This is a genomic window from Streptomyces cellostaticus, assembly GCF_001513965.1.
Classification (GTDB): Bacteria; Actinomycetota; Actinomycetes; order Streptomycetales; family Streptomycetaceae; genus Streptomyces; species Streptomyces cellostaticus.
This window is the reverse complement of the sequence record NZ_KQ948019.1, coordinates 169,188-212,007: the sequence shown is the minus strand read 5'-3', so window position 1 is coordinate 212,007 and position 42,820 is coordinate 169,188. Positions and strand designations below refer to the sequence as shown.

The following is a 42,820-nucleotide window of genomic DNA, read 5'->3' as shown; positions in this document are numbered from 1 at the left end:
CCTTCTCGCCCTCGGCGATGAACAGGCCCTCGGCCGGCTCGCGCTTGCGGCGCAGTTCGACGTCGGTCAGGCCCGTGTAGTCGCGCAGGCGCGGGTCGTCGGGATCCTCAACGGTGATGAGATCGGCCACAGGGTGATACTGCCTTGTCCTGGGTGTGCTGCCAACGGCTGGGAACGGGTTGTGTTACCCCGGGTTACGCGCCGGCCCCGCCGGCAAGGGCAAACGCATCAAGCCGCGGGCTCCGGGCCGACGTTCACGACCTCGCCGATGACGATGACCGCGGGAGGCTTCACGTCCTCGGCGCGTACGGTCCCGGCGACCGTGGCGAGGGTCGCGTCCACGCGGCGCTGCGCGGCCGTCGTGCCCTCCTGGACGAGGGCGACCGGGGTCTCGGGCGACTTGCCGTGCGCGACGAGCGTCTCGGCGATCTTCCCGATCTTGTCCACGCCCATGAGGATCACAAGCGTGCCGGTGAGCTTGGCCAGGGACGGCCAGTCGACCAGGGAGCGCTCGTCGTCCGGGGCGACATGGCCGCTGACCACGGTGAACTCGTGGGCGACACCCCGGTGGGTGACCGGGATGCCGGCCGCGCCCGGCACGGAGATCGAGCTGGAGATGCCGGGCACGACGGTGCACGCGATGCCGGCCTCGGCGAGCGCCTGGACCTCCTCCATGCCCCGGCCGAAGACGAACGGGTCGCCGCCCTTGAGCCGCACGACGGACTTGCCCTGCTTGGCGTGCTCGATGAGCGCGTTGTTGATGGCCTCCTGGGCCATGTAGCGGCCGTACGGGATCTTCGCGGCGTCGATGACCTCGACGTGCGAGGGGAGTTCGGCGAGCAGGTCGCGGGGGCCGAGGCGGTCGGCGATGACGACGTCCGCCTCGGCGAGGAGGCGGCGGCCGCGGACGGTGATCAGGTCCGGGTCGCCGGGGCCGCCGCCGACCAGGGCCACGCCGGGCGTGCGGGTGCGGTGGTGCGGGGCGACGAGGGTGCCGTCGCGCAGGCCCTCGACCACGGCGTCGCGGATGGCGGCGGTGTGGCGCGGGTCGCGGCCGCGGGCGTCCGTGGTCAGGACGGCCACCGTCACGCCCGCGCTGGTTCCGGTGGCCGGGGTCCAGGCCGTCGCCAGGTCGGCGTCGTCGGAGCGGACGCACCAGACGCGGTGGCGCTCCGCTTCGGCGGAGGCCCGGGAGTTGGCCTCGGGGTCGCTGGTGGCGATGAGGGCGTACCAGGCCGCTGCGAGGTCGCCGTCCGCGTAGGGACGCTTCTCCCAGGTGATCTCGCCCGCGTCCGCCATCGCCTCCACGGACGGGGTGGCCTCGGGGGATACGAGCACGATGTCCGCGCCTGCCGCGATCAGTGCGGGCAGACGGCGCTGGGCGACCTGGCCGCCGCCGAGGACGACCACGCGGCGGCCAAAGAGGCGGAGGCCTACGGGGTAGGCGGGGTGTTCGGCCATGAGGGGCGGCTCCTCCTTGGGGCTGTGCAGTGCGAGGCTTCTGCGGCTTTGCGGTGGCCCTGACGTGCGGATTTTACGTTGGCGCGGGGAGGGGCGGCTCAGCTGTCCGGTGGCTGGGCAACGTCGCCGGCTGCGCGGCTGTGGGTGGTTGTGCCCACCCGTTCCGCCCTGGGGGTCCCCCAGGCCTTTGAGGCACTGGGGGAGGAACGACTGCCCACAACCACCGGCCCGTGATAAGGAACCCGGAGCTGCCGCCCCCTACTTCTCGGTGACCCCCGCCGAATCGAAGGTCGCCACCTCGTGCATCGCCCGGGCCGTGCTCTGTACCAGCGGCAGGGCCAGGAGCGCGCCCGTGCCCTCGCCGAGGCGGAGGTCGAGGTCGACCAGGGGGCGCAGGCCCAGCTTGTTGAGGGCGGCCACGTGGCCGGGCTCGGCGCTGCGATGGCCGGCGATGCAGGCCGCGAGGACCTCGGGCGCGATCGCGCGGGCGACGAGGGCCGCGGCACCGGCGCTGACGCCGTCCAGGATCACCGGCGTACGCAGCGAGGCGCCGCCGAGGAGCAGGCCGACCATGGCCGCGTGCTCGAAGCCCCCGATGGCCGCGAGGACGCCGACGGGGTCGGCCGGGTCCGGCTGGTGGAGTTCCAGGGCACGACGGACGACCTCGGTCTTGCGGGCCAGGGTCTCGTCGTTGATGCCGGTGCCCCGGCCGGTGACCTCGGCCGGGTCGGCGCCCGTGAAGACGGAGATCAGCGCGGCGGACGCCGTCGTGTTGGCGATGCCCATCTCGCCGGTGAGCAGCGCCTTGTTGCCTGCCGCCACCAGGTCGCGGGCGGTCTCGATGCCCACCTCGATGGCAGCCTTGGCCTCCTCGCGGGTCATCGCGGGGCCGGTGGTCATGTCGGACGTGCCGCCGCGGATCTTGCGGGGCAGCAGACCGGGCGTGGCCGGCAGGTCGGCGGCGACACCGACGTCCACGACGCACACCTCGGCGCCGACCTGCCCGGCGAAGGCGTTGCAGACCGCTCCCCCGCCCAGGAAGTTGGCCACCATCTGGGCGGTGACCTCCTGCGGCCACGGGGTGACGCCCTGGGCGTGGACACCGTGGTCGCCGGCGAAGATGGCGACGGCCGCGGGCTCCGGGATCGGCGGCGGGCACTGCCGGGACAGCCCGGACAGCTGCGCGGAGATGATCTCCAGCATGCCCAGCGCACCGGCCGGCTTGGTCATGCGCTTCTGGCGCTCCCAGGCCTCGCCGAGTGCCTTGGCGTCGAGCGGGCGGATCTGTGCGACGGTCTCGGCAAGCAGGTCGTGGGGTTCCTCTCCGGGCAGGGCGCGTCGGCCGTACGTCTCCTCGTGCACCACCCAGGACAGCGGGCGGCGCTTGGACCAGCCGGCCTGCATCAGCTCGGGCTCGTCCGGGAACTCGTCGACGTACCCGACGCACAGGTAGGCGACGACCTCCAGGTGCTCGGGCAGGCCGAGCGCGCGGACCATCTCCCGCTCGTCGAAGAAGCTGACCCAGCCGACGCCGAGGCCTTCGGCCCGCGCGGCGAGCCAGAGGTTCTCGACGGCGAGCGCCGAGGAGTACGGCGCCATCTGCGGCTGGGTGTGCCGGCCGAGGGTGTGGCGGCCGCCGCGGGTCGGGTCCGCGGTGACGACGATGTTCACGGGGGTGTCGAGGATGGCCTCGATCTTCAGTTCCTTGAACTGTTTGGCCCGGCCCTTGGGCAGCGACTTGGCGTATGCCTCGCGCTGACGCTGAGCCAGTTCGTGCATGGTCTGCCGCGTCTCGGCGGACCGGATGACGACGAAGTCCCAGGGCTGCGAGTGGCCCACGGACGGGGCCGTGTGGGCCGCCTCCAGGACACGCAGCAGCACCTCGTGCGGGATCGGGTCGCTGCGGAAGCCGTTGCGGATGTCGCGACGCTCGCGCATCACCTTCAGGACGGCCTCGCGCTCGGCGTCGTCGTAGGCGGGCGCGGCCGGCCCGGTGGACTGTCGTTCTTCCACTGCGGCCGTGCTTTCTTCCTTGTCGGCGGCCCTGGTCTCCAGGTCCTCCGCGTGCTGTACGAGATCGGGGGCGTGCTCGCCGTCCGGCGCGGCCGGTGCGGTGGCGGGCTCGGCCTCGCGGGGCGCCGGGACCGTGGCCACGGGCTCCTGCCGCTCCTGGGCGGGCAGCACGAGCGGCTGGGGCGGGGTCGGGGCCAGGTGCGGAGTGGTCGGCACCGAGCCCTCGACCGGCACGAACTGCCCGAGCGGCTGCTCGGGGTGCGCCTCCGGCGGGACGCCGGAGGGCAGGGGGTCGGCGTCGGCGTCGGGCGCCTGCTGCCCGCGGTCGCCCTGCTGTACGGCGGGCTCACCCGCGGCGGACCGGAGCTGCGGGCCGGCCGGGGCGGCGAGGACGCCCTCGCCTTGGGCCGTCTCCTGAGCGGGGGTCGGCTCCGGCGACTCCTGCGCGGCGGCCACGGCCTCACCCTCGGTCGGGACGGTTCCGGCCAGCTGCGGGCCCTGCGCCTGGAGGAGGGCCGGCTCGGGCACCTCGGTGGCCGCGGGTGCGCCGACGGCGACGGGCGCGGCCTGTACGGCGTCCTGCTCCGGGGAGACGACGGGCTCGGCTTGCGACCCCTCCGCGTCGGGGGCGGCCGCGAGGGGCTCGGGGGCCACTGCGGGCTCGGCGGCCTGCGCGGGGTCCATGGCGGCGGGCGCCTGGCCAGGGGCGGCGGCCGGGTCGGCCGCGGGTACCTGCGCGGGCTCGGGGGCGGGAGCGCCCTCGGCGGCGGCAGCGGGTCCGGCGGCCGCGGCCTGGGCCGCTACGGCGCCGGGGACCTGCGGATCGGCCGGCACCGGAACGACACCGGCGGCTTCGGCCACAGCCTGGGGAGCAAGCGGGATGGCGGCCGGTGCGGCGGCGGGGACCACACCCTCGACGGGGACGGCATCGGCAGCGTGGGGCACGGCCTGGGCGGCGACCGCGTCAACGCCCTCGGCCGGACCATGGGCCGCGACGGCGTCGGCCTCCTCGGCCACACCCTGAGGCTGGACGGCACCCGCGGCCTGAGGCTCGGCCTCGACCAGAACGGGACCCGCAACCTCAGGCACGGCCTCGACCTGAACGGCACCCGCAACCTGAGGCACCGGGTCGACCTGAACGGCACCCGCAACCTGAGGCACCGGGTCGACGTGAACGACATCCGCAACCTGAGGCACGGCCTCGGCCACCGCGACACCCGCAACCTCAGGCACAGCCTCGACCTGAACGGCACCCGCAACCTGCGCCGCGAGCCCATCCGCAACGGCATCCGCAGCCTGCGGCACGGCCTCGGCCACCACGGCACCGCTCGCCGCCTCCGCGCCGTCGGCACCCTGTGCCTGCGCGGCGTCGGCGAGCTGCGCGCCCTCGACCGGCTGCAGCTGCACGCTCTCGTCCGGCACGGTGGGCTCGGGCACCTGAACGGCCTCCGGGGCCTGCGCGACCTGCGCAGCCGGTCCCGGTACGACCTCGCCCGGCGTCTCCTGGACGGGAGCAGGAGTCACCTGGGCACCGGCCGGAGTCTCCACGACCACCGCGGCCTCGGCACCGTGGTCGGCCTCCCCGGCCGGCGGCGCCGGTACGACACCGTCGGCCTGCTGTACGACCTCCGGCACCGCCGGCGCCTCGGGCACGGGCGCGCTCTCGGCACCGGCCACGGCCTCGGCCGACTCCTGCGCGACGGGCGCGACGGGCGCGACCTGAGCCTCCTGCCCGGCCTCAGTCGGAACCGGGGCGCCCTCGGGACCCTGCCCCGCCGGAGCGGGGTACACAGCGTCATGGCCGTGGACGACGTCGGTCTGGACCGGCTCCGGGACGCCCTCGCCCGGCGTCTCGGCGACCGCCTGTGTCGCGAGGCGGGCCACGGCGGCGTCGGCCGGGTCGGCGAAGGGCCCGACGGCCGGACTAACCGTTTCCGCAGCCGGTGCCTCAGTGCCGACCTGGGCCACGGCCGCAGGTGCGGCACCCCAGGGGGCCGCGTTCTGCGGGGCCATGTCGCGCAGTGGCTGGACATCGAGGTACTCGGGGCCGGTCGTGGGCGGCCCCGGCTGCCGTACCGGCGCGCCCGCGGGCCCGCGGTCGGCGAGGGAGCGGACCGGGCTGGCGGAGGCGTCGGGGATCGGCGGCCCGAGGTGCAGCGGCCTGCGCGGCGGCTGGGCGGCCGCCGCCGGGTCGTGCGAGGCCGAGAGGATGGGTGACGGGGGCACGGACGCCGGCGCCGGATTCGGCAGCCGGACGCCGCTGAGGTCGACGGAACCGCTGTCCCGGCCGGCCGTCTCGTGCGGGCCCGGCTCGTGGACGGCCTCGACGACCGGTTCCGGGGCGGGTGGCTGCACTTCGTTGCCCCACGCGCCCTGGGCACCCGGCAGCAGCAGGTCTTCGTCCTCGGCGGGTGTCTCGGAGAGGTAGGTGTACGCGCCGTGCGCAGGGACGCCCGGCTGTTCCACCATGCCTACGCTCTCCGGCTGCCCCTCGGCCGGGACCTGGCCGGTGTCGGTCATGCGTACCCCTCGCCCATCGGTTAGTGCTCCTTCGACCTGCTCACCCGGGACGGCGCACCGACCGCCCCGTAGTGAAGAACGAGCGTGCGTGCCCAGCGGCACGAACGACCCGCCCAAAAAGGCGACAAAGCCATTCAGTGGCATTGTCCCGGCCGTTCCGCCATCGCGACAGCATGATCCGCGACAGCCCGCTGTGGACTGCGCCACGTTGCGCGTCCTCGGGTTCTGCCGTACCACACCCACCCCAAAACGGGCGCGTTTTCCGGACATTGGCGAACGAAGTTCCGGGCCACCGGTGCGGTACAACGATCGGCCAGCCTACCGCGCGCAGTACGACAACCGGATCACGGGGCACGATCCGGCAGGGCCCGCCCGTCGCCCGGCCGCCACCCCTCAGCGAGGCGCTTCGCGTCGCGGCAATTCCCCTGTGAGCAGGAACGCAACGTTCCGCTCGGTCTCCGTCCAGGCCCTGGTGTCGAGTTCCACGGACTGCAGCAGGGCGCACTCGACCCGGTATCCGTGCTCGGTCAGGCCGCGGCCGACCAGTTCGGCCTCGTCGCGGGTCGCGGCGTGGGTGACGATGCGCTGCGGGCGGCGGTCGGCGACCGCGGAGACCACGGCCGCTCCTCCGCCGCCGACCCGTACGACGTCCGGTTCGGGCAGGTTTTCCAGGACCTGCGGGGCGGTGCCCGGCACGACCTGGAGCTGGACGCCGTAGCGACGCGCGGCCGATTCGGTGCGCGCGCAGGCGCCGGGATCGCGGTCGACGGCGATGACGGCGGCTCCGGCGCGTGCGGCCTCGGTGGCGAACGCGCCGCTGCCCGAGCCGATGTCCCAGACGAGGTCGCCGATCCGGGGTCCGAGGCGGGCAAGTTGGGCGGCCCGCAGGAGCCCCGTCTCCCCTTCGCCGAGGCCGCCGCCGTACGCCGCGTACGCCGCGTACTCATCGTCTCGCTGCACCCAGCCGCGCGGGCCGACGCCCGGGTCGCGTCCGGCGATCCAGCCGCCGCCCTCGGTGGCGACACCTGGTCCGGTGGGTCCGCCGATGACGATGACGACGTTCGGGTCGCGCCAGGTGTGGTCGGGGGCCTTGTCGGAGGTGACGACGGTGACCTGCTCGCGTTCGGTGCCCAGTTCCTCACAGATGACGAAGGTCCGGTGGACTCCGTCCAGGAGCAGGCCGAGTTCGGCGGGCCCGGCGCCGGGTGAGGTGAGGACGGCGACCTTGGTGTGGGCTCGGCACACGTTCACGGCCCGGCGCAGGGTGCGCGGGTGGGCGACGACCACCTGGGCGTCGTCCCACGGCATACCGGCGCGGGCGAAGGCGGCGGCGACGGAGGAGACGGCGGGGACGACCTCGACCTCCAGGCCGAACTCGGGTGCGCGCAGGGTCCGTACGACGCCGAAGAAGCCGGGGTCGCCGTCGGCGAGCACGACCGCGGTGCCGCGGTGGGCGGCGATCCGGCGGGCGGCCAGGCCGGGGCTGCCGAGCCGGATGCGCTCGGCGGCGGGCGGGACCTCGGGCAGCGCCAGGTGGTGGGCCGCGCCCGCCACGAGCGTGGCGGCGCCGAGGGCGGCGCGTGCCGCGTCGGTCAGCGGCGAGCCGTCCCAGCCGATCACCGTGACCCGGTCGGCCATCGTCGTCAGTCTCCATGTTTTCGCAGGTCGTCAGGGGTATGGGGCCTGTGGGCAGGCTCCGTGAGCGTACCTGGTGAAGGTAGCGGACGCGCGGTGGGGCGGGGCCGCAGGCGGTGGTGGGCGCGCCTCGCGGAGGTCAGTTCCAGTCGGAGTACGACCCGAAGCCGCCGGTGTCGCCGAGCTGCTCGTCGGCGCCCTCCAGGTCCTCCGGGAGCAGGCTCCACACGATGTAGTCGGTCCGCACGTCGGTCCAGGTGCCGTCCTCGGTGCGGTGGTGGACTATGCAGGCGTTGCGCAGCACGCCCTCGCTGATGCAGCCGATCTTCTGGGCGACCTGCTGGGCGGCGGTGTTGTCGGCGGCGGTGCGCAGCTCGATGCGCTCGAACTTCTGGTCGCCGAAGAGCCACTGCGCGGTGGCGAGGGCGGCCTCGGAGGCGTAGCCCTCGCCGCGCGCCCAGGGGGCGATGATGTACGACATCTCGGTGGACCGGATGTGCCAGTTGGTCTTGGCGAGCTGGACGATGCCGACCAGGCGCTGGGTGAGGAACTCGGTGACCGCGAGGTCGAGGCCACGGCCCGCTATGCGCTCGGCGGGGGCGTACTCGGTGATCCAGCGCCGGGCGCCGCGCTCGGTGTACGGCTGGGGGACGTCGGTCCAGGCGCCGACCTGCTCGTCGTTCATCATCTCGGCCAGGGCCGGCACGTCGTCCTCGTCGAGGGGACGCAGCACCAACCGCTCCGTGCTGATGGAGATGGTGGGGAAGGTGCTAGTCATGCGCCGCTCCGTAACCTTCGGAAAAAACTTGAGAGAGCATCAGGACCGCCAGGGCGGGCCCGCTGAACTGCCCAGCATGCAGCATGAAACCACTGAACCGCACGACGGGGCCCACCCCGGGTGAAGGAGTGGACCCCGTGCGTGGCGATACGCCGTATACGTGCCGTCAGCTCTGTGCCACCGGCAGGACGGATCCCTTGTACTTGTCCTCGATGAACTTCTTCACCTCGGGCGAGACGAGCAGCTCGGCGAGCTTCCTGACCCGCGGATCGTCCTCGTTGCCGCGCTTGACGGCGAGGAGGTTGGCGTAGGGGTTGTCCTTCGCCGACTCCAGCAGGATCGCGTTCCTGGTGGGGCTGAGGCCCGCGTCCTGGGCGTAGTTGTTGTTGATGACCGCCGCGTCCAGGTCGTCGAGCGAGCGCGGCAGCTGGGCGGCTTCCAGCTCCTTGAACTTCAGGTGCCGGGGGTTGGACGTGACGTCCTTGGGGGACGCGTCCGGGCCGGCGCCCGCCTTCAGCCCGATGAGACCGCCGGCGGCCAGGAGCTTGAGGGCGCGGCCCTCGTTGGTGGTGTCGCCCGGCACGCCCACGGTGGCTCCGCCGGCGAGCTCGGTGACGTCCGTGACCTTCTTGGAGTAGACGCCCATGGGCGGCAGGTAGGGCTTCACCACCGACACCAGGTCCGTGCCCTTGGACTTGTTGAAGTCGTCCAGGTACGGCTGGTTCTGGTACAGGTTCGCGTCCAGCGAGCCCTCCTGGAGCGCGGTGTTCGGCAGGACGTAGTCCGTGAACTCCCTGATCTCCAGCTTCAGGCCCGCCTTGGCGGCGAGGTGGTCCTTGACGTAGGTGAGCACCTCGCCGGCCGGGACGGCGGTGGCGCCGACGACGAGGGTGCCGTCCTTGCCACCGCCCTTGCCGGAAGCGGAGCCCGCGCCGCAGGCGGTGAGGCCGAGGGACACGGCCGCGGCCACCGCGATCACGACGGTCTTGCGCATGAGTCGATCCCCCTGTCGATCAGCCGGCTCAGAAGGACGCGATGACCGAGCCCTGGTACTTGTCCTCGATGAACTTCTTGACCTCGGGCGAGGTGAGGAGCTTGGCGAGCTTCTTGACCCGCGGGTCCTTCTCGTTGCCCTTCTTCACGGCGAGGAAGTTGCCGTACGGGTTGTTCTTCGCGGACTCCAGCACGAGGGCTTCCGTCGCGGGCTTGAGGCCCGCGGAGATGGCGTAGTTGCCATTGACGACGGCCGCGTCCACGTCGTCCAGGGAGCGCGGGGTCTGGGCCGCCTCGACCTCCTTGAACTTGAGGTTCTTGGGGTTCTTGGCGATGTCCTGCGGGGTGGCCTCGTTGCCGACGCCGGACTTGAGGGTGATGAGCCCGCCCGCGGCGAGCAGCTTGAGGGCGCGGGCCTCGTTGACGGCGTCGTTCGGGACGGCGACGGTCGCACCGCTCTTGAGGGCGTTGACGTTCTTCGCCTTGTGGGAGTAGAGGCCGAGCGGCTCCAGGTGCACCGTGACGACGGGCACGATGTGGGTGCCGCGCTTGTTGTTGAAGTCGTCCAGGTACGGCTGGTTCTGGAAGTAGTTGGCGCCCACCGAGCCGTCCTCGGTCGCCGTGTTCGGCGTGATGTAGTCGGTGAACTCCTTGACCTCCAGGTCGAGGCCCGCCTTCTTCGCCAGGTTCTTCTTGACGAAGTTCAGGATCTCGGCGTGCGGGGTCGGGCTCGCGGCGACGACCAGCGGGCCGCTGTAGTCGGAGGAGCCGGCGGAGTCGTTGCCGGAGCCGCAGGCGGTGAGCCCGAAGGTGAGGGCTCCGGCGGCGAGGACGGCGGTGGTGAGCTTGGCGGTGTTACGCACGAAAAGTGCCTTTCCTAAGGGGTGGAGCGGCCCCGCGTCGGGTGGGCGGGGAGTTCAGGGGTGTGCTCAGGCGACCTTGGTGACGTCGGCGGCCTCGGGCTCCTTGGCCTTCAGCGCGCGCAGCTTCGGCGCGGGGCCGGAGCGGCCGCCGCGGCTGTGCAGGGAGCGGGCCGCGAAGTCACCGGCGAACTGGATGAGCGAGATGACGACGGCGAGGATCGCGACGGTGATCCACATCAGCTGGGTCTCGAAGCGCTGGTAGCCGTAGCGGACGGCGAGGTCGCCGAGGCCGCCGCCGCCGACCGTGCCGGCCATGGCGGAGTAGCCGATCAGGGCGATGATCGTGGTGGTCGTGCTGGCGATCAGCGAGGGCAGCGCCTCCGGGACGAGGACCTTGCGGACGATCGTCCAGGTGTTGCCGCCCATGGCCTGCACAGCCTCGACGAGACCGTTGTCCACTTCGCGGACGGCCGTCTCGACCAGGCGGGCGAAGAACGGGATGCCGCCGATGGCGAGCGGCACGATCGCGGCGGTGGTGCCGATCGTCGTGCCGGTGACCCAGCGGGTGAAGCTCATCAGCGCGACCATCAGGATGATGAACGGCATCGACCGGCCGACGTTCACGACCTGCCCGATCACCTTGTTGGCGACGACGTTCTGCAACAGGCCGCCCCGGTCGGTGAGGACGAGGAGGACGCCGAGCGGAAGGCCGGCGGCGACGGCGATCAGGGTGGACCAGGCCACCATGCTGAACGTCTCGCTACACGCCTGGGACAGCAGCGGCTGCATCGCAGACCAATCAGTCCAGGTCACTTGGCACCTTCCTTCACCAGCACGGGCTCCTGGCCCACGACGTCGATCTGCAGGCCCTGTTCGCGCAGGAACCCGATCGGCACCACGTTGTCCTCGTAGCGGCCGGGCAGTTCGATGCGCATACGGCCGATCTGGAGGCCGCCGACGGTGTCGATGGCGGCGCCGAGGATCGAGATGTCGATGTTGTAGGTGCGCGAGAGCTGGGAGATGACCGGCTGGGTGGCGGCCTCGCCGTGGAAGGTGACGTCGAGGACGGTGCGGTCGGCGCCGGTGGCCTCGCCGCCCACCGGGAACAGCGCGGCGGCCAGTTCGGAGCCCGGGGTGGCCAGCAGCTCGCTGACCGTGCCGGACTCCACGATCCGGCCCTTCTCCATCAGGGCGGCGGAGTCGCAGACCGACTTCACCACGTCCATCTCGTGCGTGATGAGCAAGACGGTCAGGCCCAGCTGCCGGTTCAGGTCGCGCAGCAGCTGGAGGATGGAGCGGGTGGTCTCCGGGTCGAGGGCGCTGGTGGCCTCGTCGGAGAGCAGCACCTTGGGGTCGCCGGCGAGGGCGCGGGCGATGCCGACGCGCTGCTTCTGGCCGCCGGAGAGCTGGGCGGGGTAGGCCTTGGCCTTGTCGGCGAGGCCGACCAGGTCGAGGAGTTCGAGCGCCTTGCGGGAACGCTCCCTGCCCGACGTGCCGAGGATTTCGAGCGGCAGCTCGACGTTGTCCTGCACGGTGCGCGAGGACAGCAGGTTGAAGTGCTGGAAGACCATGCCGATCCGGCTGCGCGCCCGGCGCAGTTCCTTGCCGGCGCGGGGTCCGCGCCCGGCGAGCGCGGTGAGGTCCTGTCCGGCGACGCTCACCGTCCCGGATGTCGGACGCTCCAGCAGGTTGACGCAGCGGATGAGAGAGGACTTTCCGGCGCCGGACTGGCCGATGACGCCGTAGACCTCGCCTTCGCGGACGTGGAGATCGACACCGTCGAGGGCGGTGACGTCTCGGCCGCGGGAGCGGTAGACCTTGGTCAGGCCCGATGTGGTGATCACTGGGATTCCGTCACTGTCGAGTGCGCGGGCGTGGGTGTGCCCGGGCACGGGTGCATGCATTGCATTCGTTCAGGGACGCGGCACGGTTCTCGCTGTGGCGGTGAACCGGGGAGAACTTCGTGTGCGCTTCGGGCGTCAGTCCGTCTGCCGGGAACTCGGCGTCGGACAGGCCACGGCTCTCGCTTCGGGGCGCGAGGCTCAGATGGTGCGGGGGCCCTCTAGAAGGCGCACATTCGGCGCATCATGCGACACAGACAACGAGCACCGGGCGTCAGGGTCGCCTCGGTCGCAAGGGTGCGGCTGCTCGTCGTGGTCATGCGATCAGTAAACCAGACCTACGGTGCTGACAGGCCGCCGCTGTCCGCATGCTGGACAGCAGCGGACAGTTCTCAGCTGCGAACGGAGATCTCCACGCCCTCGGCGGTGACCAGCGCGGACAAGGCCGACAGGTCCTGCACCACCAGGTCGGCGTCCAGCTCCTCGGCCCGGTGGGTTGTGGCCAAGGCCACGGTGGTCATTCCGGCCGCGCGCCCCGCCTGGAGTCCGGCCGGGGCGTCCTCGAAGACGACACAGCGGGCCGGGTCCACGCCGAGCTGCCGGGCGGCGAGCAGATAGGGCTCGGGGTCGGGCTTGCCGCGGGTGATGTCGTCGGCGGCGACGAGCGTCTTGGGCAGGATGCCGACGGCGTCGAGGCGGGCCTCGGCGAGCCGGCGGGTGGCGGAGGTGACGACGGCCCAGCGGTCGGCGGGGAGCGAGTCGAGGAACTCGCGCGTCCCGGGCAGGAGTTGCACGCCCCCGTCGGGCACGTCCTCCACCTCCAGCTGTTCGACCCGCGCGACGGCCTCCGGGACCACGTGGGCGGGCAGCAGATCGGCGACTATCTCGGCCGCGGGCCGCCCGTGCAGCTCCACGCGCCCGAACTCCTCGGCCGTGATGCCGTACTCCCGCGCCCAGCGCGTCCAGCAGCGCTCGACGGAGTCGAGGGAGGAGACGAGGGTGCCGTCGTTGTCGAACAGGAGGGCGTGCGCGTGGATCGTCATGGTCTAGACCCTACGGTGTACGACGGGGTCGGCGGCGTCGGGCCATTTCGGCCGTAATAAGGTCACCGCATGCTCAATGCCCTGACGCTGGTGACCGGGGTCGCCGCGCTGCTGCTCGCCGCCTGGTGCGGCTGGGCCGCCCACCGGGACCAGCCGACCAAGGACTGGCACTTCATCGGCATGGCCGTGGTGTCGCTGCTGGCCGTGATCCAGCTGGTGGTCGGGATCGTGCTGCTGGTGCGGGGCGAGAAGCCGGAGCAGGGCACGACGATCTTCGTGGCGTATCTGCTGGGCGCGTTCGCGTGCGTGCCGGCGGCGGGCTTCATGTCACTGGCCGAGCGGACACGCTGGGGCTCGGTGACGGTGGCGGCCGGCGGTGTGGTGCTGGCCGTGCTGGAGGTGCGGCTCTATGACATCTGGGGAGGCTGAGATGACGGCACTGGAGGAGAAGCCGGCCCGGTTGATCAGCGGGCCGGGGATGCTGCTCGTCTGGTTCTACGGCGTGATGGTGGTCGGGGCGGTGTCGCGTTCCGCGTACCAGATCGCCACGGACTTCCAGCGGGCGCCGCTGGCGTACTCCTTGTCGGCCGTGGCCGGGGTCGTGTACGGGTTCATCACGTACACGCTGGTCCGGGGCGGGGAGACGGCCCGGCGGGCGGCACTGGTGTGCTGCGCCGCCGAGCTTGCGGGTGTGCTTCTCGTCGGTACGTGGACCTTGGTCGACCGATCGGCCTTCCCGGACGCGACCGTGTGGTCCGATTACGGCATGGGGTACGTCTTCATTCCCGTGCTGCTGCCGCTTTCCGCGATGTATTGGTTGCGCAAAGCGCGGGAGCGAAGGGGCGCCTGAGGAGCGCCGGCGACTGCCGGCCCGTCGTGGCTGGTCGCGCAGTTCGCCGCGCCCCTTCAGGGCACTTCCCTCACGCCGTTTGAACGAAAGCCCCCGCCGGCTTCTCCAGGACGATCATCTCCACGCCGTCCGCGCCCTTGGACCTGCCGACCGTCTCGTAGCCGACACGGCGGTACAGGCGGAGGTTGCCCTCGCTGCGGTGGCCGGTGAAGAGGCGGAACCTGGTGGCACCCCGCTCCTGCGCCAACGCCGCTTCGGCCGCGCGCAGCAGCCTCGCGCCGATGCCGTGGCCCTGCAGGCGCGGGTGGACGCAGAGCTTGCCGATGGCGGCCGCTCCGTCCTCGGCCACCCTGCCGCGCACCGAGCCGACCACCTCGTCTCCGAGGCGGGCTACGAAGACGCAGTCGGAGCCGACTTCCTGGCGCACCGAGTCGAGGGTTTGAACGAGGGGGTCGATGCGGTAGTTGCCGTACAGCGCCGCCTCGCTCTGGAAGCACAGGTACTGGAGCCTGAAGATCTGCTCCGCGTCCTGCTCGGTCGCCACCGAGATGGTCACGCTCATGCCCATGTGCGCATGCCTCCCGCTCACCTGATCACCTGTTGTTCCTCACTCCTATCCCCGCGCTTCGCGGGCCGCAACCTCCGGCGTGAGCAATCGCCGCAGACATCCCAGACATCTGGAGCGTTCCGGGCCGAGACTGCCCTGTGAGATACCCAACTCCCCCGCGATCTCCCGGTATGTCAGGTCCTTCGGAGAGAGCAGCGCCTCCATGAGACGGGGGCACCGGCCAGGCAGGCGGCGGACCGCGTCGCGCAGGGCACGGTGGCGAGCGGCGGTGAGGGCGAGCTGCTCGGGTCCGGGGCGGGTGTCGTCGGCCGGCTCGGTGTCATAGGGGCGTTCCAGGCGAGCAGTGCGACGGCTGCGGCGAGCCTCGGCGCGTACGGCCTTGCGCAGCCAGCCCTGCGGGTCCAGCGGCGGCCCGTCGGACTCCAGACGCTCCAGCAGGCGGAGCCAGACGGCCTGCTCCAGGTCGCCCGGCTCACCGCCGGAGGCATATGCCTCTGCGGAGGCTTCGGCGGTGAGCAGCGGGTGCAGGGCGGCTACCAGGTCGTCCGTCATATGCGGAACGACGCGCCGACCCGGTGGCAGGTTTCCGGGGCGGCGCGGAGTCAGCCCGAACGGGGGGCCGTACGGCCTCGCCGTTGACGGGCCGGCGGGCTCAGCCGGCCAGGAAGTCGGCGCGGGCGAGCACGCCGGTGTCGGCGTTGTCGGTGAAGACGCCGTCGATGCCGGTCGCGAAGTACGTCCTGAAGGCGCCGAAGACGTCACCGTAGGCGTCCGCGTCGGTGCCCTTGCGGTACTCGGCCGGGAGGAAGGGGTTCTCGTTGCGCATGGTGTAGGGGTGCAGGATCAGGCCCACCTTGTGCGCGTCGGCGACCAGCGTGGTCGGCTCGGCCAGGGTCCCGTCGGCGTTCTTCGGGATGATCAGGTCCAGCGTCGGGCCGATGCCCTGCGCGTAGCCGGCTATCTCCCTGAGGCCCTTCGGCGTGATCAGGTCGGCCACCGTGCGCGGGTCGCCCGCCTCGACGAAGTCGTAGGGACGGCCGGCGGCCGAGGAGAGCAGGACCACCAGCGGGTTGTCGACCAGCTGGTTCAGCTTCTGGATGCTGCTCGGCTCGAAGGACTGCAGGATGACCGGCGAGTTCCGGGTGTCCTTGCCGTACTTGCGCAGCAGCTTCGCCACCCGCTCCTCCAGGCCGAGGCCCAGCTTGCGGAAGTAGGTGGGGTGCTTGGTCTCGGGGTAGATCCAGACCTGCCTGCCGCGCTTGCGGGTCTGCTCGTCCTGCCACTTCAGGACCTCTTCGAACGTGGGGATCTCCCACCGCCCGTTGTAGAGGGTGTTGTGCGGCCGATTGGCCGGGATGCGCTCGACCGCACGCAGCGTCTTCAGCTCGGCGAGGGTGAAGTCCTCGGTGAACCAGCCGGTGGTGGAGACGCCGTCGAGGAGCTTGGTGGTCTTGCGGTCGGCGAACTCTGGGTGCGCGGCGACGTCCGTGGTGCCGCCGATCTCCGGCTCGTGGCGGCAGACGAGGTGTCCGTCCTTGGTGGGCACCAGGTCGCCCGCCTCGACGACGTCGGCGCCGAGGTCGAGGGCCAGGTTGTACGAGCCGAAGGTGTGCTCGGGGCGGTAGCCGCTGGCACCCCGGTGGCCGATGATCGTCGGCACCGGCAGGCTCTTCAGCCCGCGCCCGCCGTGCGCGGCGGTCCGGGGCTCGGCCGCTCTGGCGGCGCCGGACAGTCCGAGGACCGCTCCGCCCGCGCCGAGCACCGCTGCGCCGAGCAGCGCCCGCCGTCCCGTTCCCTGCTTCTGCCCGTTCGCCTGGTCGCCGTCCATGAGCGCCCTCCTGCCGTCCTGCCGCTTCCGTGCGCGCCGATCGTAGGACGGTCCACATGACGGACGGGAGACCTCGGATCGAACACGTGGGTGACACCGTATGGCGTGTGCGCGGCGAGAGGTGACGGTCCGTCGGCATCGACGGGAGCGAGCCGGGTACCCGGAGAGTGAGGGCTCCGCGCGATGTCCGTCACATCGTCGCCGGAGCGTCACGCGGACTCCGGCGCGCCACCGCAGGTAAACCCGCGTCAACAATGCGTAAGACCTCGGTGAACCGGGCGTACCCGATGTGCGCATCCCCCGTAGCCGCGAGTAATGTCCTCACCTGCACAGACACATATCGCTTCCCTCGACATCGGAGGACCCGTTGTCCCGCTTCGCGCTCATCAAGGCAGTGCTCGGACCGATCATGCGCCTGATGTTCCGCCCACAGGTGGAGGGCGTGGAGCACATCCCCGGGGAGGGACCGGTCATTCTGGCCGGTAATCACCTGACCTTCATCGACTCGATGATCCTGCCCCTGGTCTGCGACCGTCAGGTCGTCTTCATCGGCAAGGACGAGTACGTCACCGGCAAGAGTTTCAAGGGCCGGCTCATGGCCTGGTTCTTCACGGGCGTCGGCATGATCCCGGTGGACCGCGACGGCGGTCGCGGCGGGGTCGCTGCGCTGATGACCGGGCGGCGCGTGCTGGAGGAGGGCAGGATCTTCGGCATCTACCCCGAGGGCACGAGGTCACCGGACGGACGGCTGTACCGGGGGCGTACCGGTATCGCGCGGCTGACGCTGATGACGGGCGCGCCCGTGGTTCCCTTCGCGATGATCGGGACGGACAAGTTGCAGCCGGGCGGTGCGGGGATGCCGCGGCCCGGCCGCGTGACCGTGCGGTTCGGTGAGGCGATGGAGTTCTCCCGGTACGAGGGGATGGATCGGGATCGGTATGTGCTGCGGGCTGTGACCGATTCCGTGATGGCTGAGGTGATGCGGCTGTCCGGGCAGGAGTACGTGGACATGTACGCGACGAAGGCCAAGGCCGCCTAGCGCCTTTGGCGGTCGGCCGGTTCTCGGGTGCGGGTGCGTTGTGGTGGTTCGCGCAGTTCCCCGCGCCCCTGGGTAGCTCCGGTCACCCGGCGCTTTCCAGTTTCTGGTTCTTCAGCAGGAACCATGCTGCCGCCGCCGTTGCCAGGAGGACTGCCGCTCCTGCGCCGGAGGCGATCTGCAGGCCGTGGACGAAGGATCCGCGGGCCGCGTCCAGGAGGGCCTGGGCCGTGTGCGGGGGCATGTTCGCCGATGCCTCGACCGCTGCGCCCAGTGACTCGTGGGCCGCTGCCGGGGTTCCGGCCGGGCCCGTGAAGTCGCGGTAGACGCCGGTCACGATCGAGCCGAGCAGGGCGATGCCGAGGGCCGCGCCCAGTTCGTATGCCGTCTCGGAGACCGCGGAGGCGGCGCCCGCCTGGTCCTTGGGGACGCTGGAGAGGATCACGTCGGCCGTCACCGTGAAGGAGAAGCCGGCACCGATGCCGACGACCAGGAGTGCGGCGCCGAGGACCGGGTAGCCCGTCGACCGGCCCACGGTCGTGAGGACGGCGAGGGCCACGCCCACGGCCGCCAGACCGCCGGAGACGACCGCCCGGACCGAGAAGCGCCGGGCCGTGCGGCCCGCGACCAGGCCGGCCGCCACCGCGCCGACGGCGGCGGGCAGTTCGGCCAGGCCCGCCTCGAACGGGCGCCTGCCCTGGACGAGTTGCAGATACTGGGAGAGGAAGAACACCAGCCCCGACATGCCGAGCACGGTCAGCAGGTCGGCGAGGACCGCTCCGCTGAAGCCACGGCTCCGGAACAGGCGCATGTCCAGCAGCGGGGCCGGCATGGTGAGCTGGCGGTGCACGAAGCCGTACAGGGCCGTCGCCCCCAGCAGAGCCGCCGCGAGCGTGGGCAGGGTGAAGCCGTGGGTGGCGGCCTCCTTGACCGCGTACACGACGGCGATCATGCCGACGAGCGACAGGACGACGCTGGTCAGGTCCCAGGGGCCGGGGTTCGGGTTGCGGGACTCGGGCAGCGTGCGGATGCCGACGAGGACCAGGACCGCCATCACCGGCAGGTTGATGAGGAAGACCGAGCCCCACCAGAAGTGTTCGAGCAGGAATCCGCCCGCGATGGGGCCGACCGCTGTGCCGGCGGACGCCGTGGCGCCCCAGATGCCGACGGCGAGGCTGCGCTCGCGCGGGTCGTGGAAGAGGTTGCGGATCAGGGCGAGGGTGGCGGGCATCAGGGTGGCGCCCGCGACACCGAGCAGGGCCCGCGCCAGGATCATCAGCTCGGGGGTCGTCGCGTAGGCGTTCAGGACGGATATCGCGCCGAATGCGGTGGCGCCGACGAGCAGGATCCGCTTGCGGCCGATGCGGTCGCCGAGGCTGCCCATGGAGACCAGCAGACCGGCGATGACGAAGGAATAGACGTCACCGATCCACAGGAGCTGGGTGCCGGAGGGGTCGAGGTCTTCGCTGATGTAGGGCGTCGCCAGGCCGAGGACGGTGGCGTCGACGGCCACCAGCAGCACGGCCAGGACGAGGACGGAGAGCGCGAGCCAGCGGCCCTGGCGCTTCTCCACCTCCGCCGCGCGAGCCGGCTGCAGGGTGCTGGTCATGATTCCTCTCTTCGTAGAGCGCCGCCGAGCAGCAGTTCGGCGACCATGGTGGGGAAGTCCCGGGAGGCCACGCGGCCGTCCAGAGTGGCCCAGGCGCAGGAGGCGATCAGGCCGTACAGGGCTTCGGTGAGCCAGACGGGAGTGAGGTCGATGCGGAACTCGCCGCTCTGCTGTCCGCGCTGGAACAGGGCGCCGATCCGGGTGTCGAGCCGCTGCCAGCCGTCGTTCTGCCGGTCGCCCTCCCACAGCTGACTCTCGCCGTACAGAAAGGCGAGCAGCCCTGCGGCCGGCTGGATCTCACGCACCAGCCGGCGTACGGCCTCGGCCGTGGATCCCTCCTCCGGCCGGGCTCTCTCCAGCGCCGCCTCGCACTCCGCGATGCCGAGCGCCTCCAGTGCCCGTACCAGGGCGTCGCGTCCGGCGAAGTGGCGGTGCAGCGTGGCCCGGCTGATTCCGGCAGCCTTGGCGACCTCGTCCATGGTCGCCGTGGACTTGCGGGTCAGCAGGGCGGCTGCGCTGCGCAGCACATGGTCACGATCCAGGGCCATGAGACAAGGGTAGCCCACGTGAGACATCTTTGTCTCATCGTAGGCGTGCGTGACTCATCGCCGCTGGTCAGTGCGGGTGGCTGTCAGTGCCAGGGCAGCTGTCCGCGCCGCTCCCAGTAGGCACGCGGGTCCTCGGCCAGGGTGGCGAGGCGGGCCAGCTGGTCCACGTCCAGGTCCACGACGGGCGCGTGGAGGTTGGAGGCGAGCTGGGTGACGGTCGCCGCGCCGGAGAGGACGACACCTGTCCAGGGCAGGCGCAGGATCAGGGCGAGCGCCACGGCGTCGCAGCCGAGGAAGGTCTCCTCGGCCACGGCCTTCAGCACGTCCGGGGCGTGCGGCGCGGCGAGCCGGCCGTTGGCCATGCCCTCCTTGACGATCACGGTCAGTCCGGCGTCGTGCGCCTCGGCGAGCGCGGGTCCCGCCGAGGTCTCCAGGGCGTTGTACGTCGACTGGACGGTACGGAAGAGGGGCTCGCCGTCGACCGTCACCTCGAGGGCGGCGCGGATCGCGTCGGCCTGGGCGGGGCCGCTGGTGGAGAAGCCGATACTGAGGCCCTCGGCGGCCGCTTCGGCGAGCCTGGCGTGGAGTTCCTTGTCGGTGAGGGCGGGACTGTCCGGGGTCACCGAGTGGATCTGGTAGAGGTCGAGCCGGTCGCCGAGCAGCGCGTCGGTCTCGGCGCGCTGCCGCTCGTACGTCGCCAGGCTGTGGTCCTTCACCTCGTGCTGTTCGGCGTCGGTGGACCAGCCGGCGGTGTAGGTGTAGCCCCACTTGCTGCCGACGACCACGTCGTCGATGTCCGGGCGGGCGTTCAGCCAGTCGGCGAGGAACTCCTCGGAGCGGCCGTAGGAGCGGGCGACGTCGAAGTAGCGCACGCCCTGGGCGTAGGCGGCGTCGAGCAGCTCATGGGTGCGGTCGCGCAGGGCGTCCACGGTGCGCTCGGCCGGGAGGTCGTCCTCCCGGCCGAGGTTGATGTAGCCCGGTCGGCCGACGGCGGCCAGGCCGAGTCCGATGTGCGCGGTGGGTGTGGTCGCGGCGGCCAGGCGGCTGAACGGCATGCGAACTCCCTGCACGATCGGCGGAGGCTGATTCTGCACCAATCTACCCAGCCCGGTGCGGTTCAGCCCGTGCTGACGCAGCGCGGCACGAAGGCGGGGTCGGCCGGCCCCTTCCGCCCCAGGGCGTTGAGCACCCACTGCTCCACCAGTGGGGACTTGGGCGCCTGGTCGTGTTCGGTGATGTCGAGCGGGCAGCGGTCCTGGAGCAGCACGTTGGTCACATGGGCGGCCGGGCCGTCGAGGAAGGCGCTGGTGTACGGCAGCACGACCTCGTCGTAGCGGGTGGCGATCGCCGTGTAGTCCGGGCCGACCGGGGTCTCGGGGTCCGAGTTGAGCCTCTGCAGGAAGTCCGAGCCCGCGGTCTGGTCGACGCAGGAAGGGCACACGGTGGCGCCGGCGGCGAGGGCGAGCGGGTTGGAGGTGCCGTGGTTGGAGGGCACGATGCCGACGAGGTCGTCGACCTTGGTCGCGCCTCCGAGGAACTTCACGTAGTAGCGGGGCATCATGCCGCCCTGGCTGTGGCCGACGATGTCGACCCTCTTGGCGCCGGTCGCGCCGAGCACGGCGTTCACGAAGTCACGCAGTTCGGCCGCGGAGTCCGGGATCGGGGCGGTCTCCAGGTCGCCGTACTCGAAGGAGAAGACGCAGTAACCGGCTTGCGCGAGCGCGGGCGACAGGGTCAGCCAGTTCTCGTACGAGGTCTTGAAGGTGCCGTTCACCAGGACCACCGGCTGTGGATGCGTCGAGTCCGGCTTGCAGGACCAGTCGTTGGCGCCGGGCGGCGGGGTGTCGGCTGCGCTCGCGGGGGCCGTGAGGCCGAGAGCGCAGAGCGCGGCCACCGCGGTGACGGCGAGGAGGCGGGCTGTCCGTCGTGTACGTCTCGCGCGCATGACGTCCCTTTCATGCTCGACTGTGATCGACCGGCGTTCGGCAATGCCGAACCAGTAACCGGAATAGTTACCTCCGGGTACGCAAGCGTCAAGGTTTTGGACAGTGGCCGAATCTCATCCGTTATCGAGCGGTCCGGGCAGCACGAAGGGCCCGGACGGAGTGTCCGGGCCCTTTTTGCTCTGCTGCGGGTGCTCAGCCCTGCTTGGCCGTCGCCCACTCGTGCTGTGCCGCCACGTCCGACTTGACCTCGGCGAGCTGGACGGCGACCGCGCTGGGTGCCGTGCCGCCGCGGCCGCTCCGGGAGGCGAGGGCGCCGGGGACGTTGAGAACGGAGCGGACCTCGGGGGTCAGGTGGGCGGAGATCTTCGTGAACTGCTCGTCCGTGAGCTCGTCCAGCTCCTTGCCCTCGGCCTCGGCGACCTTCACGCACTCCCCCGCGACCTCGTGCGCCACCCGGAACGGCACACCCTGCTTGACCAGCCACTCGGCGATGTCGGTGGCGAGCGAGAAGCCGGCCGGGGCCAGCTCCTCCATGCGCTCGCGGTGGACCGTGAGGGTGGCGATCATGCCGGTGAAGGCGGGCAGCAGCACCTCCAGCTGGTCGCAGGAGTCGAAGACCGGCTCCTTGTCCTCCTGGAGGTCGCGGTTGTAGGCGAGCGGCAGGGCCTTCAGGGTCGCCATGAGGCCCGTCAGGTTGCCGATGAGGCGGCCCGACTTGCCGCGCGCCAGCTCGGCGATGTCCGGGTTCTTCTTCTGCGGCATGATCGACGAGCCCGTGGAGAAGGCGTCGTGCAGGGTCACGAAGGAGAACTCCTTCGTGTTCCAGATGATGATCTCCTCGGAGATGCGGGAGAGGTTGACCCCGATCATCGCGGTGATGAAGGCGAACTCGGCGACGAAGTCACGGGAGGCCGTGCCGTCGATGGAGTTGCCGACGCTGCCGTGCTCGAAGCCGAGGTCCTCGGCGACCGCCTCCGGGTCCAGGCCGAGGGAGGAGCCCGCGAGGGCGCCCGAGCCGTACGGCGACACGGCCGTCCGCTCGTCCCACTGGCGCAGCCGCTCGGCGTCCCGGGACAGGGACTGCACGTGGGCCAGGACGTGGTGGGCGAAGAGCACCGGCTGGGCGTGCTGGAGGTGGGTACGGCCGGGCATCGCCACGTCCGGGTGGGCCTCGGCGAGGCCGATCAGCGCGTCCTGGAGCTCGGCGATCAGACCGCCGATGATCCGGGCGTGGTCGCGCAGGTACATCCGGAAGAGGGTCGCCACCTGGTCGTTGCGCGACCGGCCGGCGCGGAGCTTGCCGCCGAGGTCCGGGCCGAGGCGCTCCAGCAGGCCGCGCTCCAGGGCGGTGTGGACGTCCTCGTCGGCGATGGTGCCGACGAAGGAGCCGTCGGCCACGTCCGCTTCCAGCTGGTCGAGCCCGGCGATCATGCGCGTCAGCTCGTCCTCGGTGAGCAGGCCCGCCTTGTGCAGCACGCGCGCGTGGGCGCGCGAACCGGCGATGTCGTAGGGCGCGAGCCGCCAGTCGAAGTGGACGGACGCGGACAGCTTCGCCAGGGCCTCGGCGGGACCGTCGGCGAAACGGCCGCCCCAGAGCCGTACGTCACCGCTGTTGCTGCTCACTTGGGTTGCTCCTAGAGAGTTACGGAATGTGCGTTGGCTGCTTATGCGAGGTCACGCTTGGCCGCGATCTTCGACGACAGGCTGTAGATGTCGATGAAGCCCTTGGCCGCCGCCTGGTCGAAGGTGTCGCCGGTGTCGTAGGTGGCGAGGTTGAAGTCGTACAGGGACGACTCGGAGCGCCGGCCGGTGACGACCGCGCGGCCGCCGTGCAGGGTCATCCGGATGTCGCCCGAGACGTGCTGGCTGGCCTCGTCGATGAAGCCCTCCAGGGCGCGCTTGAGCGGGGAGAACCACTGGCCGTCGTAGACCAGCTCGCCCCAGCGCTGCTCGACCTGCCGCTTGTAGCGGGCCAGCTCGCGCTCGACGGTGACGTTCTCCAGCTCCTGGTGGGCGGTGATCAGGGCGATCGCGCCCGGAGCCTCGTACACCTCGCGGGACTTGATGCCCACGAGCCGGTCCTCGACCATGTCGATCCGGCCGATGCCCTGGGCTCCGGCGCGCTCGTTGAGCTGCTGGATGGCCTGCAGGACGGTGACGGGCTTGCCGTCGATCGCGACCGGGACGCCCTCCTTGAAGGTGATGATCACCTCGTCGGCATCGCGGGCCACGGCCGGGTTCTGCGTGTACTCGTAGATGTCCTCGATCGGCGCGTTCCAGATGTCCTCCAGGAAGCCCGTCTCGACCGCGCGTCCGAAGACGTTCTGGTCGATGGAGTACGGGGACTTCTTGGTGGTGGCGATCGGGAGCTGCTTCTCCTCGCAGAAAGCGATCGCCTTGTCCCGGGTCATCGCGTAGTCGCGGACCGGGGCGATGCACTTGAGGTCGGGGGCGAGGGCGACGATGCCGGCCTCGAAGCGGACCTGGTCGTTGCCCTTGCCGGTGCAGCCGTGGGCGACGGTCGTGGCGCCGTGCTTCTGGGCGGCGGCGACCAGGTGCTTGACGATCGTCGGCCGGGAGAGGGCGGAGACCAGCGGGTAGCGGTCCATGTAGAGGGCGTTGGCCTTGATCGCCGGGAGGCAGTACTCGTCGGCGAACTCGTCCTTGGCGTCCGCGACCTCGGCCTCGACGGCGCCGCAGGCGAGGGCGCGCTTGCGGATGACGTCCAGGTCCTCGCCGCCCTGGCCGACGTCCACCGCAACGGCGATGACCTCGGCGCCCGTCTCCTCGGCGATCCAGCCGATGGCGACGGAGGTGTCCAGACCGCCCGAGTAGGCGAGTACGACGCGCTCGGTCACGGGTTTCTCCTCACACTGCATTCACTGACATGCATGAGTATGCAGAGCTCTGCATGATTCGTCAATTCTCGGGTCGCTTGAACAACGGCAACCGCTTTCCCGTACTCCCCACCGAACGCTGGCGCCGCGTTGATCACAACCCACTCCTGACCCAAGTGAGGCAGTCGCATGTCCAGGGCACTTCCGAAGTACAACAAGCGTCGCGTGGCGATCATCGGCGGCGCTGCCGCCGTGGTGCTCTCCGGCGCGGTGATCGCCGGTTCCGCCCTCGCCGGGACGCCCGCCAAGAGCAACGGCGCCACCGACGCCCGCACCCTCGCGAGCCCCGGCACCATCACCTGCCCCGACGTGAAGTCGCAGCTGCCCGCGATTCCGGCCTCCGCCCAGGCCGAGGTGGACCGCAACCTCACCCTCCTCCAGACCCAGATCCAGGAGGCCAACACACGGCTGAGGAACACCGTGGGCCAGGGCGGACCCAACTTCGTGCAGAACGCGATCCTCGGCCCCCTCAAGGACAAGCGCGTCTCCACCATCGACCGCATCGCCCTCTCCATCGGCCGCAAGGGGACCAAGCCGACCGGGCTGGACGCGCTGGCGCCGTGCGCCCTGAACGCGGGCGGGGCCGCAGGTGCGAACGCAGGCGGCGGCAAGGCGTCCGCCCCTGCCGCTCCGGGCACCGGGGCGAACCAGCAGTCGGGCGGCGGCACGGCGGCCGGCAGCAGCAGCGCGGCGGGCACGATCACCTGCCCGGACGTGGCCTCCAGGCTGCCGGCCGTCCCGGCCTCCGCGAAGGCCGAGGTGGACCGCAACCTCGCCCTCCTCCAGACCCAGATCCAGGAGGCCAACACACGGCTGGCGAACACCGTGGGCCAGGGCGGGCCGAACTTCGTCAACAACGCGATCCTCGGCCCGCTGAAGGACAAGCGGGTCTCCACCATCGACCGCATCGCCCTCTCCATCGGCCGCAAGGGGACCAAGCCGACCGGGCTGGACGCGCTGGCCGCCTGCACGCTCACCAAGTGAGCTGACAGGCAGCCGTGGCCGCCCCGAGGAAGCGCCGGCCGGGGCGGCCGCGATGGATCCGGCCGAGCAGTTCCGGAAATTCGTTAGACACGCGAACGACTTCCGTCGATCATCGTCAGACATGGGAAAGACCTATGAGCGCATAGACGGCAGGCTCCGGACGTTCATCGAGGAGCAGCCCCTCTTCTTCACGGCGACCGCGCCGCTCTCCGGCGACGGCACCGTCAACCTCTCCCCCAAGGGCCTCAAGGGCTCCTTCGCCGTGCTCGACGAACGCACCGTGGCGTACCTCGACTTCGCCGGGTCCAACGCCGAGACCGTCGCGCACCTGCGGGAGAACGGCCGGATCACCCTCATGTGGTGCGCCTTCCAGGGTCCGCCGAACATCGTGCGGGTGCACGGCCGGGGCGAGCCGGTCTTCCGGGACGACCCGCGCTTCAAGGAGCTGCTCCCCCACTTCCCGGGCATCGACCCGAGCCTGCACGGGCTGCGCGCGATCATCGTCGTCCACGCCGAACTGGTGCGGGACACCTGCGGCTACGCGGTCCCCTACATGGCCTACGAGGAGGACCGTGACCTGCATGGAAAGCGCTTCGCACGCGAGGACGACGCCTCGCTGAGCGCGTACTTCACGAAGAAGGAGCACATCGCGACCAGCCTGGACGGACTACCCGGGCTGCCACTGCCGCTGCCGCCGTCTACCGTCTGAGCCATGCGCCCCGGTGCCGTCGTCGCCCTCGCGTCCGCGTCCGTCTGCCTCCTCGGTGCCACGCCCGGCTGCGGGCCGGCGCCGTTGCCCGCGCGGATGGCGGACACCGGGGGCGGTACCCAGCTGATCACCGCCGAGGCGCCGGGCACCGACGCGACGTCGGGCACGGTCACCTGGTGGGACCTGCGGGACGGGCAGTGGGTGCGGGCCGGGTCCGCACCGGCGCGGTTCGGCGCGAAGGGGCTGGTGGAGGGGGGTGCGCGCGAGCAGGGGACGAACACGACGCCGACCGGGCTGTACGACCTGCCGTTCGGGTTCGGGATCAAGCCGGCGCCGGGGGGTACGCGGGTCGAGTACCGGACGGTGAAGGAGAGCTCGTGGTGGTGCGAGGACGTCGACTCCGCCGCGTACAACCGCTGGGCGGATCCTCTTCCGGCCGACTGCCGCGCCTCGGAGTCCGAGCAGCTGAGCTCCTACCGGACGCAGTACGCGTACGGGCTGGTCATCGGGTTCAACTACGACCGGCCGGTGCGGGGGCGGGGGGCCGGGATCTTTCTGCACGTCAACGGGAAGGCGGCCACGGCCGGTTGCGTCTCCGTCCCCGAGGATGCGACGCAGCGGATCCTGAAGTGGGCCGGCCCCGGCGCGCATATCGCGATCGGCACCACGGACGGCGCCACGGCCATCACTCGCTACTGACCTCGCCCAGGGGCAGCCGTACGGTGAACGTCGTCGCCCCCGGCCTGCTCTCCAGCACCACCCTCCCCTCATGCGCCTCCACCACCGCCACCACGATCGACAGGCCCAGCCCCGCCCCGCTGCCGGAGGCATCCGGGCGGCGGCGGTGTTCTGCCCGGGTGAAGCGTTCGAAGGCGGCCGGCTGGACCTCCTCGGGGATGCCGGGGCCGTCGTCGTGGACCGACAGGCGGGCCGAGCCGACCTCGGTCTCCAGGGTCACCGTCACCTTTGTGCCCACGGGTGTGTGCAGACGGGCGTTGGCCAGCAGGTTGGCCAGTGCCTGGTGGAGGCGGTGGGTGTCGCCCGGTACCGTCACTGGTTCCTCGGGGAGGTCCAGGGTCCAGCGGTGGCCGGGGCCCGCGGCCCTCGCGTCCGTCACCGCGTCCAGGACCAGGCGGGTCAGGTCGACCGGGCCGCGCTCCAGGGGGCGGCCCGCGTCGAGGCGGGCCAGCAGGAGCAGGTCGTCGACCATCTCGCCCATGCGGGAGGACTCGGCGGCGATGCGCTCCAGGGCGCGGGTCACCTCCGGTGGCACCGGACCGGGGTGCAGCAAGGCCAGCTCGGCGTGGCCGCGGACCGAGGCGACCGGGGTGCGCAGTTCGTGGCTGGCGTCGGCGGCGAAGCGGCGCAGCCGCTCCTCACTGGCGTGGCGTTTGGTCAGGGCGTCCTCGACGTGGCCCAGCATGCGGTTGAAGGCGGCCGCCACCCGGCCGACCTCGCTGCGGGAGTCGGGGTCCGGGGCCCGGGGCGGCAGGGTCACCTCGCCGCTGGCCAGGGGGAGTTCGCTGACCCGGGTGGCGGTGGCGGCGACCCTGCTGAGCGGACGCAGCGACCAGCGGACCCAGCAGGCCCCGGCCACGCCGGTGACGACGAGGGCCAGGCCGAAGACGATGGCGGCCACCAGTTCCAGGCGGTGGACCGTGGCCTGGACGGGCTCCAGCGGCAGGCCGACGATCAGGACGTCCTTGTCCCGGCCCGCGGTGGCGACGACCCGGTAGTCGTCCAGGGCGGAGAGTTCGACGGTGTGGGGTCTGCCGTCCACCGGGACCCCGGCCAGCCGCTTCTGGTCCGTTGCCGTCAGGCCGACGTTCAGATCGGCGGACGGGTCGCCGGAGCGGATGAGGCCCTTGTTGGTGACCGCGCCGTCCAGCAGGCGGGCGCCGAAGGTGCCGGTGGCCATCCGGCGGGTGTCGCCGTGCTCGTCGCCGATGGGGGTCCCCCCGGTCGAGTCCTTTCGAGACTGGGGGAGGTCGTCGGGCACCAGGCCGTTGTGCTCCAGGCTCTGCGGGAACCGGGTGCCGACCTGGGCGAGCTGTTCGTCCAGGCGCTGGGTGAGGAAGCCGTCCAGTCCGACGACCGCGGCGAGTCCCACTGCGGCGCAGCTCAGCGCGAGCAGGATCACCAGGCCGACGGTCAGGCGGGCGCGCAGGGTGCGGGGCCGAGGCAGGCGTCGTACGGACCTCATGAACCTCACCTGGGCACCGGCTTCAGGACGTAGCCCGCTCCGCGCACCGTGTGGATCATGGGCTCGCGGCCCGCGTCCACCTTCTTGCGCAGGTAGGAGATGTACAGCTCGACCACATGGGCCCGGCCGCCGAAGTCGTACGACCACACCCGGTCGAGGATCTGCGCCTTGCTCAGCACCCGGCGCGGATTGCGCATCAGGAAGCGGAGGAGTTCGAACTCGGTCGGCGAGAGTTCGATCAGCTCGCCGGCCCGGGTCACCTCGCGGGCCTCCTCGTCCATGACCAGGTCGCCCACGGTCAGCCGCGGCCCCTCCTCCAGCTGGCGGGCCATGCCCGCGCGGCGCAGCAGTCCGCGCAGCCGGGCGACGACCTCCTCCAGGCTGAAGGGCTTGGTGACGTAGTCGTCGCCGCCTGCCGTGATGCCGGCGATGCGGTCCTCGACCGCGTCCCGGGCGGTGAGGAAGAGCACGCAGACGTCCGGCTTCACCTCGTGCAGCCGGCGCAGCACGGCGAAGCCGTCGGTGTCCGGGAGCATCACGTCCAGGACGACGGCGTCGGGCAGCAGCTCGCGGGCGGCGGTGACCGCCGAGGCGCCGTCGCCGGCCGCGCGCACCTCCCAGCCCTCGTAGCGCAGGGCGCCGGTGAGCACCTCCGCGAGGTCGGGGTCGTCGTCGACGACGAGGACGCGCAGCGCAGTGCCGTCGGGGCGGGTGAGGGCCGGGCGGCCGGAGCGGGTGGTGTTCATCGCGTCTACCAGCATCGCTCGTGCGGCGGGGGGCCGGCCGCCCGGGCACCTCTGAGTTTCCTCTGAGTCGGCTGAATGCGGCGGCCGCTCAGAGGTCCCTCAGAGCTTCGGCACGCACAGTGGCCCGGCACGACGAACGAAGGGACGACTCTCATGACCACCGTGGACGAGCGGCTCGCGGCCCCGCCCGGGTCGCCGGCCGTGCGCCGCTCCCCAGCGGGGCTCGTACTGGCCGTGCTGTGGACGGGGGCGGCGGCCGTGGTCGCGCTCTGGTGGGCGGACACGGGGACGGTGGTCGGTACGGCGGGCTGGCTGACCGGGGCCGGGCGGATCGCCGGGCTGCTGTGCGGGTACGCCTGCGCGGTGCTGGTCGGCCTGATGGCGCGGGTGCCACTGCTGGAGGTGCGGATCGGCTCGGACCGGGTGGCGCGCTGGCACGCGATGGCCGGCCGGTACACGATCTGCCTGCTGATCGCACACATCGTGCTGATCCTGGCCGGGTACGCCGTCCAGGACCGGGCCTCGCTGTGGCACGAGGCGGTCACCGTCGTCCTGGACTATCCGGAGATGCTCAAGGCCACCGCCGGCACGGTGATCCTCTTCGCGGTCGGCGTCACCTCGGCGCGGGCCGTGCGCCGCCGGACCGGCTACGAGTTCTGGTACTACGTCCATCTCCTCACGTACGCGGCCGTCTTCATCGCCTTCGGGCACCAGGTGGCCCTCGGCGACGAGTTCAACGGCAAGCCGGCGGCCACCGCCGCCTGGTACGCGCTGTACCTCGGGGCGGCGGCCCTGGTGCTGTGGTTCCGCGTCCTCGCCCCGGTCCGGCTCAACCGCCGGCACCGGCTGCGCGTGGAGTCGGTGCACAAGGAGGCGCCGGGCGTGTACTCGGTCGTCGTACGCGGGCGGCACCTGGACGAACTGGGTGCGCGGCCGGGGCAGTTCTTCCGCTGGCGGTTCCTCGGCGAGGGCATGGGCTGGACGTCGACGCCGTACTCCCTGTCGGCGCCGCCGCGCCCGGACCTGCTGCGGATCACCGTCAAGGCGCTCGGCGACCACAGTGCGGCCGTCCCGCTGCTGCGGCCGGGCACCCGGGTGTGGGCGGAGGGCCCGTACGGCTCCCTGACCGCCGACCGGGCCACCGGGCAGCGGTCCCTGCTGATCGCGGCGGGTGTCGGCATCACCCCGCTGCGCGCGCTGTTCGAGACGCTGCCCGGCGAGGTCACCCTGCTCTACCGGGCGCGCTGTGCCGAGGACCTGGCGCTGGGCGGTGAGCTGGAGGCGATCGCCAGGTGGCGGGGCGCGCAGGTGCGGTACGCGCTCAACGGGCCGCGCGGGGAGCGCCCCGGCATCACGGCCCAGTCGCTGAGCGCGACCTTCCCGGGCCTGGCCGGGCACGACGTCTACCTCTGCGGCCCGCACGGCTTCGCCCAGGACGTGTACGGGGCGCTGCGGGCGGCCGGGGTGCCGGGGTGCCGTATCCACCACGAGTCGTTCGAGCTGTGAGGCCTACCCGTGCACGCGTTGAAGAAGAACCGTCCCCTGCGCCGCATCGTGCTGGCGAGTGCCGCGACCGTCTCCGGCATGGTGCTGCTGCTGTCGCTCAAGCCGCACACGAGCCCCACGGTGGCGACGGCGAGCACCAAGTCGCCCGTTTCGTCGAGCAGTTCGGGTGCGCCGGGAACCGGCACCAGGACCGTCACCGGCGACACCGTGCAGACCCGGTGGGGACCGGTCCGGGTGCGGGTGACGATCAAGAGCGGCAGACTCACGGACCTGACGGCCGTCAGCTACCCACAGGACAACCCGCGCGACCAGGAGATCAACGGCTACGCCCTCCCCCAGCTGCGGCGCGAGGCGCTGGCGGCGCAGAGCGCGCAGATCGACACGGTCTCGGGAGCCACGTACACCAGTGACGGTTACCGCCGGTCACTCCAGTCCGCACTGGACTCGGCGGGCCTCTGAACACTCAGCGCATGCGGCACGTATCTGTGGGCCAAGGGTCAAGTCCCCCCGGAGGAACCGTGACCACCACGCTCGCAGGCGGACGTGCCGCCCGCCGCCAGACGATGCGCCGCATCCGCCCGCGCCGCTCCCCGGCCGTACCGCTGCTGCTCGCGGTCTGGGCGGGCGCGGTGGCCGTGCTGTGGCTCTGGTGGCACAACACCCCGTCCATCGCCGACGACAACGGCAAGATCCTGAACGCGGGCCGGATCACCGGCCTGCTGGCCGGCTACCTGATGGCGCTGGTCGTGCTCCAGATGGCGCGCGTACCGGCGCTGGAACGGCGCGTCGGCTCCGACCGGGTGGCCCGCTGGCACGCTATGAGCGGCCGGTACACCCTGTGTCTGATCCTCGCTCACGTCTTCCTCACCATGTGGGGGTACGCGCTCCAGGCCGGCAAGTCGCTCGGCGACATCGTCCAGCAGACCATCGACTCCATCAACCAGCTGCCGGACATGGGCAAGGCCGCCATCGGCATGGCCCTGTTCGTGCTCATCGGGCTGACGTCCGTCGGCCCGGTCCGCCGCCGGCTGCCGTACGACACCTGGTACCACGTCCACCTGCTCACGTACGCGGCGGTGTTCCTGACGTTCTGGCACCAGATCACCACCGGCAACGACTTCGCGGTCGAGCCCACCGCCAAGACCTTCTGGTACGTGCTGTACGGCTCGGTCACCGCGCTGGTGCTCTGGTACCGGATCCTCACCCCGATCCGGCTGAACCTCCGTCACCGCATGCGGGTGGAAGCGGTGATCGAGGAGACGCCGGGCATCGTGTCGGTGCTGATCGGCGGGCGGAGGCTGCACCGGATGGGCGCGGAGGCGGGTCAGTTCTTCCGCTGGCGGTTCCTCGCCCCCGGGATGCGGTTCAGCTCGCACCCGTACTCGCTGTCGGCGGCGCCCCGCCCCGACATGCTGCGGATCACGGTCAAGGCGATCGGCGACCACAGCGCCCGGCTGCGCGAGCTGACGCCCGGCACCCGGGTGTGGGCGGAGGGACCGTACGGCGCGCTCACCGCCCAGCGGCGCAGCAAGGGCAAGGTGCTGCTGGTCGCGGGCGGGGTCGGCATCACGCCGATGCGGGCCCTGTTCGAGACGCTGCCCGGGGCGTCCGGTGACATCACCCTGCTCTACCGGGCCAACACCACCCAGGACCTGGCGCTGTGGGACGAGCTGGCCGCGATCGCCAAGGAGCGGGGCGCCCGGCTGATGTACGCGGTCAACAGCCCCGAGGGCGAGCGGCCGGACATCTCCGCGGAGAACCTCCAGCGGAAGATCCCGGACATCGATCACCACGATGTCTTCATGTGCGGCCCGCCCGGGTTCGCGCAGTCGGTGTACGAGGCACTGCGCGGCGCGGGGGTCCCTGCGCGCCGTATCCACCACGAGTCGTTCGAGATGTGAGCGGGAGCTGTAAGCGATGAGGAAGAGCCACCCCATGCGGCGTGTCGTGCTGGCCACGGCCGCCACCGTGTCCGGTGTCGTGCTGCTGCTGTCGCTCAAGCCCGCGTCGGATCCGGCCGCCGCCTCGGCGGCGGGCGCGGCCCCGCAGCAGACCGCGGCGGGGCAGGAATCGCCGCAGGGCGGTCAGCAGAGCGGTGCGCAGTCCGCGGGGGCGGCGGCCGGGACGGTGACCGGTGACGCGACCCAGACCCAGTACGGGACCGTCCAGGTACGGCTGACCGTCGCGAACGGCAAGGTCACCAAGGCGGAGGCGGTGCAGGCACCCAAGGGCGGCCTCAGCGACCAGAAGACCGCCCTCGCCGTGCCCAGGCTCAACCAGGAGGCCGTCGCGGCGCAGAGTGCGCAGATCGACGCGGTGTCCGGGGCGACGTACACGAGCACGGGGTACAAGAAGTCGCTCCAGTCGGCGCTGGACAAGGTGAAGGCGTCGTCGGGCTCCTCCTCCGGTTCGTCCTCGGGCTCCTCGGGCTCGGCCCAGGCCCAGGCCCGTACCGTCACCGGCAAGGCCGTCCAGACCCAGTACGGCACGGTCCAGGTCAGGATCACGGTCGGCAACGGCAAGATCAGCAAGGCCGAGGCGGTGCAGGCGCCCAAGGGCGGCCTCAGCGACCAGAAGACCGCGCTCGCCGTGCCCAGGCTCAACCAGGAGGCGGTGGCGGCCGGGACCGCGAACATCGACGCGGTCTCCGGAGCCACCTACACCAGCACCGGCTACAAGCAGTCGCTGCAGTCGGCGCTGGACCAGGCCGGTGGCTGACGCGGTGGCCGAGCCGGCTGAAGCTCCCGCCGCGGTGCGTCATGCGGAGGAGGTCATGGGGACCGTCTTCTCCTTCGACGTCCGCGGCGGGGAACCCCGTGCGGTACGCGAGGCCCTTCAGGATGCGGTCGCGGGCCTGCACCGGGCCGACGCGCTCTTCTCCACCTACCGCGAGGACAGCGAGGTCTCGCGGCTGGCCCGGGGCGAGCTGCCCGTGGCGCGGTGCGCTCCCGAGGTGGCCGAGGTGCTGGAGCTGGCGGCCGAGGCGGAGCGGGTGAGCGAGGGGTGGTTCAGCACCCGCTACCGGGGGTCACTGGACCCGACCGGGATCGTGAAGGGCTGGTCCGCCGAGCGGGCGGCGCGGCTGCTGGCGGCGGTGGACGGGGTGTGCGGGGTCAGTGTGAACGGGGGCGGGGACGTCCAGCTGCTGGGCGCGCCGGAGCCGCAGCGGCCGTGGCGGGTGGGGGTGGCCGATCCCCTGCGCCCGGGCGGGCTGGCGGCGGTGATCTCGACGGCCGGGGTGGACGAACTGTCGGTGGCCACCTCCGGTACGGCCGAGCGCGGAGCGCACATCGTGGATCCCCGTACGGGCAGGCCGGCGGTGACGGACCTGGTGGCGGTGACGGTGGTCGGGCCGCGGCTGACCTGGGTGGACTGCTGGGCCACGGCGGCGTTCGCGATGGGGTCGCGGGCGGGGCTGGCCTGGCTGGAGTCGCTGCCGGACGTCGAGGGACTGCTGATCACCGCGGGCGACGAGGTGCGGTGCACCGGGGGGCTGGCCGCGCGACTGGGTTAATTAGGGCATTCTTCCACCTTTAACCTGTAATATCATCTTTACCTTGGATTGCCATCCAAGCCCCGCCCTGAGCCGTATCCCCTGTGAAGCAAGTTCCAGGAGGAACGACATGGCCATCTTCAGCAGTCTCATGCCGGCCAAACGCCGGGACCACGGCGACAGCACGTCGAACCGCGACACTTCACGGCACGGGCACCGTCACGACCACGGTGACCGCCACGACCACGGCGACCGCCACGATCACGGCGACCACGGCGACCGCCACGGCCACAACGGCTACTGATCTCATCCGAGGGCTGAGCGGACCGGAGACGGGAGGACCCGGTCCGCTTCGCCGATCCCCGAGGAACGCATGCCATGGCGCATGTCCTGCGGCGTCTGCTGTCGGTGGGCGAGGCCTCCGACGCCGTGGTAGCGGCTGCGCCTCCGGTGGCGCCCAGCGCGGTGTTCCGGCGGTTCTGGCCGTACACCCGCGGCGGCCGGCGCTGGCTCGTGCCCGTCGTCTTCTTCAGCCTGGTCGGTCCCGCCGTCGACGCCGCGGAGATCTGGCTCTTCAAGATCGTCGTGGACGATGTGCTCGTGCCCCGGGATCTGCGGCCGTTCCTGTGGATCGCGCCGGCCTATCTGGGGCTCGTCCTGTGCTCCGGCATCCTGGGGTTCGCCGACGACGTGACGTCCACCTGGGTCAGCGAACGCTTCCTGCTGTCTCTGCGCGCCGATGTGTTCCGGCACGTCCAGGGGCTCTCGCTCGGCTTCTTCGAACGCCGGCGGCTCGGGGACGTGCTCTCCCGGGTCACGGGCGATGTCGACGCGGTCGAGACGTTCCTGCTCTCCGGAGTGGCGGACGCCCTCTACTACGTGATCCGGCTGGGCGTCTTCCTCGGCCTGCTGTTCTACCTGCGGTGGGACCTGACCCTGCTCGCCCTCGCCATCGTGCCGCTGTTCTGGGGTGCCGGCCGGCACTTCTCGCGGCTGATCAAGGAGGCGTCACGGGAGCGCAGGCGGCTCAGCGGCTCGATCAGCGCGATAGCGGAGGAGTCGCTGGGCAACGTCCTCCTCGTGCAGGCGTACAACCGGCAGCGGTGGGAGGAGCGCCGGTTCGAGCGGGAGAGCGCCGGCCGGTTCCGGGCGGCGATGGCCTCGGCGCGGATCCGTGCCGTCTACGGACCCGTCGTCGAGATCATCGAGGTGACCGGCGGCCTCGCGGTCATGGGCCTGGGCACCTGGAAGCTGGCCCAGGGGCAGCTCACCCTGGGCGGGCTGCTGGTCTTCGTGGCGCTGATCGGCAAGCTCTACAGCCCGGTCCGCGGCCTGTCCCGGCTCGGCACCACCTTCTACGCGGCGTCCGCCTCGGCCGAACGGATCATCGAGTTGCTGGACCAGCGCCCGCAGGTGACCGAGGCCCCGGGTGCCCGGCGGATCGGCCGGACGCGGGGTGACGTGGAGTTCGACGGCGTCTGGTTCCGCTATCCCGGCAGCTCGGCCTCGGCGCTGTCGGACGTGTCCTTCCACGTGGCACCCGGCGAGACGCTGGCGCTGGTCGGGGCCAGCGGGGCCGGCAAGTCGACGGTGGCGAAGCTCCAGCTGCGCTTCTACGACCCCGACCGGGGAGCGATCCGCCTCGACGGGAACGACCTGCGCACCCTGCGCCTCGCGGACGTCCGGGAGAACGTCGCGGTGGTGCTCCAGGAGACGCTCGTCTTCCACGGCACCGTGCGGGAGAACATCGCCTACGGCCGGCCGGAGGCGACCGAGGCCGACATCGTCGCGGCGGCGCGCGCCGCGGACGCCCACGAGTTCATCGCGTCGCTCCCGGAGGGCTACGACACGATGGTCGGCCAGCGCGGCCGGACCCTCTCCGGCGGGCAGTGCCAGCGCCTGGCGATCGCGCGCGCGATGATCAGGGACGCACCGGTGCTGCTGCTGGACGAGCCGACCACCGGGCTCGACGTCCGGTCGGGCCGGCGGATCATGGACCCGCTGCGCCGGCTCATGGCCGGGCGGACGACCGTCGTGATCTCCCACAACCTGCTGACCGTCCGGGACGCCACGCGCATCGTGGTGCTCGACGGCGGCCGGGTGGTGGAGGACGGCACCCACGACGACCTGCTCCGGCGCGCCGGGACATACGCCCGGCTGCACCGGCTGCACGCCATGACCGGGTCCGCGCCGGAGGGGAAGATCCTTTCGTGAGCGACTCCGCCCTGCCTCCCCTCGCACCGGGCACGAGCCCCCTCCCGGGCTACGAGGTGCTGGCGCATCTGACGCGCACCGGCTGGCTCGACCTCTACGACGCCTGGAGCAAGGAGCGGGCCTGCCGTTGCGTGATCAAGGCGGTGCGCCCCGACCGCCGGGGCGAGCAGCGGCTGCGCGAGCGACTGCTGCGCGAGGGCCGGTGGCTGCGTGACTTCACCCATCCCCATCTGGTCCGTGCCTACGAGACCGTCGAGTCACCCGAGCCGCTCGTCGTCCTGGAGACCCTGACCGGTGAGACGCTCTCCCACCTCCTGGACCGGCTGCGGCGCCGGCCGGCCGCCGCCGACGTGGCGCTGCTCGGGGTGCAGTTGTGTTCCGCGGTCCACTACCTCCACGGTCAGGGCCTGCTGCACCTGGACCTGAAGCCGTCCAACGTGGTGGTGGACTGCGGTCATGCGAAGGTGCTGGACCTGAGCGTGGCGCGGCCGCCCGGGCCCGCGCCCGCGGGAGTGGGCACGTTCTGCTATCTCGCTCCGGAGCAGGCACGCGGCGGACCGCTCACGGCCGCGGCCGACGTGTGGGGCATCGGCATCACCTTGTTCGAGACCGCCTGCGGCGGCCTGCCGTTCGAGGGGGCCGAGAGCGGGGACGACGAGCCCTGCGACGGGACGGGGCGGGACGACGACGGTGCCGGTGCCGGTGGCCCGGCCGAGCGGTATCCGCAGCTGGAGCGGAGCGCCCCGCCCGTCACGTCCCGGCGGCGGCTGCCGCCTGCACTCGCCGCTGCCGTCGACGGCTGTCTCCGGGCCGATGCATCGTCCCGGCCCACGGTCGCCGAACTGGCCGCCGCCCTGGAGGCGACGCTGCCCTCCCGGGCCTGAGGCCCGCCGGGTGCCGGGGTCACTGCACCCGGGTCACGACCTGGCCCGTCTGCAGACGGGCACTGGCGAGGACGGTGCCGTCGGAGGACACGATGCGGGCGCCGGAGACCGCCGCAGGATCGACGGCGGTCGACGCGCCCCAGTCGCCGTGTCCGTCGCGCAGGTGGAAGGCGCCGACGCGCACCGTCGTGCCGTCGGAGTGTTCGAGCAGGCAGGTGACCTTGCCGCTGTACGGGGTGCCGGGGCCGGCGAGAGCGACGGCCATGAAGACCCAGCCGGGGGTGCCGGGGTGGGCGTAGACCTCGCCGACGGGCTGCCCGCCGTCGCCGGCCGAGGTCATGTCGCCGACCAGCATGGGCTCGCTCTCCACGGCGGCCGGGGGCGACGCCGTGACCTCCTGGACGGCGGTGCCGATCGCCCAGCCGGCGAAGCCGAAGGCGATCGCGAGCGCGGAGGCGAGGGCCGCGATCCGCAGCCGGGCCCGGCGGGCGCGGCCACGCAGGCCCTGGTGCGCGAGGCCGGACGCGCGGGCGTTCGGGCGCCGCTCGTGCGCCGCCGCGTCCTGGGCCAGCCTGCGGGCCACCCGGGTCTCGAACCCCACCGGCGGCTCGCCGTCCGGCAGCAGCCCGATCAACCGGTCGCCGACGAGGGTCAGTTGCTCGACGTGCTCCCGGCAGTCGGCGCACCGGTCCAGATGCGCGACCGCCGCGGCGCGCTCACGTCCGGGCAGCACGCCCAGCGCGAGCTCGGCGCCGATCTCGCGCAGCTTCTCGCAGTTCACGTCACTGGACATGGTCGCCTCGGTTCGGAGACGCGAGTGTCATCCGCAGTTTTGCCATCGCTGTCCTGATCCGCGTCTTGGCGGTGCCCAGCGGGATGTTCTCCGAATCGGCGACCTGCTGGGCCGTCATGCCGTAGATGCCGGCCATCACCAGGGCACGGGCCTGTTCCCGCGGCAGCCGCGCCAGTGCGGCCCGGAGCTGGGAGGAGGCCTCGTCGGCCAGCGCCCACTGCTCGGGGGTCTCGGTGACGACGCCGACCAGGCCGTCGAGGTCCTCGGGTGCCACCGGCTCCGTCCGCCGCGCGCGGACGGCGTCGATGGCGAGGTTGTGCGCGATGGTCGTGAGCCAGGTCGTGACCGACCCGCGGCGCGAGTCGTAGATCTGCGCATGACGCCACGCACGCTCGAATGTCTGCTGGGCGATGTCCTCGGCGAGCTGCGGGTCCCCGGTGACGGCCATGGCGACCCCGAAGACCCTGTGCTGGAACCTCCTGACGAAGGTGACGGCGAGTTCCGGATCACCGGTGGCCAGCCCGGACAACAGTGCCTCGTCCGGGAGGCGGCCCACAGGAGACCGGAAACCCGACACACCTCTGTATACGGTCGGCCGCCGCCAGGAGATTGCCCGCCCGACGCGGAAGATCACATTCCCATTCTGCGCCGCCGGGCCGGGCCGTGCATGCGGGTCAGTGCCCGTTCTGCGCCAGCCGCAGCAGATGGTCCGCCAGCGCCTGTCCCCCGGTCGGCTCCCGGCTGATCAGCAGCAGGGTGTCGTCACCGGCGATGGTCCCCAGGATGTCGTGCAGTTCGGCCTGGTCGATGGCCGAGGCGAGGAACTGGGCCGCACCCGGCGGGGTGCGCAGGACCACGAGGTTGGCGGAGGCCTCCGCGGAGATCAGCAGCTCCTGGGACAGGCGCCGCATCCGCTCCTCCTTCGCCGACCCGCCCAGCGGAGCACGGGGCGTGCGGAAACCGCCCTCGCTCGGCACCGCGTAGATCAGGTCGCCGTCGGTGTTGCGGATCTTCACCGCGTTCAGCTCGTCGAGGTCCCGGGAGAGCGTCGCCTGTGTGACGCTCAGCCCGTCGTCGGCGAGCAGCTTCGCCAGCTGGCTCTGCGACCGCACCGGCTGCCGGTTGAGGATGTCCACGATCCGGCCGTGCCGTGCGGTGCGGGTCTGCGGCACGGCGGGCCCGGCGCCCGCCGCCTGCTCGTGTTCCTGCGCCTGGCTCATCGTCGTCTCATTCTCCGGATCGTCCGTCCCCATTCACTGGGTTCGCTGCCGCGAGGATGCCGGGCAGCGCCTGGAGGAAGGCGCCTGCCTCGTCGTCGCGGAGGTTGAGCGGCGGCATGAGCCGTACGACGTCGGGAGCGGGCGCGTTCACCAGGAACCCGGCCTCCTGGGCCGCCTGCTGCACCTGCGGTGCGAGCGGCCCGGTGAGCACGATACCCAGCAGGAGGCCCGCACCCCGGACAAAGTCGATCAACGGGTGGTTCAGCGCCTCGATTCCGTCCCGCAGCCGCTCGCTCTGCCGCTTGACGTTCTCCAGCAGCCCGTCGTCCGCGATGGTGTCGAGGACGGCGAGTCCGGCCGCGCAGGCGACCGGGTTTCCGCCGAAGGTCGTGCCGTGCTGGCCGGGCTGGAGCAGCTCGGCGGCCCGCCCGAAGGCCACGGTGGCGCCGAGCGGCAGCCCGCCGCCCAGTCCCTTGGCGAGCGTGACGACATCGGGCAGGACGCCTTCGTGGGCCTGGTACTCGAACCAGTTCCCGGTGCGGCCGACCCCGGTCTGCACCTCGTCCAGCACCAGCAGGGCGCCCGTGGCCGCGGTGATCGCCCGGGCCGCCTTGAGGTAGCCGGCCGGGGGCACCACGACCCCGTTCTCGCCCTGGATCGGCTCGATGATGACGAGCGCCGTCTCCTCCGTCACGGCTGCGGCCAGCGCCTGTGCGTCGCCGTACGGGACGTGGGTGACCTCGCCGGGCAGCGGCAGGAAGGGCGCCTGCTTGCCGGGCTGGCCGGTGAGGGCGAGGGCGCCCATGGTCCGGCCGTGGAAACCGCCCTGGGTGGCGACCATGTGGGTGCGGCCGGTCAGCCGGCCGATCTTGAACGCGCCCTCGTTGGCCTCGGCGCCGGAGTTGCAGAAGTAGACCTTGCCGTCGCGGCCGAAGAGCTGGAGCAGCCGTTCGGCGAGAGCGACGGGCGGCTCGGCGATGAACAGGTTGGAGACATGGCCGAGGGAGGCGATCTGCTCGCTGACGGCCTGGACGACGGCCGGGTGGGCGTGGCCGAGGGCGTTGACCGCGATACCGCCGACGAAGTCGAGGTACTCCTTGCCGTCGGCGTCCCACAGCCGGGCACCCGCACCGCGCACGAGCGGCAGCCGCGGAGTGCCGTAGTTGTTCATGAGCGCACCCTGCCAGCGCCCGGTCAGCTCTGCGTTGGTCGCGGTCCCCGTCATGACTGCTCCCCCTCGGCTTCGTCGGGCACGACCATGGTGCCGATGCCCTCGTCGGTGAAGATCTCCAGCAGGATCGAGTGCTGCACCCGGCCGTCGATGACGCGGGCTGTCTGCACGCCGCCCCGCACGGCGTGCAGACAGCCCTCCATCTTCGGCACCATGCCGGCGGACAGCTCCGGCAGCAGCTTCTCCAGCTGGGATGCGGTGAGGCGGCTGATCACCTCGTCGGAGTTCGGCCAGTCCTCGTAGAGGCCCTCGACGTCCGTGAGGACCATGAGGGTTTCGGCGCCCAGTGCAGCAGCGAGTGCCGCAGCCGCCGTATCAGCATTGACGTTGTAGACATGTCCGTCGTCCTGGGATCGGGCGATCGAGGAGACGACCGGGATGCGGCCGTCGGCGAGCAGGGCCTCGATCGCGCCCGTGTCGATCTCGGTGATCTCGCCGACCCGCCCGATGTCGACCGGCTCGCCGTCGATCTCGGGCTGGTGCTTGGTGGCGGTGATGGTGTGGGCGTCCTCGCCGGTGAGGCCGACGGCGAGCGGTCCGTGCTGGTTGAGCAGCCCGACCAGCTCGCGCTGCACCTGTCCGGCCAGCACCATGCGTACGACGTCCATGGCGTCCTCGGTGGTGACGCGCAGGCCCGCCTTGAACTCGCTGACGATGCCGTGCCGGTCGAGGGCGGCGCTGATCTGCGGGCCGCCGCCGTGCACCACGACCGGCCTGAGACCGGCATGCCGCAGGAAGACGACGTCCTGGGCGAAGGCGGCCTTCAGCTCCTCGTTCACCATGGCGTTGCCGCCGAACTTGATGACGACGATCTTGCCGTGGTGCCGGGTCAGCCAGGGCAGCGCCTCGATGAGGATCTGGGCCTTGGGGAGTGCCGTGTGTTTCCGGGTCGTGGTCATGAGGAGTAGGCGCTGTTCTCGTGGACGTAGTCGGCGGTGAGGTCGTTGGTCCAGATGGTGGCGGTCTCTGCGCCGGCGGCGAGGTCGGCGACGATGTGCACCTCGCGGTAGCGCATGTCGACCAGCTCGCGGTCCTCGCCGACGGAGCCGTTCTTGCAGACCCAGACGCCGTTGATGGCGACATTGAGCTGGTCCGGCTCGAAGGCGGCCCGCGTGGTGCCGATCGCGGACAGGACGCGGCCCCAGTTGGGGTCCTCGCCGTGCAGGGCGCACTTGAGGAGGTTGTTACGGGCGATGGAGCGGCCCACCTCGACGGCGTCGTCCTCGGTCGCGGCGTTGATCACCTCGACCTTGATGTCCTTGCTGGCGCCCTCGGCGTCGCCGATGAGCTGCCGGCCGAGGTCGTCGCAGACCTGCCGTACGGCCTCGGCGAACTCCTCGTACTGCGGGGTGGTGCCGGAGGAGCCGGAGGCGAGCAGCAGCACCGTGTCGTTGGTGGACATGCAGCCGTCGGAGTCGACGCGGTCGAAGGTCGTGTGCGTCGCCGCGCGGAGCGCCCGGTCCAGGACGTCGCTCTCCAGAGCCGCATCCGTGGTGAGGACGACCAGCATGGTGGCGAGGCCGGGGGCGAGCATGCCGGCGCCCTTGGCCATGCCGCCGACGGTCCAGCCGTCCTTGGTCACCACGGACGTCTTGTGCACGGTGTCGGTGGTCTTGATGGCGATGGCGGCCTTCTCGCCGCCATGCTCGCTCAAGGAAGCCGCGGCGGTCTCGACTCCCGGCAGCAGCTTGTCCATAGGGAGCAGGACGCCGATGAGGCCGGTGGAGCAGACGGCGATCTCGATGGCGCCCCGGCCGAGGACCTCGGCGGCCTTCTCCGCGGTGGCGTGGGTGTCCTGGAAGCCCTGGGGGCCGGTACAGGCGTTGGCGCCGCCGGAGTTGAGGACGACGGCCGAGACCTGGCCGCTCTTGAGGACCTGCTCGGACCACAGCACCGGAGCGGCCTTCACACGGTTGGAGGTGAAGACGCCCGCGGCGGCACGGCGCGGCCCGTTGTTGACCACGAGGGCCAGGTCGGGGTTGCCGTTCTCCTTGATCCCGGCGGCGATGCCCGCCGCCGCGAATCCCTTGGCTGCCGTGACGCTCACGGTGCGACTCCGATCGTGGAAAGTCCGGTGGTCTCGTCGAGACCCAGGGCGATGTTCATGCTCTGGACGGCACCGCCCGCGGTGCCCTTGGTCAGGTTGTCGATGGCGCTGATCGCGATGATGCGGCCCACGGCTGCGTCGTACGCGACCTGCACCTGAACGGCGTTGGAACCATGGACGGACGCGGTGGCGGGCCACTGCCCCTCGGGGAGCAGGTGCACGAACGGTTCGTCGGCGTAGGCCTTCTCGTAGGCGGCCCGCAGCGACTCGCCGGTGACCCCGTCCCGGGCGGCGGCGCTGCACGTGGCGAGGATGCCGCGGGGCATCGGCGCGAGGGTCGGCGTGAAGGAGACCGAGATCC

The 42,820-nt window shown here is 71.7% G+C and carries 40 protein-coding genes (1 of these 40 running past the window's edge); 13 read left to right on the top strand and 27 right to left on the bottom strand.

Annotation, left to right across the window (positions count from 1 at the left end):
* Positions 1–228: 228 nt before the first annotated feature.
* The 9 genes from cobA to AQI88_RS12440 all read right to left on the bottom strand — a co-directional run bounded on the left by cobA (position 229) and on the right by AQI88_RS12440 (position 13,147).
* On the bottom strand, positions 229–1,461 hold the full coding sequence (cobA, locus tag AQI88_RS12480) for a uroporphyrinogen-III C-methyltransferase (RefSeq protein WP_066996677.1): 1,233 nt from the start codon (positions 1,459–1,461) through the stop codon (positions 229–231).
* Positions 1,462–1,719: 258 nt separating this feature from the next.
* Positions 1,720–5,994: a nicotinate-nucleotide--dimethylbenzimidazole phosphoribosyltransferase gene (gene cobT, locus AQI88_RS12475; RefSeq protein WP_066996674.1), complete on the bottom strand. Its 4,275-nt coding sequence runs from the start codon at positions 5,992–5,994 to the stop codon at positions 1,720–1,722.
* Between the two features lie 393 nt (positions 5,995–6,387).
* Positions 6,388–7,632 (bottom strand): precorrin-6y C5,15-methyltransferase (decarboxylating) subunit CbiE, encoded by a 1,245-nt coding sequence (cbiE, locus tag AQI88_RS12470; protein ID WP_066996671.1) that lies wholly within the window; start codon positions 7,630–7,632, stop codon positions 6,388–6,390.
* 136 nt (positions 7,633–7,768) lie between these two features.
* The gene (locus AQI88_RS12465; protein WP_066996670.1) at positions 7,769–8,407 is read right to left on the bottom strand and encodes a GNAT family N-acetyltransferase; all 639 of its coding nucleotides are present in this window, start codon (positions 8,405–8,407) and stop codon (positions 7,769–7,771) included.
* Between the two features lie 166 nt (positions 8,408–8,573).
* Positions 8,574–9,401 (bottom strand): MetQ/NlpA family ABC transporter substrate-binding protein, encoded by an 828-nt coding sequence (locus AQI88_RS12460; RefSeq protein WP_066996667.1) that lies wholly within the window; start codon positions 9,399–9,401, stop codon positions 8,574–8,576.
* A 28-nt stretch (positions 9,402–9,429) separates the two neighbouring features.
* Entirely contained in the window at positions 9,430–10,263 is an 834-nt protein-coding gene (locus AQI88_RS12455) for a MetQ/NlpA family ABC transporter substrate-binding protein (RefSeq protein ID WP_066996664.1), read from the bottom strand.
* Positions 10,264–10,329: 66 nt separating this feature from the next.
* The gene (locus AQI88_RS12450) at positions 10,330–11,052 is read right to left on the bottom strand and encodes a methionine ABC transporter permease (protein ID WP_066996661.1); all 723 of its coding nucleotides are present in this window, start codon (positions 11,050–11,052) and stop codon (positions 10,330–10,332) included.
* A gap of 20 nt (positions 11,053–11,072) precedes the next feature.
* Positions 11,073–12,107, bottom strand: coding sequence for a methionine ABC transporter ATP-binding protein (locus AQI88_RS12445; RefSeq protein ID WP_066996658.1), 1,035 nt, complete (start codon positions 12,105–12,107; stop codon positions 11,073–11,075).
* 389 nt (positions 12,108–12,496) lie between these two features.
* Positions 12,497–13,147, bottom strand: coding sequence for an HAD family hydrolase (locus AQI88_RS12440; RefSeq protein ID WP_066996655.1), 651 nt, complete (start codon positions 13,145–13,147; stop codon positions 12,497–12,499).
* A gap of 69 nt (positions 13,148–13,216) precedes the next feature.
* Between AQI88_RS12440 and AQI88_RS12435 the strand changes: the two genes are divergently transcribed.
* Together AQI88_RS12435 and AQI88_RS12430 are read left to right on the top strand one after the other, a co-directional pair.
* Positions 13,217–13,576, top strand: coding sequence for a hypothetical protein (locus tag AQI88_RS12435; RefSeq protein WP_066996652.1), 360 nt, complete (start codon positions 13,217–13,219; stop codon positions 13,574–13,576).
* Position 13,577: 1 nt separating this feature from the next.
* A complete protein-coding gene (locus AQI88_RS12430; protein ID WP_066996649.1) occupies positions 13,578–13,997 on the top strand; it encodes a hypothetical protein in 420 nt (139 codons plus the stop codon).
* Positions 13,998–14,067: 70 nt separating this feature from the next.
* On the opposite strand, the gene AQI88_RS12425 is transcribed toward AQI88_RS12430, so the two are convergent.
* The 3 genes from AQI88_RS12425 to AQI88_RS12415 form a co-directional block, all read right to left on the bottom strand.
* Entirely contained in the window at positions 14,068–14,565 is a 498-nt protein-coding gene (locus tag AQI88_RS12425) for a GNAT family N-acetyltransferase (protein WP_066996646.1), read from the bottom strand.
* Positions 14,566–14,610: 45 nt separating this feature from the next.
* Positions 14,611–15,117 carry an RNA polymerase sigma factor gene (locus AQI88_RS12420; RefSeq protein ID WP_066996641.1) on the bottom strand — a complete coding sequence of 169 codons (507 nt, stop codon included), beginning with the start codon at positions 15,115–15,117 and terminating at the stop codon, positions 14,611–14,613.
* Positions 15,118–15,217: 100 nt separating this feature from the next.
* Positions 15,218–16,393 (bottom strand): glycerophosphodiester phosphodiesterase, encoded by a 1,176-nt coding sequence (locus tag AQI88_RS12415; protein WP_066996638.1) that lies wholly within the window; start codon positions 16,391–16,393, stop codon positions 15,218–15,220.
* A 367-nt stretch (positions 16,394–16,760) separates the two neighbouring features.
* Between AQI88_RS12415 and AQI88_RS12410 the strand changes: the two genes are divergently transcribed.
* Positions 16,761–17,432: a lysophospholipid acyltransferase family protein gene (locus AQI88_RS12410; protein ID WP_066996635.1), complete on the top strand. Its 672-nt coding sequence runs from the start codon at positions 16,761–16,763 to the stop codon at positions 17,430–17,432.
* Positions 17,433–17,514: 82 nt separating this feature from the next.
* Here AQI88_RS12410 and AQI88_RS12405 read toward each other — a convergent pair whose 3' ends face one another.
* From AQI88_RS12405 to AQI88_RS12380, 6 genes are all read right to left on the bottom strand, one after another.
* Entirely contained in the window at positions 17,515–19,038 is a 1,524-nt protein-coding gene (locus tag AQI88_RS12405; protein ID WP_066996632.1) for an MFS transporter, read from the bottom strand.
* The gene (locus tag AQI88_RS12400; protein ID WP_066996629.1) at positions 19,035–19,586 is read right to left on the bottom strand and encodes a TetR/AcrR family transcriptional regulator; all 552 of its coding nucleotides are present in this window, start codon (positions 19,584–19,586) and stop codon (positions 19,035–19,037) included. Before AQI88_RS12400 ends, AQI88_RS12405 begins: the two co-directional genes overlap by 4 nt.
* Before the next feature lie 83 nt (positions 19,587–19,669).
* A complete protein-coding gene (locus tag AQI88_RS12395) occupies positions 19,670–20,641 on the bottom strand; it encodes an aldo/keto reductase (RefSeq protein WP_066996627.1) in 972 nt (323 codons plus the stop codon).
* A gap of 62 nt (positions 20,642–20,703) precedes the next feature.
* A complete protein-coding gene (locus AQI88_RS12390; protein WP_066996624.1) occupies positions 20,704–21,531 on the bottom strand; it encodes an alpha/beta fold hydrolase in 828 nt (275 codons plus the stop codon).
* A 193-nt stretch (positions 21,532–21,724) separates the two neighbouring features.
* A complete protein-coding gene (argH, locus tag AQI88_RS12385; protein WP_066996621.1) occupies positions 21,725–23,155 on the bottom strand; it encodes an argininosuccinate lyase in 1,431 nt (476 codons plus the stop codon).
* 41 nt (positions 23,156–23,196) lie between these two features.
* Complete coding sequence (locus tag AQI88_RS12380; RefSeq protein ID WP_066996618.1) at positions 23,197–24,390, bottom strand: argininosuccinate synthase; 1,194 nt, start codon at positions 24,388–24,390, stop codon at positions 23,197–23,199.
* 168 nt (positions 24,391–24,558) lie between these two features.
* Between AQI88_RS12380 and AQI88_RS12375 the strand changes: the two genes are divergently transcribed.
* The 3 genes from AQI88_RS12375 (at position 24,559) to AQI88_RS12365 (ending at position 26,821) form a co-directional block, all read left to right on the top strand.
* Entirely contained in the window at positions 24,559–25,413 is an 855-nt protein-coding gene (locus AQI88_RS12375; RefSeq protein WP_208615768.1) for a hypothetical protein, read from the top strand.
* Between the two features lie 121 nt (positions 25,414–25,534).
* Positions 25,535–26,122, top strand: coding sequence for a pyridoxamine 5'-phosphate oxidase family protein (locus AQI88_RS12370; RefSeq protein WP_066996615.1), 588 nt, complete (start codon positions 25,535–25,537; stop codon positions 26,120–26,122).
* Positions 26,123–26,125: 3 nt separating this feature from the next.
* On the top strand, positions 26,126–26,821 hold the full coding sequence (locus AQI88_RS12365; protein WP_066996612.1) for a L,D-transpeptidase family protein: 696 nt from the start codon (positions 26,126–26,128) through the stop codon (positions 26,819–26,821).
* Here AQI88_RS12365 and AQI88_RS12360 read toward each other — a convergent pair.
* Both AQI88_RS12360 and AQI88_RS12355 read right to left on the bottom strand, forming a co-directional pair.
* Complete coding sequence (locus AQI88_RS12360) at positions 26,808–28,325, bottom strand: HAMP domain-containing sensor histidine kinase (RefSeq protein ID WP_066996609.1); 1,518 nt, start codon at positions 28,323–28,325, stop codon at positions 26,808–26,810. The genes AQI88_RS12365 and AQI88_RS12360 overlap by 14 nt on opposite strands.
* A 5-nt stretch (positions 28,326–28,330) precedes the next feature.
* Positions 28,331–29,071, bottom strand: coding sequence for a response regulator transcription factor (locus AQI88_RS12355; protein WP_066997171.1), 741 nt, complete (start codon positions 29,069–29,071; stop codon positions 28,331–28,333).
* A 153-nt stretch (positions 29,072–29,224) separates the two neighbouring features.
* Between AQI88_RS12355 and AQI88_RS12350 the strand changes: the two genes are divergently transcribed.
* From AQI88_RS12350 to AQI88_RS12320, 7 genes are all read left to right on the top strand, one after another.
* Positions 29,225–30,577 (top strand): ferredoxin reductase family protein, encoded by a 1,353-nt coding sequence (locus tag AQI88_RS12350; protein WP_066996606.1) that lies wholly within the window; start codon positions 29,225–29,227, stop codon positions 30,575–30,577.
* Positions 30,578–30,586: 9 nt separating this feature from the next.
* Positions 30,587–31,036 carry an FMN-binding protein gene (locus tag AQI88_RS12345; RefSeq protein ID WP_066996603.1) on the top strand — a complete coding sequence of 150 codons (450 nt, stop codon included), beginning with the start codon at positions 30,587–30,589 and terminating at the stop codon, positions 31,034–31,036.
* 59 nt (positions 31,037–31,095) lie between these two features.
* Positions 31,096–32,478, top strand: a complete 1,383-nt coding sequence (locus tag AQI88_RS12340; protein WP_066996600.1) for a ferredoxin reductase family protein — start codon at positions 31,096–31,098, stop codon at positions 32,476–32,478.
* Positions 32,479–32,494: 16 nt separating this feature from the next.
* Positions 32,495–33,295, top strand: coding sequence for an FMN-binding protein (locus AQI88_RS12335; RefSeq protein WP_208615767.1), 801 nt, complete (start codon positions 32,495–32,497; stop codon positions 33,293–33,295).
* 55 nt (positions 33,296–33,350) lie between these two features.
* A complete protein-coding gene (locus AQI88_RS12330; RefSeq protein WP_066996593.1) occupies positions 33,351–34,091 on the top strand; it encodes an FAD:protein FMN transferase in 741 nt (246 codons plus the stop codon).
* 357 nt (positions 34,092–34,448) lie between these two features.
* Positions 34,449–36,284: an ABC transporter ATP-binding protein gene (locus tag AQI88_RS12325; protein WP_066996590.1), complete on the top strand. Its 1,836-nt coding sequence runs from the start codon at positions 34,449–34,451 to the stop codon at positions 36,282–36,284.
* Positions 36,281–37,168 (top strand): serine/threonine-protein kinase, encoded by an 888-nt coding sequence (locus AQI88_RS12320; protein ID WP_066996587.1) that lies wholly within the window; start codon positions 36,281–36,283, stop codon positions 37,166–37,168. Before AQI88_RS12325 ends, AQI88_RS12320 begins: the two co-directional genes overlap by 4 nt.
* Before the next feature lie 19 nt (positions 37,169–37,187).
* Here AQI88_RS12320 and AQI88_RS12315 read toward each other — a convergent pair whose 3' ends face one another.
* The 7 genes from AQI88_RS12315 to argC all read right to left on the bottom strand — a co-directional run.
* Positions 37,188–37,961 carry a hypothetical protein gene (locus AQI88_RS12315; RefSeq protein WP_066996584.1) on the bottom strand — a complete coding sequence of 258 codons (774 nt, stop codon included), beginning with the start codon at positions 37,959–37,961 and terminating at the stop codon, positions 37,188–37,190.
* A complete protein-coding gene (locus AQI88_RS12310; protein ID WP_066996581.1) occupies positions 37,951–38,538 on the bottom strand; it encodes an RNA polymerase sigma factor in 588 nt (195 codons plus the stop codon). The genes AQI88_RS12315 and AQI88_RS12310 overlap by 11 nt, the downstream gene beginning before the upstream one ends.
* 97 nt (positions 38,539–38,635) lie before the next feature.
* The gene (locus tag AQI88_RS12305) at positions 38,636–39,181 is read right to left on the bottom strand and encodes an arginine repressor (protein ID WP_066996579.1); all 546 of its coding nucleotides are present in this window, start codon (positions 39,179–39,181) and stop codon (positions 38,636–38,638) included.
* Between the two features lie 7 nt (positions 39,182–39,188).
* Positions 39,189–40,406 (bottom strand): acetylornithine transaminase, encoded by a 1,218-nt coding sequence (locus tag AQI88_RS12300; RefSeq protein ID WP_066996577.1) that lies wholly within the window; start codon positions 40,404–40,406, stop codon positions 39,189–39,191.
* Positions 40,403–41,311 (bottom strand): acetylglutamate kinase, encoded by a 909-nt coding sequence (gene argB / locus AQI88_RS12295; protein ID WP_066996574.1) that lies wholly within the window; start codon positions 41,309–41,311, stop codon positions 40,403–40,405. Before argB ends, AQI88_RS12300 begins: the two co-directional genes overlap by 4 nt.
* Positions 41,308–42,459 carry a bifunctional glutamate N-acetyltransferase/amino-acid acetyltransferase ArgJ gene (gene argJ, locus AQI88_RS12290; protein WP_066996571.1) on the bottom strand — a complete coding sequence of 384 codons (1,152 nt, stop codon included), beginning with the start codon at positions 42,457–42,459 and terminating at the stop codon, positions 41,308–41,310. The genes argB and argJ overlap by 4 nt, the downstream gene beginning before the upstream one ends.
* Positions 42,456–42,820 carry the 3' portion of an N-acetyl-gamma-glutamyl-phosphate reductase gene (gene argC / locus AQI88_RS12285; protein WP_066996568.1) on the bottom strand. 664 nt of this gene lie beyond the right edge of the window, so only the last 365 of its 1,029 coding nucleotides appear in the window; the start codon falls outside the window, past its right edge — the gene reads right to left on this strand; it ends in the stop codon at positions 42,456–42,458. The genes argJ and argC overlap by 4 nt, the downstream gene beginning before the upstream one ends.

Bases quoted from the DNA above. Each gene is read 5' to 3' on its own strand.
- cobA (WP_066996677.1), bottom strand. From the start codon at position 1,461: ATGGCCGAACACCCCGCCTACCCCGTAGGCCTCCGCCTCTTTGGCCGC.
- cobT (WP_066996674.1), bottom strand. From the start codon at position 5,994: ATGACCGACACCGGCCAGGTCCCGGCCGAGGGGCAGCCGGAGAGCGTA.
- cbiE (WP_066996671.1), bottom strand. From the start codon at position 7,632: ATGGCCGACCGGGTCACGGTGATCGGCTGGGACGGCTCGCCGCTGACC.
- AQI88_RS12465 (WP_066996670.1), bottom strand. From the start codon at position 8,407: ATGACTAGCACCTTCCCCACCATCTCCATCAGCACGGAGCGGTTGGTG.
- AQI88_RS12460 (WP_066996667.1), bottom strand. From the start codon at position 9,401: ATGCGCAAGACCGTCGTGATCGCGGTGGCCGCGGCCGTGTCCCTCGGC.
- AQI88_RS12450 (WP_066996661.1), bottom strand. From the start codon at position 11,052: ATGCAGCCGCTGCTGTCCCAGGCGTGTAGCGAGACGTTCAGCATGGTG.
- AQI88_RS12440 (WP_066996655.1), bottom strand. From the start codon at position 13,147: ATGACGATCCACGCGCACGCCCTCCTGTTCGACAACGACGGCACCCTC.
- AQI88_RS12435 (WP_066996652.1), top strand. From the start codon at position 13,217: ATGCTCAATGCCCTGACGCTGGTGACCGGGGTCGCCGCGCTGCTGCTC.
- AQI88_RS12430 (WP_066996649.1), top strand. From the start codon at position 13,578: ATGACGGCACTGGAGGAGAAGCCGGCCCGGTTGATCAGCGGGCCGGGG.
- AQI88_RS12425 (WP_066996646.1), bottom strand. From the start codon at position 14,565: ATGGGCATGAGCGTGACCATCTCGGTGGCGACCGAGCAGGACGCGGAG.
- AQI88_RS12420 (WP_066996641.1), bottom strand. From the start codon at position 15,117: ATGACGGACGACCTGGTAGCCGCCCTGCACCCGCTGCTCACCGCCGAA.
- AQI88_RS12415 (WP_066996638.1), bottom strand. From the start codon at position 16,393: ATGGACGGCGACCAGGCGAACGGGCAGAAGCAGGGAACGGGACGGCGG.
- AQI88_RS12405 (WP_066996632.1), bottom strand. From the start codon at position 19,038: ATGACCAGCACCCTGCAGCCGGCTCGCGCGGCGGAGGTGGAGAAGCGC.
- AQI88_RS12400 (WP_066996629.1), bottom strand. From the start codon at position 19,586: ATGGCCCTGGATCGTGACCATGTGCTGCGCAGCGCAGCCGCCCTGCTG.
- AQI88_RS12395 (WP_066996627.1), bottom strand. From the start codon at position 20,641: ATGCCGTTCAGCCGCCTGGCCGCCGCGACCACACCCACCGCGCACATC.
- AQI88_RS12390 (WP_066996624.1), bottom strand. From the start codon at position 21,531: ATGCGCGCGAGACGTACACGACGGACAGCCCGCCTCCTCGCCGTCACC.
- AQI88_RS12375 (WP_208615768.1), top strand. From the start codon at position 24,559: ATGTCCAGGGCACTTCCGAAGTACAACAAGCGTCGCGTGGCGATCATC.
- AQI88_RS12370 (WP_066996615.1), top strand. From the start codon at position 25,535: ATGGGAAAGACCTATGAGCGCATAGACGGCAGGCTCCGGACGTTCATC.
- AQI88_RS12365 (WP_066996612.1), top strand. From the start codon at position 26,126: ATGCGCCCCGGTGCCGTCGTCGCCCTCGCGTCCGCGTCCGTCTGCCTC.
- AQI88_RS12360 (WP_066996609.1), bottom strand. From the start codon at position 28,325: ATGAGGTCCGTACGACGCCTGCCTCGGCCCCGCACCCTGCGCGCCCGC.
- AQI88_RS12355 (WP_066997171.1), bottom strand. From the start codon at position 29,071: ATGAACACCACCCGCTCCGGCCGCCCGGCCCTCACCCGCCCCGACGGC.
- AQI88_RS12350 (WP_066996606.1), top strand. From the start codon at position 29,225: ATGACCACCGTGGACGAGCGGCTCGCGGCCCCGCCCGGGTCGCCGGCC.
- AQI88_RS12335 (WP_208615767.1), top strand. From the start codon at position 32,495: ATGAGGAAGAGCCACCCCATGCGGCGTGTCGTGCTGGCCACGGCCGCC.
- AQI88_RS12330 (WP_066996593.1), top strand. From the start codon at position 33,351: ATGGGGACCGTCTTCTCCTTCGACGTCCGCGGCGGGGAACCCCGTGCG.
- AQI88_RS12325 (WP_066996590.1), top strand. From the start codon at position 34,449: ATGGCGCATGTCCTGCGGCGTCTGCTGTCGGTGGGCGAGGCCTCCGAC.
- AQI88_RS12315 (WP_066996584.1), bottom strand. From the start codon at position 37,961: ATGTCCAGTGACGTGAACTGCGAGAAGCTGCGCGAGATCGGCGCCGAG.
- AQI88_RS12305 (WP_066996579.1), bottom strand. From the start codon at position 39,181: ATGAGCCAGGCGCAGGAACACGAGCAGGCGGCGGGCGCCGGGCCCGCC.
- AQI88_RS12300 (WP_066996577.1), bottom strand. From the start codon at position 40,406: ATGACGGGGACCGCGACCAACGCAGAGCTGACCGGGCGCTGGCAGGGT.
- argB (WP_066996574.1), bottom strand. From the start codon at position 41,311: ATGACCACGACCCGGAAACACACGGCACTCCCCAAGGCCCAGATCCTC.